The sequence below is a fragment of the Streptomyces pyxinae genome (assembly GCF_024756275.1).
Classification (GTDB): domain Bacteria; phylum Actinomycetota; class Actinomycetes; order Streptomycetales; family Streptomycetaceae; genus Streptomyces; species Streptomyces pyxinae.
Window position 1 is genome coordinate 172,672 of record NZ_JANUGQ010000003.1, and the last position, 57,671, is coordinate 230,342.

The following is a 57,671-nucleotide window of genomic DNA, read 5'->3' on the forward strand; positions in this document are numbered from 1 at the left end:
GATAGATGATCGAGCCGTCGTCGATCTCCGGCCCGATGGCCCCGGTACCGGCGATGACCCCGATCAGCGGGACCATGGTGGCGAGCGCGAACCCGCCCAGGACATCGGCGGCGACCTGGTCGTCGGCGCCGTTGAAGAGCCGTACGGCGGCCGAGATGAGCAGCAGCAGTCCCGGCAGGACGAAGAGGATCGCGGCCCGGCGGCGGCCGAGCAGGCTCCGGTAGGTGAGCCGGGCGACGGTGGGGTTGTACATGAGGTCGTGGGCTCCCTTCAGGCCGTGACGAGGTACGAGAAGACCGACTCCAGCGACTCGTCCGAGGGCGAGACCGTCAGCAGCCGGATGCCGCCCGCCCGGGCGACCCGGGGCAGCAGTTCGGTGAACCGGCCGAAGTCGACCGCCTGGACCCGCAGCGCGCCCTCGGTCAGATCGACCTCGATGCCCGCCGTCGACGGATCGGCGATCAGCGCGGCGGCCAGCGCCCGGTCGTCGCTGGAGCGGACGAGATAGCGGTGCGGCCGGTCCGTCATCAGCCGGCGGATCCGCCGGAAGTCGCCGCTCGCCGCGTGCCGTCCGGCGACGACGACCTCGATGTGCGAGGCGAGCTGCTCGACCTCCTCCAGGATGTGCGAGGAGAACAGCACCGTCCGGCCCTCCGCGCCCATCCGCCGCAGCAGCTCCATCAGCTGCATCCGCTGGCGTGGGTCCATGCCGTTGAACGGCTCGTCGAGCAGCAGCACCGACGGCTCGTGGACGAGGGCCGAGGCCATTTTCACCCGCTGCCGCATGCCCTTGCTGTACGTCGCGATCTTGCGGTCCTGGGCGTACTCCATCTCCACGGTGGCCAGCGCCCGCTGGGCCTCCTTGGCACCGAGCCCGTGCAGCTCCGCGTTGGCGACGACGAAATCGCGGCCGGTGAGAAAGTCATACATCGACTCCCGCTCCGGGACGACACCGATCTCGCGGTAGACCGACTCATTGCGCCAGATCCGCTTGCCGTCGAGCGTGACCTCGCCGGTGGAGGGGGCGAGAAAGCCGCCCATCATATTGATGAGGGTGGACTTGCCGGCGCCATTGGGGCCGAGCAGTCCGGTCACCCCGGGGCCGATGGTCATGGTCACGTCGTTGACGGCCACGACATTGCCGAACCACCGCGAGACGTGGTCGATGTCGATCGTGGTCACAGCCCGACCTTTCGGTAGCGGCGCATCAGAATGCCGTACGAGCCGGCGACGAGCGCGAGGACGACCAGCAGATAGACGACGCCGGTCCCGGCGCCCGGCCCCGCCTGGTCGGGGAAGGACGAGGTGGCGCCCAGGAAGGCGGACCCCACCCCGTCGACCAGGGTGATCGGGGAGAACAGCCCCAGCCACTCGACCGCGCCCAGCGCCCCGGCGCTCCAGGCGATCGCCTGGACGGTGGAGACGGCGCCGTAGGAGAGGGTGAAGACGGCGATCACGGCGGCGACACCGAACCCCCGGCGCGGGGTGAGGGCCGCCAGGACCAGGCCGATCCCGGCGAAGAGCACGGAGAGAATGACCACGGAGACCAGTCCCTGGGCGAAGTCCCCGGTCTGCTGGGCGAAGTCCATCTTGGCCAGCAGCGATCCGATGTAGAGGATCAGCAGGGGCGAGGCGGTCAGAATGAGAAGCGCGGCCGCCATCGCGGCGAATTTGGCGAGCACGTAGTCGACGCGCTCGATCGGGCGCGAGAAGTACAGCGGCACGGTCCGGAAGCGCAGGTCGCGGGAGACGGACTGCGGGGCCTGGGCGGCGAGATAGAGGCCGATCAGCGCCTGGGTGAAGATGGCGTACTGGGTGTACTCCATCGGCAGCTTGGCCGCCTTGGTGGCCACGGCCACCGCCACTACGATCAGCGCGGGCACGCACATGACCGCGAACAGGATCATCGGCAGGACCTTGGACTTGGCGCTGCGGCCGAGCCCGTAGGCGCCGCGCAGGGACTGCGCGAAGAGCGACCGGCGGGCGTAGGCGCGGCCGAGGCGCGGTCCGTCGTAGTCGCGGTAGCCGATGTTGTGGATACGGGTCTGGTTGGTGTGATTGCCGCTGCTGCTGTTGCCGGTGTTGCGGCTGCTGGTGCTGTGGTTGCTCACTGGGGTGCTCACTGGGGCCGCGCCTCCGTCGGGTCCGTCGCTGGCACAGGGGCGGTCGGCGGCGCCGGGACGGCGGCCCCGCCGGGGGCGGCCACCCCGCCGGGGGCCGGGGCCGCGCCGGGGGCCGGGCTGGTGACCGGGGCGGGGCCGGCGCCGGGGGCCAGGGTCGGTTCATGGGTGGCGGACGCGGCGCCGGGGGCCGGGGTCGGGTTGACGCCGGGGGCCGGGGTCGGTTCATGGGTGCCGGACGCGGCGCCGGGGCGGAAGACCTCCGCGATGTGGTGGCGGCGCTGTTCCATCCGGACGAGGCCGAGCCCGAGCCCGGCGACGGCGTCCCGGACGGTGTCGTACGTCTCCTCGCCGGTGGCCTCCAGCAGCAGTACGTGCCCGGCGCCGGGCAGGCCCTCCTCGGTGCCCGGGTGGAGGGTGATCCCGGCCGCGACCAGCGCCTCGCGGAGCGCCGCCGCCCCGTCGGGGTGGGTGTCGGAGTCGGTGACCTCGACCGCCAGGGTGGTGGTGATCCGGGTGAAGTCGCTGGTGGAGCTGGAGCGGAGCAGCCGACCGCCGTCGATGACGACGACATGGTCGCAGGTGCGCTCCAGCTCGCCGAGCAGATGGGAGGTGACCAGGACCGAGATCCCGAAGTCGGTGTGGATGCGGCGGATCAGGCCCAGCATCTCGTCCCGGCCGACCGGGTCGAGGCCGTTGGTGGGCTCGTCGAGCAGGACCAGCTTGGGATCGTGGACCAGCGCCTGGGCGAGCTTGACCCGCTGTTTCATACCGGTCGAGTAGCCGCCCATGGGGCGGTACCGCTCCTCGTAGAGACCGACGTGGCGCAGGGTGTCGGCGGTGCGCTCCCGCGCGGCGGTGGGCGGCAGCCCGGACATCCGCGCCATGTGGACGACGAACTCGGTGGCCGAGACGTCGGGCGGCAGACAGTCGTGCTCGGGCATGTAGCCGACCCGCTCGCGAATGGCGCCGCCGCTGGTGGCGACGTCCAGGCCCAGCACCTCGGCGCGGCCCTCGGTGGCGGGGGAGAGACCGAGCAGAATCTTGATCATGGTGGACTTGCCGGCCCCGTTGGCACCGACCAGTCCGGTCACACCGGGCCCGATGTCCAGGGAGAGCCGGTCGAGCGCGGTCACCCTGGGGAACCGCTTGCTGAGGCTTTCGGTCACGATCACAGTCACGCTCCGACGGTAGTGGCGCGGAACACACCGGTCGTCAGACCAGGCGGCTGGATCGGCCTCCGCCTGGAGTCGTACACGCCCGTAGGGGGGTGACACCCGGGCGACGGATTCCCCGGGGATTTCTCCCGTGGCTTCTCCGGCACTCGTCCCGGGCTCCCCGGGGGCGACGGATCCGGCCGGGTTTTCCACAGGCCGCGCACGACCCTTGACGGAGCCGCCGGGCATTGTCACATTCATCGATGGCAGAAAGACCGTGGGCGACAAGAGCAATAGAGCGAGAAGAGCGACAGGGACGGCGGGGACGAGCGGAGGAGGGGCCGTGGGGCTGTCGGGTGCGCGGGAGCGCCTGGTGCGGACGGACGGGATCGAGCTGTGCGTCGCCGAGCTGGGCGAGGCGGGGCGGCCGGTGGTGGTGCTGGTGCACGGCTATCCGGACTCCAAGGAGGTCTGGACGGAGGTCGCCGCGAGGCTGGCCGAGCGCTTCCATGTGGTGCTGTACGACGTACGCGGCCATGGCCGGTCCACCGCCCCGCTGCCGCTGCGCGGCGGGTTCACGCTGGAGAAGCTGACGGACGACTTCCTGGCGGTGGCGGACGCGGTCAGCCCGGAGCGCCCGGTCCATCTGGTGGGGCACGACTGGGGGTCGGTGCAGGGCTGGGAGTTCGCCACCGTGGCCCGGACCCGGGGCCGGATCGCCTCCTTCACCTCGATGTCGGGTCCCTCGCTCGACCACTTCGGCCACTGGATCAAGCGGCGGGTCACCCGGCCCACCCCGCGCCGGATCGGGCAGGTGCTGGGCCAGGGCGCCAAGTCCTGGTACGTCTACCTGCTGCACACCCCGGTGCTGCCCGAGCTGGCCTGGCGCGGGCCGCTCGGCAGGCGGTGGCCGGGCATCCTGAGCCGGGTGGAGAAGGTGCCGGGCGGCGATTATCCGACCGCCTCGCTCGCCTCGGACGCGGCACACGGCGCCTGGCTCTACCGGGACAACGTCCGGCCCCGGCTGCGGCGCCCGCGCTCCGACGCGTACGCGCACGCCCCGGTCCAGCTGATCGTCCCGACCGGTGACGCCTTTCTCTCCGAGCGGCTCTTCGACGACCTGGCGGAGTGGGCGCCCGGACTGGTGCGCCGTACCCTGCCGGCCAAGCACTGGGTGCCCCGCACCCGGCCGGACCGGCTGGCGGGCTGGATCTCCGAGTTCGTGACGGCGTACGAGCCGGGGGCCGGCGCGGACGGCCCGGACCCGGAAGCGGGCCGCCGGGAGACGGGCGACGACCGGGAGGCGGGCAGCGACCGGGAGGCGGGCAGCGACCGGGAGGCGAGTGGCCCCGGTACCGGCGGCCCGGTCGGCGGACTGCCGGTGGCGGTGGCCGAGGGGCGGCCCTACGCCGACCGGTTCGGCGGGCAGCTGGTGCTGGTCACCGGGGCGGCCGGCGGCATCGGCCGGGCCACGGCCCGTGCCTTCGCGGCGGCGGGCGCCCGGGTGGTGGCGGTCGACCGGGACGCCGAGGGCGCGGCCCGGACCGCCGAGCTGGCCCGGGAGGCCGGGGCGCCCGGTGCCTGGGCGGAGGTGGTGGACGTGGCGGACGAGCCGGCGATGGAGAAGCTGGCCGAGCGGGTGGAGGCCGCCCACGGTCCGGTGGACGTACTGGTGAACAACGCGGGCATCGGACTCTCCGGGACGTTCCTGACGACCAGCGGCGAGGACTGGCGCAAGGTTCTCGACGTCAATCTGCTGGGTGTGGTGCACGGCTGCCGGATATTCGGCGCCCGGATGGCGGAGCGGGGCCAGGGCGGCCACATCGTCAATCTCGCCTCCGCCGCCGCCTTCGGGCCGTCCTGGGGACTCAGCGCGTACGCCACCTCCAAGGCCGGGGTGCTGATGCTCAGCGAGTGTCTGCGCGCCGAGCTGGCCGGGCGGGGCATCGGCGTCACGGCGGTCTGCCCGGGTGTGGTGCACACCGGGATCACCGCCACCGCCCGGTTCACCGGGGTCTCCGAGGAGGAGGAGCGGAGGCTGCGGCAGCAGGCGACCCGGCTGTACGAGCTGCGCGGCTATCCGCCGGAGAAAGTGGCCGCCGCGATCGTCCGGGCGGTGGCCCGGAACCACGCGGTGCTCCCGGTGACCCCGGAGGCTCACGGCATCCGGCTGCTCGCCCGCCTCGCGCCCCGGGCGCTGCGGGCCCTGGCCCGGGTGGAGCCGCCCCGGTGAGCCGGCCGGCCGTCGCGCCCGGGTACCGGATCGAGGACCTGGCGCACCGGTCCGGCGCCACCGTCCGCACCATCCGGGCCTACCAGGACCGAGGGCTGCTGCCCCGCCCGGAGCGGCGCGGCCGGTCCAATGTGTACGGCGACGACCATCTGGCCCGGCTGCGCCAGATCGCCGGCCTGCTGGAGCGGGGCTACACCCTGGCCTCCATCAAGGAGCTGCTGGACGCCTGGGACACCGGGCGCGGGCTCGGCGGGATACTCGGCCTGGTGGCGGAGGTGCACGGCCCCTGGACCGACGAGCGGCCCGGCCGGATCACCCGCGCCGAACTGGCCGCCGTCTTCGGCACGGACCGGGACGCCGCGTCCGGCGCGCACCGGGACGCCGCCTACGGCACGGACCGGGCCGCCGACCATGGCGCGGACCGGCCCGACCGGGAGCCCGTACCGGACGGGCTGCCCCGGCGGGACGGGCTGCCCGGACCGGACGGATCCGGCCCCGGCGACCCGGGCGACGGCGTGGTGGCGGCCATCGCGGAGGCGGTCGAGCTGGGCGTGCTGGAAACCGTCCCGGAAGAGCCCGACGCGTACCGGGTGCCCAGCCCCCAGGAGCTGGCGGTGGCGGCCGAGTTGCACGCGGCGGGGGTGCCGCTCACCGCCATCTCCGGGCACTTGCGCGAATTGCGGGCCCAGATCGAGCACATCGCCCACCGCTTCCTGGAGTTCACCACCGAGTACGTCTTCGCCCGCCATCTGCGGGACCGCCCGCCCTCGGACGCCGGCGCGGCCGAGGCGGCGGAGCTGGTGCGCCGGCTGCGCCCGCTCGCCCGGAGCACCGTGGAGGCCGAACTCGCCCGCGCCCTGGGCGCCTTCGCCCCCCGCCACCTTCAGGAGCAGCTGACGCCCGGCGAACGCCCCGTACCCCTGCCGTCCGCGCCACCCGCCCCGGAACCGCCGGCCGCCCCCGAGCCGCCGCGGTCGGCGCCGGGCGCCGAGCCACCGTGCCGGGTGGAGCTGCCCGCCACCACCCTCCGGACCGTACGGGACCTGGTGGGTCCGGAGCGGGTGGCCGCGTTCATCGCCTCGGCCACCGAACGCGAGCTGCACGCCCGGACCTTGGACACCCTGGCCGGCCATCACCGCAGGGGGGTGCAGCCACCACCTCCCCATGACAATCCCCAAGGCCGTGCATAACTCCCGCAGTTGTCCACAGAATCCGGGGAAACAGCTGTGGATAAGCCAGGTTGCTGTGGATCAAACCTTCCACGGGTAAATTCCTGGCAGAACTCACGTGATCCCTGCCATGTCCGAAGGGGTCCGGATACCGCCGCGCCTTCTCCGGTCGGTGTCCCGCGTCCGGCCCCGCCCCGGCCCCCGCCCCGGCCCCCGCCCCGGCTCATCGCGGTCGGCTCACCAACAGGAAGCCCCGGGCCGTCTCCCTCTCACCTGCCGGCCGCGCCCCGCTCCACCGGGTCCGTGCCCGTCACCCGGGCGACCACTCCGCCGTCTCGCCCGGATCGCTCAGGCCGGCCAGCCGCACCAGGTCGGCGCGGTCCTTGGGCCGGTCGAGCCGGCGCTTCCACACCTCGGTGTCCGCGAGGCTCAGTACCCGAAGGTCACCGATGCGCTCCGCCCGCTCGAACAACGCGTCCACACTCCCGAAGGAACTCGGAAACCACGCGTCCACGATCTCCAGCAGTCCGCCCATCAGGCGCACGGATGTCACGCCCTCGAACGGAGCGGGTTCGGTGACCCCGTGCAGCCGGACCCGCTCCAGGGCCCGGCCCCGCGCCACCACGTCCAGGTCGGTGATCCGATCGCGCAGGCCGCGCAGATACAGCGGCGCGCTCCCGGCGATCACCAGGTCCTCGCGAGGCAGACACAACTGCCGCAGCAACTGGAACGGTTCGCCACGCAGCCGGCGCATGGGCAGCGACTCAGCCGCCGGCGCGCCCCCGCCGCCCCCCGGGGCCCCGGTGTCCCACGACCGGACACGACCGGTGGCCCGCCCGGGTTCGGGCAGGCCACCGGTCGCGGAGAGCCACTGCCCCGCCATGCTTCCGGGGTACCTAGCCGCGGAAGGCGGCGAACGCGTCGATGATCGGCCGGATCGCCACGACGAAGCCGGTCAGCGCGGCGATCACCACCGCCACCTTGACCGGAGCGGTCCTGCTCATCCTGGCCACCGCGAAGGCGGCGAGCGCCAAGGCCCCCAGCGCCACGAGGGCGCCGAGAGCCACGATCCAGACATCCCAGACATCACTGCTCACGCTGTCTCCCGAGTGAGTGCTTCTGCCGAGCCCATTGCGCCGATCGGCCGAGAGCGCCTGGTAGGGGGCGCTCGTGCAGGCCGGCGACCGGCACCGGTCGCGTCGACCGGCCAGATCCACGCTACGGCGCGGAGGGGCGAGTAGCCATGGCCCGCCCGGACCGATCGAAATCTCCCGGCCGTAAAACAACGGCACCTCAAACTGCCTCGTTTGACGCAGACTTGGCGGCCGAGAGCAAATAGCCTGCTCAGGCTGGAGTCGGGTCTTCTTGCCGAGCCCGCTACGGCTTTGCGCGCGGAGGGAGCGGCGGAGGTGGTAGCCCGCTGCCCCTCCCCGCCTGGTCCATATCCGTCTGTCTCATCCGGCGTAGACGCGGTACGCCTGTTTCGGCAGTGTGGCGTCAGCCCTCGGCCAGCAGGGACAGGGCCGGCAGGTCGATGATGGTCACATGGCGGTAGCGGGTGTCGATGACTCCGTGCTCCCGAAGCATGCGCAGCGCCCTCGTCACCGCCGCCCTGGACGCGGAGACGATCGCGCTCAAGTCGTCCTGGCTCAGCGGAATGCTGATCTCGACCCCGTGGTCGGTGGTCTTGCCATAGGTGTCCGCGAGCGCCACCAGGGCTCGCGCCAGCCGGGTGGCCAGGCTGTGGCCGGCGGTGTCCACCCGGGCGGCGGTCGCGTTCCTCAGCTTCCTGCTGACGACGGCCACCAGCGCGAGCGCCAGCCGGGGGTCCGCGCCGAGCAGGGTGATGAAGTCGTCGTGCGTGACGATCCGGGCCCGCACCTCGGTGACGGCGGTCACGGTGGCGGACCTGGGGGAACCGTCGACCGCCGCCTGCTCACCGATCACATCACCCCTGGTGCGGAAGGCGAGCAGAGTGACATGGCCTTCCTCCGTCGTCGCCGTCACCTTGGCGAGCCCGTCCAGGATCAGCAGCAGATGAGTGCTGGTGTCGCCCTGTACGACGAGCGGCGATCCCGGTGGGAAGACGCGTTCCGCGCCGGCCGCCAGCAGCGCGGGGCGCGCCGGCACCGGAACGAGGGAGAGATAGGACCCGTCGGGCCAGCGGCGGTCGTCCGACGCCCCCACGGAACCCGGCGCTCTCGCGGAGTGCGACCCTCTCGGGCAGTCCGGCGATCGCGCGGAGTTCGGCACCTTCACGGAGTTCGGCACTCTCGCGGACAGGCTGTCGCGCGGAGGAGACCCCCCGCCGCCCGGCCGTGCGTCCGCGCCCACTCCGAGACACCTCCACCCTCACCTTCGAGGATCCGATGATTCCAGACGCCCGGAGCCCTGGGAACGCCTTGCCGGACACCGCACCCCCGGCTCGCCGGCTCCCCGGCCTTCCCGCCGGGGCGCCCGGCCGCCGGCCGTCACCGGGCGCTCAGCCGAGCTGGGCCGGAGCCTCGGTGGCGATGCGCTCGAAGACCCGCTGGTCGGCGGCGAAGTCGGAGTCCGGGACCGGCCAGTGCAGAACCAGTTCGGTGAAGCCGAGCTCCCGGTGCCGGCCGGCGAAGTCCACGAAGGCGTCCACCGATTCCAGGAGACGGGCCCGCTCCGGGGTGAAGCCGGTGAGCAGGATCCGGTCCAGCCCGGCCGGGTCCCGGCCCGCGTCCGCGCACGCCTTGAGGAGCCGCTCGGCCTGGTCCCGGAGCGCCACCAGCGACTGCTCCGGGGTGCCCGCCTCCAGGAGCTTCGGGTCGCCGGTGGTGACCCAGCCCTGCCCGTACCGCGCGGCCAGCCGCAGCCCGCGCGGCCCGGTCGCGGCGACGGCGAACGGCAGCCGGGGGCGCTGGACGCAGCCGGGGACATTGCGGGCCTCGACGGCCGAGTAGTGGACGCCCCGCTCGGTGACCGCGTCCTCGGTGAGCAGCCGGTCGAGCAGCGGTACGAACTCCGCGAAGTGGTCCGCCCGCTCCCGTGGCGTCCAGGCGGTCCCGCCCAGCACGGTGGCGTCGAAGCCGTTGCCCCCGGCGCCAATACCCAGGGTGATCCGACCGCCGGAGATGTCGTCCAGCGAGATCAGTTCCTTGGCGAGCGTCACCGGGTGGCGGAAGTTCGGCGAGGTGACCAGGGTGCCCAGGCGGAGGCGCTCGGTGGCCGTGGCGGCGGCGGTGAGGGTGGGCAGGGCACCGAACCAGGGGCCGTCCCGGAAGGTGCGCCAGGACAGATGGTCATAGGTGTAGGCGGTGTGGAAGCCGAGTTCCTCGGCACGCCGCCAGCGCTCCGCACCGCCCTCGTGCCAGCGGTGGACGGGCAGGATCACGGTGCTCAGACGCAGGCTCATGCAGGTGAGGGTACGGACCTCCGGCCGGCTCCTCGCACCGGCGTCCGCTCCCCGGCCGGTCCGTCCGGCGCCTGCCGGTCCGTCGGCCCGCCCGGTCCGTCCCGCCCGTCCCGCCCTGCGGCGGGGCCCTCCCGGGCGCGGGCCCGGGGCGCCGGTTCACTTGTGCGCGGGCCACGGCTCACTTGTGCGCGGAGGCGCACGTCCGTGCGGCCTGGTGCGGGAGAATGGGCCGGTGACCTCTGTGACTCCCTCCCGACCGCGGCCGACGGCGCTCGGACGCCCCCGGCTGATCGCCACCGACCTCGACGGCACCCTTCTGCGGGACGACAACTCGGTCTCGGAGCGCACCGTCGCGGCGCTCGCCGCCGCCGAGGAGGCGGGGATCACGGTCTTCTTCGTCACCGGCCGGCAGGCCCGCTGGATGCGGGTGGTCAGTGACCATGTCCACGGTCATGGGCTCGCCATCTGTGCCAACGGGGCGGCCGTGGTCGATCTGCGGGCGGGGGGCCGGCTGGTGGAGGTCCATCCGCTGGAGCGGCCTGCCGCGCTGCGGGTCGTGGAGAGCCTGCGCCGGGAGGCCCCCGGCACCACCTTCGGGGTCGAGCTCACCACCGGCTTCCACCACGAGCCGGACTACCCGCCCTTCCATCTGGAGCCCGGCGCCTCCGTCGCCCCCGCCGAGGAGTTGCTGAGCGAGCCGGAGCCGGGCGCGGGTGCCCCGGTGCTGAAGATGCTCGCCCGCCACCCCGAGCTGAGCCCCGACGGCTTCCTGACGCTGGCCCGTGCGGTGGCCGGGGAGCACGCCACCATCACCCGGTCCAGTTCCACCGCGCTGCTGGAGATGAGCGGCCTGGGCGTCTCCAAGGCGAGCACCCTGGCGCTCTGCTGCGCCGAGCGCGGCATCTCCGCCGATGAGGTGGTGGCCTTCGGGGACATGCCGAACGACATCGAGATGCTCAGCTGGGCGGGACGCTCGTACGCCATGGGCAACGCCCACCCGGACGTGCTCGCCGCCGCCTCGGGCCGGGCGCCCGGCAACAACGAGGACGGCGTGGCGGCGGTGATCGAGGAGCTGCTGAGCGAGACCGGGACGTCCGGGGACTGAGCCTCAACCGGGCCCCGGACGGCCTCTTCCCGCCGAGCCAGGCCGGGGAGGACGTGCCCTCCTTCCCTTGCCGGAGGCCGAGCCCCTGGGGGCTTGCCCTCCTGTGGGGGGGCCGAGCCCCCGGGGGAGCTTGCCCTCTTTGGGGGGCCTCCCCGGGGGCTTGCCCCCTTCGTTGCCGGGGCCGGGGACGCACGACTGGAGCTTGCCCCCCCGGTTGCCGGGGCGGGGGACGCCCGACTGGGACCTGCCCCCGGTTGCCGGGGCGGGGGACGCCCGACTGGGACCTGCCCCCGGTTGCCGGGGCCGGGGACGCCCGACTGGGGCTTGCCCCCCCCCCTGCCGAGGGCTGGGCCGCCCCCGCCTGGAGCCTGGCCCCCCGGATGCCGGGACCGGGGCCGCCCGCCCGGGGCCTGCCCCCCGTTGCCAGGGCCGGCCGCCCGCCTGGGGCCTGCCCTCCCGCCGGGAAGGCCGGCCCCCGGGAACTGCGTCCCTCCCGCCGGGGAGCTGCCTCCCGCCGCTCCGGGGCTGAGCTCTCGGGCACGGACTCCGCCGTGGGCGGCTGAGCCCTCCGGCCACGGGCTCGCTCCCGTCCGCCGGGAGTTGCGCCCCTCCCCTCAGGCCGGGCCCGGGTCCCCGGCCCGGCGGCCCGGCGGCCCGGCCTGACGGTCCGGCGGGGACGGGCCGGGGACGACGCCGCCGTACCGGCCTCCGGCGGGGGGCCGTGCCGTACGGCTCCGGCCCGGGCCGCTGTCCCGGACAGGTCGGGTCACGTTCCGGCCGGGGCGGGTCCGGACGGTCAGCCCAGGGGGACGCCGTGCTCGCGGAGCCAGCGGGCCGGGTCGACGCCGGAGCCCAGATAGGGCGTGAGGCGCACCTCGAAATGCAGGTGCGGACCGGTCGAGTTGCCGGTGTTCCCGGACTGCCCGATCCGCTGGCCGGCCGCCACCCGCTGGCCCCGCACCACCCCGGCGGCGGCCAGGTGCGCGTACTGGGAGTACCAGCCGCCGCCGTGGCGCACCAGCACCTGGATGCCGAAGGCGCCGCCACAGGAGACCGACTCCACTCGCCCGGCCCCGACCGATCGCACCGGCGTGCCGATGCCGACCGCGAAGTCCTGCCCGGTGTGCCGGTGTGCCCAGTGCGCGCCCGCGCTGGCGAACCCGGCGGAGAGGACATAGCCGGTCACCGGCGCCACCCAGGCGGGTCCGGCCGCGCGGGCGGGCGGCGCCGGCCGCACCCCCGTCGAGCCCGGACACCGTCCCGCCGCCGCGCTGCGGGACGCCTCCGCCTGGAGTCGCGCCTGCGCCCGCCGCAGCCGGGCCTCGATGTCCTTCCGCAGCACGGCCAGCCGGACCCCGCGCCGCTCCAGATCCCGCCACGCCGCCCGGGCCCGGCGCTCGGCGCGGTCGAGCCGGCCCTCGGCCCGGCGGGCGTTGTCGAGGAGCCGGTTCACCACCCGCCCCGCCTGCCGGGTGATCCGCTGCGACCGCATCAGCTCGTCCGGGTCGCCGGCGAGCAGCAGCCGGGCGGTGAGGGCGAGGGTGCCGCCGCCCCGGTACTGGGCCCGGGCGATCTCCCCGATCCGGTCGCGCAGCCGGGCCACCTCGGCCCGCTGCCGGGCCAGTTCGCCCTGGAGGCGCCGGGCGAGAGCGCGCTGGGTGTCCGCCGCGCGCCGACCGCGTTCATACGCCTCCGTGGCCCGGGCCGCCTGCTCGTACAGGCGCTCCACCTCGGCGCTCGCGCCGGGACCCGGACTTCGCCCGCCGACCGCGGCCGGAACGGGCGCGGCCGGAGCGGCGGCCACGGCGGCCGGCCGGAAACCCGGGGCGGGGCCGAGCAGCAGCACGGACAGCAGAAGCACGAGCAGCGAGCGCCGGCCGCGGGAGGGAACCATTCCGCGATACTGGCGCCGAAAGCAGGAGCTTTCCGGCATCCGGTGGCCCGGTACCGCCGACCGGCCCACGCACCGGCGCCCGGCCGGGTGACCCCGGGTGGCGGGAGCGGCCGGGTGCCGGTAGGGGGCGCCCCCACCGGGCCGGGCGGGACCGCGCCGGACGAGTCGGCGGAGCCGTACGCCTCCCGCTCCGGCCGGGCCCGGGTCCCGAACAGCTCCCGGCCCCGGCCGGTCCCGGGGCGCCCCCGGCTCTGGCCGACATCCCCCAGCCCCAGTTCCGGCCGGGGGCCGGTCCCGAAGACCCCCGGCTCCGCCCGAAACCGGTCCCGGGCATCCCCGGCTCCGGCCGGTACCAGACCCGGGTTCTGGTCCCGGGCATCCCCGGCTCGGACCGGTTCCGGTCCCGGTCTGGCCCCGGGCGCCTCCGGCTACAGCGGGGCCTCCCAGATCACCGAGGTGCCGCCGCCGTCCGGGCCGAGCCCCGGGCCGCACCGGCTGGCCCCGCCCAGTGACTCGGCGCGCCGGGCCAGATTCCGCAATCCGCTGCGCCGCCCGCCCGGAGGCAGGCCGATGCCGTCGTCCGCGACCGTCAGCCGCACCCCGCGCGCCCCGCCGGGAAGATGGACCGTCGCGTCGACCACCACCTCGATGCGCTGGGCCCGTGCGTGCCGGAAGGCGTTGGAGAGCGCCTCCCGCAACGCCGCGACCAGGTTCTTCCCGGTGAGTTCGCCCACGGTCGAGTCGATCGGCCCCAGGAAGCGGTGGGCGGGCGTGAAGCCGAGCGGCACCGCCGCCGTGTTGACCTCCCGCAGCACCCGGGTGCGAAGTCCGGACGGTTCCTCCGTGGAGTCCTGCTGGAGGGCGTAGATCGCGGTACGGATCTCCTGGATGGTGATGTCCAGTTCGTCCACGGCCTTGGCGACCCCGGCCCGGACGGCCGGCACGACCGAGCGGCGCTGGGCGCTCTCCAGCATCATGCCGGTGGCGAACAACCGCTGGATCACCAGATCGTGCAGGTCACGGGCGATCCGGTCGCGGTCCTCGTAGACGGCGAGGCGCTCACGGTCCCGCTGGGCCTCCGCCATCATCAGCGCCAGCGCGGCCTGGGCGGCGAACTGGCCGGCCAGGGTGCGCTCGGTCTCGCTGAACGCCGGGGCGCCGGGCGCCCGGGGCACGGCGAGCGCGCCGAGCACCCGGCCCCCGCTCCGGAGCGGCAGCAGCAGACAGGGCCCGTACCGCCGCGCCAGCCCGGTGGTCATGCGCGGGTCGGTGGCCGCGTCCGCGATGAAGACCGTCTCCCCCGCCAGCAGCCGGGCCACGACCTCGCTCTCCGCCGGGGCGACCGTACCCAGCACGGAGGACGGCCGGTCGGCGGAGACGGCGACGATCTCGAGGCCGCCCCCGTCGGCGGGCAGCAGTACGATCCCGGCCGCCGCGTCGGCCAGCGCCCGGGCCTGTTCCGCGACGACCGTCAGCGCCTCGTCGGCGTCCCCGCCGGAGAGCAGCGCCGTGGTCACCGCCGCCGAACCGTCGATCCACCGCTCGCGCCGGCGGGCGGCCTCGTGGAGCCGGGCGTTGCCGATCGCGATGCCCGCCTCGGTGGCCAGCACCCGCACCAGCTGCAGATCGTGCTCGGTGAACCCGGCGGCGGCCCCGGCCGGACCTCCGGCGCTGCCGACGTTCCCGGGGCCTCCGGTGTCTACGGTGGTCCCGGTGTTCCCGGCGCTTCCGGAGTTCACGGACCCTTCGGGGGCAGCGGCCCGCTTCTCCGCGAGGTAGAGATTGCCGAAGATCTCGTCCCGGACGCGGATGGGAACACCGAGAAAGGTCCTTATCGGGGGGTGGCCGGGCGGCAGGCCGGTGGCGCGCGGGTCGGCGGACAGGTCCCCGAGCCGGATCGGCCCGGGGTGCCGAATGAGGGCGCCCAGCAGTCCCGCCTGCCCGTCCGGGCGGCGGCCGATCGCCCGGACCACCTCGTCGGGCACCCCATGGGTGACGAAGTCCGACAGCCCCGCGCCGGACTCGTCCACCACCCCGATGGCCGCGTACCGGGCGCCGGCCAGCTCGGCGGCGGTCTCACAGATCCGGTCCAGGGTGGCGGACAGCTCCAGACCGGTGCCGATGGAGCGCATCGCCTCCAGCAACCGTGGCAGCCGCGCGGTCAGCTCGGGGGAGAGACCCCGGAGCGAGCGGGTGGCCCGCATCGCGGCGTCGAGCTGGTCTCCGGGGCCGGGAGCGGAGTCGGGGGCGGTCATGCCTTGAGCGTAATAAGCGGCTTTTGCGAGGAAAAGCCGGCGTCTTCCGCGCGGCCCGGCACCGGCGCGCGGCCGGCCACCGGCTCCCGGTCCCGTCCGTGCACCCGGTCCTGCTCGCGTTCACGCGCCAGCATCCGGCGCAGCGGGCCCTCGGTCGCGGCGAGTTCGGCGTACGGACCGCGCTGCACCGTCCGGCCGCCGTCCAGGACGATCACCTCGTCCACCGCGTCCAGGCCGTGCAGCCGGTGGGTGATCAGAACGGTGGTACGGCCCTCGGTGACCCTCAGCAGGTCCTCGGTGAGCGCGTCGGCGGTGGCCAGGTCCAGATGTTCGGCCGGCTCGTCCAGCACCAGCACAGGGAAGTCGGCCAGCAGCGCGCGGGCCAGCGCCAGCCGCTGGCGCTGGCCGCCGGAGAGCCGGGCGCCGTGCTCACCGACCAGGGTGTCCAGGCCGTCCGGGAGCGCCTCGGCCCACTCCGCCAGCCGGGCCCCGGCCAGCGCCCGGCGCAGCTCGCCGTCGGAGGCACCGGGCCGGGCGAGCCGCAGATTCTCCCGGATCGAGCTGTCGAAGATGTGGGCGTCCTGGGCGCAGAGCCCGGCCAGCCGCCGGACGTCGTCCCCGTCGAGCGCGGTCGCGTCCGCCCCGCCGATCCGGTACGTCCCCGAGGCCGGGTCCAGGAACCGCAGCAACACCTGGGCGACGGTGGTCTTGCCGGATCCCGAGGGCCCGACCACGGCGACCCGCCGGCCGGGTTCGAGCCGCAGGCCGAAGCCGGCGAGGGCGTCCCGGTCCTGACCCGGGTAGCGGGCGGTGAGTCCGTGCAGCTCCAGCGGGAAGGCGCTCGCCGGGGCCGGGGACGGCCGCTCCGGTTCGCGCACCGGGACGGGCGCGTCCAGCACCTCGTACACCCGCTCGGCGCTGTGCCGCACCCGCTGCCGGTACTGGACGGCGAGCGGCAGCCCGGCGACCGCCTCGAACGCGGCGAGCGGGGTCAGCACGACCACCGCGAGCGACACCCCGGCGAGCCTCCCGTCGTGCACCGCCTGGGCGCCGACCAGCGCGGCGGCGGTGACGGTGAGTCCGGCGGCCAGTGCCGAGAGCCCGCCGCCCAGCGCGGTGGCGGCCGACTGCCGGGCGGCGATCCCGGTCAGTTCGGCGTCGGCCGCCCGGGTCCGGTCGATACGGCGGCCGAGAGCACCGGCCACGGTGAGTTCGGCGCAGCCGCGCAGCAGGTCGGCGGTGCGGACGGCGAGCCGGGACCGGGCGGGGGCGAGGCGGCGCTCGGCGCGGCGGGCCACCGCCCCGCTGACGCACGGCACGGCCACCCCGGCGACCAGCAGCCCGGCCGCCAGCACCGCGCCCGCCCCGGGCAGCAGCCAGGTGGTGAAGCCGACCGCGCCGGCGCCGACCACCAGGGCGGTGCCGGCCGGCAGCAGCCAGCGGAGCCAGTAGTCCTGGAGGGCGTCCACGTCCGAGACCAGCCGGGCCAGCAGATCACCGCGCCGGGTGGTGCGCAGCCCGGCCGGGGCGATCCGCTCCAGGCCCCGGTAGACGGAGACCCGCAGGTCCGCGAGGAGCCGCAGCACGGCGTCATGGGCGACCAGCCGCTCGGCGTACCGGAAGACGGCCCGGCCGATGCCGAAAGCGCGGGTCGCGGTCACGGCGACCATCAGATAGAGGACGGGCGGCTGTTGGGAGGCCCGGGAGATCAGCCAGCCGGAGACCGCCATCAGTCCCACGGCCGAGCCGAGCGCCAGGCTCCCGAGCAGCAGGGCCAGTGCCAGCCGTCCGCGCAGCGCCCCGGCGCCGGCCCGGACCCGGGCCAGCACCCTGCCCGGCCGGCCGGCGCTCGTGGCCGCCCCGGGGCTCGGAGCCACGAACCCCGCATCCGCCGGGTCCGCTTCCCCCATAGGGTCTTTTGCCAGGTCCGCTTCTCCGGCCGCCGCATCCACCGCCGTGCCGCCCGGCATCCGGGCATCCGCGCCCGCACGTGTCTCCTCGGCGCCCGCCCCTGTCCCGGCCGTCGCCGTCAGCGCCGTACCCTCGGCCGCTTCCGACTCCGCAGCGCCGGACGACCGGAGCTCGACCACCCGGTCCGCGAGCGGGAGCAGGGCCGGGCGGTGGACGACCAGCAGCACGGTCCGGCCGGCCGCCAGCCGGCGCACCGCCGTCACCACCGCCGCCTCGGTCTCGCCGTCCAGCGCCGCCGTCGGCTCGTCCAGCAGCAGCACCGGCCGGTCCGCGAGAAACGCCCGGGCCAGCGCGAGACGCTGCCGCTGCCCCGCCGAGAGCCCGGTGCCGTCCTCGCCCAGGACCGTCGCGGTGCCGTCGGGCAGCGCGGCCACGAAGTCGGCACCCGCGTCCCGGAGCGCGGCCACCACCGCGCTGTCATCGGCGCCCGGCCGGGCGAGCCGGACGTTCTCCGCGATGGTGCCGGCGAAGAGGTACGGCCGCTGCGGCACCCAGGCGATGTGCTCCCGCCACCGCTCCACGTCCAGCTCCGCCAGGTCGGTGCCCCCGATCCGCACCCGGCCGCCGTCCGGCGCGGGAGCGGTGAAGCCGAGCACCACATCGAGCAGCGTCGATTTGCCGGCCCCGCTTGGTCCGGTCAGGGCGACCGTCTCCCCGGGCTCGACCACCAGGGAGGCCGCGTCCAGGGCCGGTTCGGTCCGTCCCGGATGGCGTACGGTCACCCGGTCCAGCTCGATGCGCACCGGCCCGTCCGGCAGCACCCTCGTACCGGAGGGCGCCCCGGCCGGGGTCTCCAGCACGGCGAAGATCTCCTCGGCGGCCGAGAGCCCCTCCGCCGCCGCGTGGTACTGCGCGCCGACCTGGCGCAGCGGCAGATACGCCTCCGGGGCGAGGATCAGAATGACCAGGCCGGTGGCGAGGTCGAGGTCGCCGTGGACCAGCCGCATACCGACGCCGACGGCCACCAGCGCCACCGAGAGGGTGGCCAGCAGTTCCAGCGCGAAGGAGGAGAGGAAGGCCAGCCGCAGCGTCCGCAGGGTGGCCCGGCGATACTCCGAGGTGATCGTGCGGATCGAGGCGGCCTGCGCCTTGGCGCGACCGAAGACCTTGAGGGTCGGCAGCCCCGCCACCACATCCAGGAAGTGACCGGAGAGCCGGGAGAGCAGCCGCCACTGACGGTCCATCCGGCTCTGGGTCGCCCAGCCGATCAGCACCATGAAGACGGGGATCAGCGGCAGTGTGCCCACGATGATCGCCGCCGAGATCCAGTCCTCGGTCACGATCCGGGCCAGCACCGCCACCGGGACCACCACCGCGAGCCCGAGCTGCGGCAGATAGCGGGCGAAGTAGTCGTCCAGCGCGTCCACGCCCCGGGTGGCGAGGGCGACCAGCGACCCGGTGCGCCGGCCGCTCAGCCAGCCGGGCCCGAGCGCCGCCGCCCGGGCGAGCAGCCGGCTCCGCAGCTCGGACTTGACCGCCGCGCTCGCCCGGTGGGCGGCCAGTTCGGTGAGCCAGGAGACCAGCCCCCGGCCCGCCGCCACCAGGGCCAGCAGGGCGAGCGGCCGGCCCAGCTCGGCGGCGGCCGGCCCGTGCTGGAAGGCACCGGTCACCACCTCCGCGATCAGCATCGCCTGGACGACGACCAGCACCGCCCCGGTAAGGCCCAGCAGTACCACCGCGGCGAGGAAGAGACGGGTGGCCCGGGCGTACCGGAGGAGCCGGGGGTCGATCGGTTTCACGTGAAACATCCCCCACTAGTGGTGGGCGTCGGCGATGTGCTGGGTGCCGATCCGCTTGCGGAAGACCCAGTAGGTCCAACCCTGGTAGAGCAGCACCAGAGGGGTGGCGATACCGGCGCACCAGGTCATGATCTTGAGCGTGTAGGGGCTGGACGAGGCGTTGGTGACCGTCAGGCTCCACGCCGGATCGAGCGAGGACGGCATGACGTTCGGGAAGAGCGTCAGGAAGAGCATCGTCACCGCCGCCGCGACCGTGATCCCGGAGAGCGCGAACGACCAGCCCTCGCGCCCGAGCCGGATCATCACCAGCGCGCCGAGCAGCGACAGAACCGCTACCGTCAGCGCGACCAGGCTGCCGGCGTCACCCCGGGAGAGCTGGGTCCAGCCGAGGAAGGCCACGGCCAGCACGGCGGTGATCACGCCGAGCACCAGGGCCAGCCGGCGCGCCCGCACCCGGATCTCCCCCACCGTCTTCAGCGCGGTGAACACCGTCCCGTGGAAGGTGAACAGGGTCAGCGTGACCAGTCCGCCGAGCAGGGCATACGGGTTGAGCAGCTCCAGGAAGGTACCCACGTACTCCTTGTCGGCGTCGATCCGCACTCCGCGCACGATGTTGGCGAAGGCCACGCCCCAGAGGAAGGCGGGGACCAGGGAGGCCCAGAAGATGGCGTGCTCCCAGTTGCGCTGCCAGTTCTCCTCCGGCCGCTTGGCCCGGTACTCGAAGGCGACCCCGCGCACGATCAGGCTGATCAGGATGACCAGCAGCGGCAGATAGAAGCCGGAGAAGAGGGTGGCGTACCAGTCGGGGAAGGCGGCGAAGGTCGCCCCGCCCGCGCTGAGCAGCCAGACCTCGTTGCCGTCCCAGACCGGGCCGATGGTGTTGATCAGCACTCGCCTCTCGGCCCGGTCCCTGGCCAGCAGCTTGGTGAGCACACCGACGCCGAAGTCGAAGCCCTCCAGGAAGAAGTAGCCGGTCCAGAGGACGGCGATGAGTACGAACCAGATGTTGTGGAGTTCCATGCCCTCAGCTCCCAGCTGCCCGAAGTTCCCTCGGCACTCTCAGTGCTCCCGGCGCCATCGGCGTCGTTGGCGTCATCAGTGCCATCAGTGCCATCAGTACGAGAAGGCCATCGGCCGGTCGGCGCCCCGTTCCGGGTCCTTGTCGTGGCCGCCGATCCGGGTCGGCGGGTTGAGGTCGGACTCGGTGAGTTCGGGCGGCCCGGCCTTGACGTACTTCACCAGCAGTCGCACCTCGATCACCGCGAGCACCGCGTAGAGCAGGGTGAAGACGATCATCGAGGTGAGCACCTCGGCCTGTGAGACACCGGGAGAGACCGCGTCCCGGGTGCGCAGCACCCCGTAGACCGCCCAGGGCTGGCGGCCCATCTCGGTGAAGATCCAGCCCCAGGAGTTGGCCAGCAGCGGGAAGCCCAGGGTCCAGAGCGCGGCCAGCCAGTAGAGCCGGGTGAACGTGTGGCTCAGCGGCGAGCGGAAGAGCACCAGGTGCGGCACCTCGTCCTCACCCGTGCGCAGCGCCTGCGGCAGCAGGAACTTCTTCCGGGTGAGCCAGAGACCGAGCAGGCCGAGCGAGAAGGACGCCATGCCGAAGCCGATCATCCACCGGAAGCCCCAGTAGGCGACGGGGATGTTGGGCCGGTAGTCGCCCGGACCGAACTTCTCCTGGAGCGCCTTGTTGGTGTCGTTGATGCCGGGGACGTACGAGCTGAAGTCGTCGTTGGCGAGGAAGGACAGCACGCCCGGGACCTCGATGGCGACCTTGTTGTGGCCCTTGTCGACGTCCCCGTAGGCGAAGACGGAGAACGGCGCGGGTGCCTCGCCCTCCCAGAGCGCCTCGGCCGCGGCCATCTTCATCGGCTGCTGCTTGAACATGACCTTGCCCAGGAAGTCGCCGCTGATCGCGGTGAGCATGCCGGCGATCACCACGGTGACCAGCCCCAGCCGCAGCGAGGTCCGCATCACCGGGACGTGCTTCCGGCGGGCCAGGTGGAAGGCGGCGATCCCGACCATGAACGCGCCTCCGGTCAGGAAGGCGGCGGACAGGGTGTGGAAGGCCTGGGTGAGGGTGGTGTTCTGGGTGAGCACCGCGAGGAAGTCGGTGAGCTCGGCGCGCCCGTTCTTCTCGTTGATCCGGTAGCCCACCGGGTGCTGCATCCAGGAGTTGGCGGCCAGGATGAAGTAGGCGGAGAGGACGGTGCCGATCGACACCATCCATATGCAGCCGAGGTGGATCTTCTTCGGCAGCTTGTCCCAGCCGAAGATCCACAGACCGATGAAGGTCGACTCGAAGAAGAAGGCGATCAGCGCCTCGAAGGCGAGCGGCGCCCCGAAGACATCACCGACGAACCGCGAGTAGTCGGACCAGTTCATACCGAACTGGAACTCCTGCACGATGCCCGTGACCACGCCCATCGCGATGTTGATGAGGAAGAGCTTTCCCCAGAACTTGGTCGCCCGGAGGTACTTCTCCTTCTCCGTCCGCACCCAGGCGGTCTGGAGACCGGCGGTGAGGGCGGCAAGCGAGATGGTCAGGGGAACGAAGAGGAAGTGGTAGACGGTGGTGATACCGAACTGCCACCGCGCCAGCGTCTCCGGCGCCAGAGCCAGGTCCACGATCTGCTCCTAACGGCCTTGCCTCACGTACGGGCCGGGGCCCGCCGTCGTTCATCCGCCCTCACCCCGCTCGCCCGGCCACCGCCCGGTGGCTTGATCCAGCAGCCCCGGTCCGGTCCACCCGGTGCCGGGCGGCCGGTCCGATCCACCCATTCCGGATGATCACGGGCCAAGCCAGGCGCGCTTGTGAAAGCATTCACATTCACAAGCAATTATGTACCACCTGATTTCCGTACCGGAAGCCGGGGGTGCCCTGTCCGGAAAATCAACAACTTGTTGACCCATTGGGCCCTGGCGCTCGGCCTCCCCGCCCCTCTTCCGCCACGACGGCCGCCGGTGGCCGGCCGGGCCGCCGCCCGGGCGGCCCCCACGACAGCGGCGCCCCCGTGAGCTGCTGCTCACGGGGGCGCCGACCGGCCTGTCACCCGGGCGGAGGCACGGGCGCTCGTTCGCTCAGAGGTGCTCTTTGCGGAAGTTCTCGGCGGCCCGCAGGAAGAGGTCGTTGGCCTCGGTCTCCCCGATGGTGACCCGGACGCCCTCCCCGGGGAACGGCCGGACCACCACTCCCGCCCGCTCACAGGCGGCGGCGAAGTCCACGGTGCGCTCCCCCAGCCGCAGCCAGACGAAGTTGGCCTGGCTGTCGGGCACCGTCCAGCCCTGTCCGACCAGGCCCTCGTGCACCCGGGTGCGCTCACAGACCAGTGTCCCCACCCGGCCCCACAGCTCGTCCTCGGCGCGCAACGAGGCGACCGCCGCCTCCTGGGCGAGCTGGCTGACACCGAAGGGCACGGCCGTCTTGCGCAGGGCCGCCGCCACCGGTTCATGGCCGACCGCGAAGCCGACCCGCAGACCCGCCAGGCCGTACGCCTTGGAGAAGGTGCGCAGCACGGCCACGTTCGGGCGGTCGCGGTAGATCTCCAGGCCGTCCGGCACCTCGGGATCGCGGATGAACTCGCGGTACGCCTCGTCCAGCACCACCAGGACGTCCGACGGCACCCGGTCGAGGAAGCGCTCCAGCTCGGCGCGGCGGACCACGGTGCCGGTCGGGTTGTTGGGGTTGCAGACGAAGATCAGCCGGGTCCGGTCGGTGATCGCGCCGGCCATGGCGTCCAGGTCGTGCACATCGCCCTCGGTGAGTGGCACCTGCACTGGGGTGGCACCGCTGATCCGGGTGATGATCGGGTACGCCTCGAAGGATCGCCAGGCGTAGATCACCTCGTCGCCCGGGCCCGAGGTGATCTGGAGCAGCGACTGCGCCACCCCGACCGAGCCGGTACCGGTCGCGAGATGCGTCATGGGGATCCCGAACCGCTCGGCCAGTTCGCTCATCAGGCCGGAACAGGCCATGTCCGGGTACCGGTTGAAGGACCCGGCCGCCGCGACCGCGCGCTCCATGACCCCCGGCAGCGGCGGGTAGGGGTTCTCATTGGAGGACAGCTTGTACGCGACCGGACCGTCGGCGGCGGCCGGCTTGCCCGGCTTGTAGGTGGGGATGCCGTCCAGTACGGCGCGCAGCCTCGGGCCCGTGCCGCCCGTCCCGTTCGTCTCGCTCACAGTGGCCTCCTTGGCCGTCCGACCGCCCGATCGTCACATCCGACGAATGGCTGACTGAATGACGAATACTGCTCACCTTATGAGGATTCCGCGCTCCTGCGAATGGCCGGAGGCAAAGCGGCTGGTCCGAGGGGTGAGAACGGTCGAGCGGCAGGGACGGGGACCGTCGCACGGGGGCTGAAGCCGCCGTGCGGGCAGCGGGGCCCGCCCCGGGAGCGACACGGGGCCGCCGGGCCGGGCCGTAGCGCCGCCGGCCGGGTACGCGGACCGGGGGGACGCGGCTCAGGGGCGGCCCCACGGCGCGGCGCGGGCCTCGGGACCGTGGCCGTACTCCGGTGATACGGGGCGGTCCTGCGCCCATGGCGGAGCAAGGGGGGAGCACACGGCGACCTGGCGTGCGCCGGTGGCTCGCGCCGTGGCGCGCGTCCCCCGTAACGGTGAGTTGAGACCGCATCGATACATCGGCCATGCGGCAGGTTCATACGGAATGACAGCCGCCGACACCAGGTGCCGCCCGCCGATTACCTGCGAAAAATGAGCCGGCAAGGCTTTTCGATCTTGCAGAAACGTAACTGTCAACGCGTGCATATGCGTCCGACCGCGCCACCCGCGCTCGCCCTACTATCGGCTCGCCATGACAGCAGCAGGGAAGCACCAGGTGAGCCGGGCACAGCCCCGGGGCAGCCGGCAGGGGCGAGCGGGCATCCGGGATGTCGCCGCCGCGGCCGGTGTCTCCATCACGACTGTCTCCGACGCGCTCAACGGCAAGGGCAGGCTCCCGGATGCCACCCGCCGCCACGTCCGCGAGGTCGCCGACCGGCTGGGCTACCGCCCGTCCGCCGCGGCCCGCACCCTCCGTACCGGTAAGTCGGGGCTGATCGGCCTGACCGTGACGACCTACGGGGATGAACCTTTCACCTTCACCGAGTTCGCCTACTTCGCCGAGATGGCCAGGGCGGCCACCTCCGCCGCGCTCGCCCGCGGCTACGCCCTGGTCATCCTCCCGGCCACCTCGCGACATGACGTCTGGTCGAACGTGGCCCTGGACGGCACCGTCGTGATCGACCCCTCGGACCACGACCCCGTCGTCACCGAACTGGCCCGCCAGGGGCTGCCCATCGTCTCGGACGGCCGCCCGACCGGGGCCGTACCGGTCACCGCCTGGGTCGACAACGACCACGAGGCGGCGGTGCTCAATCTGCTCGACCATCTCGCGGCCGCCGGAGCCCGGCGGATCGGGCTGCTCACCGGCACCAGTACGGATACCTACACCCGGCTCTCCACCAGCGCCTATCTCGACTGGTGCGAGCGCGTCGGCCAGGAGCCGGTCTACGAGGCGTACCCCGCCCACGACCCCTGTGCCGGGGCGGTCGCCGCCGATCGGCTGCTCGCCCGCCCCGACCGCCCGGACGCCGTCTACGGGCTCTTCGACCCCAATGGCACCGATCTGCTGGCGGCGGCGCGCCGGTATGGGCTGCGCGTCCCCGACGACCTGCTGCTGGTCTGCTGCAGCGAGTCGACGGTCTACGCGGCCACCGAACCGCCGGTGACCACGCTCTCCCTCAAGCCGCGCCGCATCGGTACGGCGGTGGTCCAGTTACTCATCGACGCCATCGAGGGCATCGCCTCCGACCGACCGGTCGAGCAGGTGATACCGACCGAGCTGATCGTGCGTGCCTCCTCCCAGCGGCGCAGCCCCCGTACGACGATCAGTCCGCCCCGGTCACCATCCGGGCAGTGACCCGGTCGCCATCCGGGCGGTGAACCGGACACCACCCGGGCGGTGAACCGCACCGCTTGTCACGGGCGGTCCGGGACGGCCCCCCGTCCCAGACCTTCCCAATCCCCCCAATCAGGGCGAAACAGCCGGTGAAACCGGTACGTGCCCGGATTCACCACCCCTGGTGCGTCACAGAGCCGGGACCTCATTCCTATGATGGGCGGACGACACCGCGGACGACCCCGACCAGGCCCGTCCGCCAGGTGTAGGGCGTCGCGACGGTGGTGGAGGGGTCGATGACTCAGGGGGCCGGTCAGGGACCCGTGGTGCGGACGGCGACACTGCGTGACTTCCGCGTACCTCCGTACGCCCAGGTCCCCGTGGAGGACCAGCCCGCGCACCCCGGCAACGCGTACCCGGAAGGCGAGCCGCCGGAGGGTTACACCCCCACCGAACGGGACCTGCCGGTGATCAACCGGGAGGACACCCACCGGCTGCCCGGTACCCCGGACGAAGCGCCCGCGGCCGCCCCGGTGGACAGCGCCGCCGGGCCCGGCCCGCTCTATGTCGTGGGCGACGTCCACGGTTATCTCGACGAGCTGCTCGCGGCTCTCCAGGAGCAGGGGCTGATCGACGCCGACGGCGGCTGGGCCGCGGGCAACGCCCGGCTCTGGTTCCTGGGTGACTTCACCGACCGGGGCCCCGACGGCATCGGTGTCATCGACCTGGTCATGCGGCTCTCCGCCGAAGCCGCGGCGGCCGGCGGCTACTGCAAGGCGCTGATGGGCAACCACGAGCTGCTGCTGCTGGGTGCCAAGCGGTTCCTCGACACCCCGGTCAACTCCGGCGCGGGCACGGCCACCTTCCAGGCCGCCTGGCTGCTCAACGGCGGCCAGAAGAGCGACATGGACCGGCTGGAAGACGTCCATGTCCAGTGGATGTCCCGGCTCGACGCGATGGTGGAGCAGGACGGCCATCTGCTGCTGCACTCCGACACCACCGCCTACCTGGAGTACGGCGACACCATCGAGGACGTCAACGAGACCGTCCACGAGATCCTCAACCGCAGTGACGCCGACGAGTGCTGGGATCTGTTCCGCAAGCTCACCAAGCGCTTCGCCTTCCGGGACGAGGCGGGCCCGACGGCCGCACGGGAGCTGCTGGAGACCTACGGCGGCCACCAGGTGGTGCACGGCCACAGCCCCATCCCGTATCTGCTGGGCGAGGTCGGCTCGGAGGACGGCGAGGAGGACGAGGGCCCCTCGGTCGCGGGACCCCATGTGTACGCGGACGGTCTGGCGATCGCCATGGACGGCGGAGTGACCATGGCCGGAAAGCTGCTGGTCGTCCAACTCCCCCTGACTTCCTGAGTCGTTACTCAGCGGAGCCGGAACCGGCGAATTCCGGGAACCCTCTGTCACCGCCACCGTGCCCCCTCTAGCATGGCCTCTCCGTAGCAGGCTCTCCTCCGTTTCTGTCCGGCCGTCCGCGCCCTGCGGCGGCCCGGCCCTACGGAGTATCGGGGGATGCACCATGAACAGCGCTCCGCACCTGCTGACCGAGGACCGCGCCGAGTACGAGCGCGTCCTCGACGACGCACTGCGCCACGCGCCCGGCCAACCAGAGCTCGCTGGCTTCGGGCAGCGCCTCAACGCCGAGCAGTTGCGCACGATGGCGCTGAACGCGACGGCGCTCATCACCGCGGCCGCGGCCGCCGAGTACGAACACTTCGTCCGGGTGCGCGAGCAGCTGCGCCACGCCGCCCGCTCCCCGGCCCTGAGTGCGGTGGCCCCGGTGGGCGCCGAGGCGGACGGCGGCCCGGGCGCCGGCCTCGGTGCCGTGGTGACGGTGCTGGCCCCGGTCCTGGCCGGGACGGCGGCGGTCATCTTCCTGCTCGTCGGCTACGGACTCCGCCTCCTCGACCCGGCACCGTCGTTCGCCGGCCCTCTGCTGACGGCGGGCTGGTTCTTCGCGGCGATCGCGGCCCTCGGCATCCTGGTCGCGGGCGCCGGTCTGCTGATCACCGCGCTGCGCAACCGCGCCACCCAGGTACCGGCCGGCGGGCACGCCGATGAGACGACCGCGGTCTCCGAGGCCCGGGACGCCTGGCGACGGGCCCTGCTGGAGCGCGGGATCCTGCCGTTCCTCCGCGACGCCCTGGCCGAGGGCACGTCCAGCCAGGGCGTCGGGCCGGCCGGAGGGCCCGCCACCGTGGTCCCACCGCGTCCCGGCAGCCGTTTACCCAAGGTCGGCTACAGCGGGCCGGAGTTCTCCAGCCCCCGCGAAGGCGGCTCCGGTACGCGCCCGGCCTTCACCAGTCCGGACTTCAGCAGCCCGGCCCACGGCGGCCCGGACCACCAGCCGGAGTGAACCGGCGCCGGGACACGGAACGTTCGGGGCCGGTACGGACGAGGACAACGACGTGTTTCACGTGAAACACCGCTCGTTTCACGTGAAACACGACACTCGGACCGCCCGGCTCACTCCGCCAGCGGCAGATAGACCCGGTTGCCGGCGGCGGCGAACTCCTTGGACTTGGCCGCCATGCCCTCCGTGATCTCCCCCTCCGTGGCCTCGTCGGCCTGGAGGTCACCACCGTGCTCCCGCCGGATGTCCTGAGAGATCTTCATCGAGCAGAACTTGGGGCCGCACATGGAGCAGAAGTGCGCGGTCTTGGCCGGCTCGGCAGGCAGTGTCTCGTCGTGGAACTCCCGTGCGGTGTCCGGGTCGAGAGCCAGATTGAACTGGTCCTCCCATCGGAACTCGAAGCGGGCGTCCGACAGGGCGTCGTCCCACTCCTGGGCGCCCGGGTGGCCCTTGGCCAGGTCGGCGGCGTGCGCGGCGATCTTGTAGGTGATGACGCCGGTCTTCACGTCGTCCCGGTTGGGCAGGCCGAGGTGCTCCTTGGGCGTGACGTAGCAGAGCATCGCGGTGCCCCACCAGGCGATCATCGCCGCGCCGATGCCCGAGGTGATGTGGTCGTACGCCGGGGCCACATCGGTGGTCAGCGGTCCGAGCGTGTAGAACGGCGCCTCCTCGCAGATCTCCTGCTGGAGGTCGATGTTCTCCTTGATCTTGTGCATCGGGACATGGCCCGGGCCCTCGATCATCGTCTGGACGTTGTGCCGCTTGGCGATCGAGTTCAGCTCGCCCAGGGTGCGCAGCTCGGCGAACTGGGCCGCGTCGTTGGCGTCCGCGATCGACCCGGGACGGAGCCCGTCGCCCAGGGAGTAGGTGACGTCGTAGGCGGCGAGGATCTCGCAGAGCTCCTCGAAGTTCTCGTAGAGGAACGACTCCTTGTGGTGCGCCAGGCACCAGGCGGCCATGATCGAGCCGCCACGCGAGACGATGCCGGTCTTGCGGCGTGCCGTCAGCGGTACATACCGGAGGAGCACCCCGGCGTGCACGGTCATGTAGTCCACGCCCTGTTCGGCCTGCTCGATGACCGTGTCCTTGTAGATCTCCCAGGTGAGCTCCTCGGCCTTGCCGTCCACCTTCTCCAGCGCCTGGTAGAGCGGCACGGTGCCGATCGGCACGGGGGAGTTGCGCAGCACCCACTCGCGGGTGGTGTGGATGTTACGGCCGGTGGAGAGGTCCATGACGGTGTCGGCGCCCCACCGGGTCGCCCAGGTCATCTTCTCCACCTCCTCCTCGATGGACGAGGTCACCGCGGAGTTGCCGATGTTGGCGTTGACCTTCACCAGGAACCGCTTACCGATGATCATCGGCTCGATCTCCGGGTGGTTGACGTTGGCGGGGAGCACCGCGCGCCCGGCGGCGATCTCCTCGCGCACCACCTCCGGGGTGACGTTCTCGCGGATCGCCACGTACTCCATCTCGGGCGTGATCTCGCCCCGGCGGGCGTACGCGAGCTGGGTGACCGCCTGGCCGTCCCGCCCCCGGCGGGGCAGCCGGGGGCGGCCGGGGAAGACCGCGTCGAGATTGCGCAGCCCACCACGCGGCGAGGTGTGCTTGATGCCGTCGTCCTCCGGGCGGACCGGACGGCCCGCGTACTCCTCGGTGTCGCCCCGGGCGATGATCCAGTTCTCCCGGAGCGGCGCCAGGCCCCGGCGGACATCGGTCTCGATGCCCGGATCGGTGTACGGCCCCGAGGTGTCGTAGAGCGTCACGTCCTTGCCGTTGGTGAGGTGCACCTTGCGCACCGGCACCCGCAGGTCGGGGCGGGAGCCCTCGACATACCCCTTGTGCCAGCCGATGGACTTCCCAGCTCCGTCGTTCTGCTCGGAGGCAGGCGTGCGTGCGTCCTGAACGGTCATGATGACCTACTCCCTACGCCGGCATTACCCGGTAACAGGTTCGGCGGTCGACGCAGCCGTTTCCGTACGTCCCGTACGAAGGTCAGCGCCCTCTCAGCCCGGTGCTCCGAGCTCCCGCGTGTGCAAAGTGCCACCACGCTAGCGCCCTCGCTGGCGCGCTGAACAGAGGGCCCCGTTCTCCCGGTCTTCTTGCGATGATCGGGCGGTGACTTCCTCGCACCGTTCCTCCGGCTCCGACGACCAGCCGCATGGGCACGCGCACGGGTCCGGCCACGATGACGCGCACGGCCACGGGAGCGGGTCCGGCCACGGACAGCCGCACGGCGCCGGGTCCGGCCATGGACACGCGCACAGCCACGCCCACGGCCCGGCGGCGCCCGTCTCCCGGCATCTGCGCAAGGTCATCGCCGCCGTGCTGATCCCCTTCGCCACCGCCGTGCTGGTCGGTCTCGCGGTGCTCTGGCCCGGGGGCGCCCCCGCGCATGAGCGCACCGGAGTCGGCTTCGACCGGCAGACCGAGCAGGGCACGGTGGCGCGCGTGGACCGGGTGGACTGCAAGGACGTCAACGCGTCCCAGGTACCACCGACCGGGGACACCAGCACGCCCGAGGGCCGGGAGGCGGTCAACGCCCAGCGGGGTGCGTGCGCCAAGGCGACGGTGGAGGTCACCACCGGCCCGGACAAGGGCCGCCGGTTCGTGGAGATCGTCCAGCCGGACGCTCCCCGTCAACTGTCCCAGGGTCAGGGGGTGGTGGTGGCGTACGCCCCGGACGCGCCGAAGGACCTCCAGTACTCGGTCACCGATGTGAACCGCAAACTTCCGCTGGCCCTGCTCGCCGGGATCTTCGCGCTGGCGGTGGTGGTCGTCGGCCGGATGCGCGGGGTGATGGCGTTGATCGCGCTGGCGGTGAGCTTCGCGGTGCTGACCCTGTTCATCCTGCCCGCGATCCTGCAGGGCTCGAACCCGCTGCTGGTGGCGGTGGTCGGGGCCAGCGCCATCATGCTGATCGCGCTCTACATGTGCCATGGGCTGACGGCCCGTACCTCGGTCGCCGTCCTCGGCACGCTGATCTCCCTGCTGCTGATCGGGGTGCTGGGCTCGCTCTTCATCGGGTGGGCGTCACTGACCGGGAACACCGACGACAACACCGGACTCATCCACGGGCTCTACCCGGAGATCGACATGTCGGGTCTGCTGCTGGCCGGGGTCATCATCGGGTCGCTCGGCGTCCTGGACGACGTCACGGTGACCCAGACCTCGGCCGTCTGGGAGCTGCACCAGGCGGACCCGGGCATGGGGCCGCGCGCGCTCTACCGGGCGGGCATCCGGATCGGCCGGGACCACATCGCGTCGGTGGTCAACACCCTGGTGCTCGCCTACGCGGGCGCGGCACTGCCGCTGCTGCTGCTCTTCTCCATCGCGCAGAGCAGTGTGGGGCTGGTGGCCAACAGCGAGCTGGTGGCCGAGGAGATCGTCCGGACGCTGATCGGTTCGATCGGCCTGGTCGCATCGGTGCCGGTGACCACGGCGCTGGCCGCGCTGGTGGTCTCGGCCGACCGCCCGGAGCCGGGTGGACCGCCCGCCGCCGGACGCCGGGGCCGGGGCCGCCGCCGGAAGGTGTAGCTCCGGCCGTGGAAGCCCCGGGACGGCCCGGGGCTTCCACGGCCGGAGCTGGTGACACGGCATCACCCGGGCGGGCCCGGGTGATGCCGTGTCACCAGCGCTCACGCGCGGAGGAGCCTCCCCTGACCTTCCGGACGACATAGACGAGCCCGCCGACCAGCGCGACGAAGACCAGCACCTTGAAGAGCAGACCGATCACGACCGCCAGCGCGTGCGCGATCAGACCGCCGAAGACGACCAGTGCGATCACGGGAATCGCGATCCACTTCACCCACCAGGGCATTCCCGCGAGCACTTCCCGTACCGCCATGGTCCGCTCCCTCATCTCTCGGTGTGCCGTGGCACCGGTGGAACCGCCGGGCCAGGTGTGCGGTGTGAACACCCCCGATGCTAGGTCCGCCGGCCCGTCCGGCGGGGCTCCCGCGACCCTCGAAGGTCCCTGAACCGCCCCCTAGGGACCGCCGGCCGGCGCGTGGGCGCAAGCGCGGGCCGGAGCGCGGCCCGCCCCGGCACCGTTCCCGAGGACCGGCCGGCCGGCGTCCTGTGCCTTCCGGGCCCACGCCCCGGGCCGTTCGGCCCCCTCGGACGGGCAGCCGGGCGCTCCGGCCCCCGGGGCATACGGCCGGCCGGGTGTCCGAAGGGGCCTCGTGCCCGGGCGGCCCGGCCTCCGGGCTCGAGCGGTCGTCGAGCCGGGTGCCCCGGGTGTCCTTCCGCGTAGGCCCCGGCGGCCCGGCGGCCCCTCGGGCGTACGTCCGGTCCGCCGGTCCGCCGCGCGGAGCAACCCGGGGCTCTCCCTCCTCATCCTCCGGGACGACAGGCGCCCCGGAGGACCACCGGGTCGCCACGGCGACAACGACGAAGGGGGAGCAGCACGTTGAGACGCTTCCTGACAGGGGCGACCGCCGCAGCGGCGGTGCTGGCACTGCCGGTGCTCGCACCCGGCACGGCCGCCGCACTGCCCTCGGCCGGTCCGGCCTCTCCGGCTCCGCGCGCGAACGACGGCCCCGGCCTCCCGGACGGCTGGCGGCTCACCGGCCGGGGCGACGACGAGCAGCTGGTGTGGACCGCCGACGAGCCCGTGCCGATGGGCGACGCCCGGGTGGAGTTCCGCGCCGGGGAGAAGCTCCTCGGCCGGCCGGTGCCGGAGAAGGACGGCCGGACCTTCCGGCTGCCGCTCAACGGCACCAGAGTCGGCCCGGACACCGATGTCCGGGCGCTGGCGGGCGGCCGCCGGCTGGACGCGGAGGAGGACGGCGGCCGGGCCCGTTCCCCGCACCGCGCCCCCGTCCCGCGGCCCGCGGCCGAGCTGCCGGCCAATCCGGTCGACCCCGGGACACCCGGCCGGTACCGCACGGTGCGGGGCGAGTACGACCTGAAGTCCATCCGGGTGCCGGGCCTGGCCGCGCCGGTGGAGATGCGGGCCACGGTGGTCGGCCCCGCGAACGCGCCCGGCACCCGGCCGCTGGCGCTCTTCCTGCACGGCCGGCACACCACCTGCTACGGCGGTGACGACGGGGCCGCCGGAGCCTGGCCCTGCCCGGCCGGCACCAAGCCCGTCCCCAGCGAGAAGGGGTACCTCGACGCCCAGAAGCTGCTGGCCTCCCAGGGCTATGTGACGGTCTCCATCGCGGCCAACGGCATCAACGGGCAGGACGGCGATCTGGACGACGGGGGCGCCCAGGCCCGGTCCACCCTCGTCCGGACCCATCTCGCCCGGTGGGCCGACTGGTCCGCGCACCGCTCCACCGCCCCGGCGGCCGTCCGCGCGATCGCCCCGGCGGACCTCTCCCGGGTCATGCTGATCGGCCACTCCCGGGGTGGTGAGGGCGTCAACCGGGCCGCGCTCGACAGCCTCAACCCGCCGCCCGGCGCCGCGGACGGCTACCGGGGGCCGGTGCGCTGGAAGATACGCGGCAACGTCCTGATAGGCCCGACGATCTTCGGTCAGAACCCGGAACCGGACGTCCCCTCGGTGACCCTCCTGCCAGGCTGCGACGGAGACGTCTCCGACCTCCAGGGCCAGGTCTTCACCGACGGCCCCCGGGGCGTCAGCAACGGCACCGCCCTGCACAGCTCGGTCTACCTGGTCGGCGCCAACCACAACTTCTTCAACACCGAGTGGACGCCCGGACTGGCCAAGGCCCCGGCGGAGGACGACTTCTGGTCCGGTGACACCTCGGACCCGGTGTGCTCGCCCGGTACCAGGACCAGGCTGTCCGCAGAACAGCAGCGGAAGGCCGGCGACACCTACATCGCGGCCGCCGCCCGGCTGTTCGTCGCCGGTGACGACAAGGTCCGCCCGCTGCTGGACGGCACCGGACGGCGCGCTCCGTCGGCCGGTCCGGCGCGGGTGCTGACCCATGCCACCGGTGGCCGGCGCACCCCCGCCTTCCTGCCGGACGCCGCCACCGTCACGGGCGGCCGGGTCTGCGACCAGGGCTCCCCGGACCGCAAGCGCGCCTGTCTGCCGGAGGGCACCACCGGGAGCTCGCCGCACTTCGCCTCCTGGGAGACCTCCCAGGACCCGGGCCGCACGGCGGTCGAGCTCCACTGGTCGAAGGCGGGCGCACCGGTACGGGTGCGCCCCGCCCGCCCGGTCTCGCTGGCCGGCGCCCAGTCCCTGGCCCTGCGTCTGATGGTGCCGCCGAACACCACCGGCACCCGGCTGGACGTCGCCCTGACCGATGCCTCGGGCCGCCGGGCGGTGCTCGGAGACGTACGGGTCGACGGGCTGCCGGGCAGCGAGCGGACCGCCTCGTACTGGGGCCGTGAGCTGCGCGTCCCGCTGGCCGCCGCGACCCGCGCCAAGCTGGACCTGAAGCGGATCGCGTCGCTGGAGCTGACTCCGCGCACCAGGGCCGGGCAGGCCTGGCTGATGGACGGCTGGGGCTGGAACCCCGGCACCGCGGCCGTGCGGCCGGCTTCGCTCGCCCGGGTGGACCTCGGGCAGCTGTCGGTGCAGGAGGGCGACTCGGGGAAGCGTACCTACCGCATCCCGGTACGGGTCTCCGGCCACGGCACCGGGGTGATCCGGCTGTTCAGCCCCGGCCCCGGCCAGTTCGAGGTCACGCCCAGGACGGTGCGGGTCCGGCCCGGTGACACCTCGCTGGACATCCCGGTCACCGTGACCGGCAACACCCGCTACTCCGACGACATTCCGCACCCCGCCTTCGCCAAGGCGGTACGCGGCACCGTGATCGGCTCCTACCGCGGCGGAGTGACCGTCCGGAACGACGACCCGCTGCCCAAGGTGAGCGTGGCACCAGTACCGGCCCGGGTGACCGAGGGCCGGCCGATGACCTGGCGGGTCTCGCTCTCCGCTCCGGCCGACACCTCGATCGGCGCGGAACTCAGGCTGCTGCCGGTGAAGGGCGGCGCCGAGCTGTCCACGCTGGACGTGGACCCGACCTGGCTGGCGAACACCTTCGGCGAGAAGCCAGCCCCCGCCCGGCCGCTCTCCGGCCTGGGAAGCGAACCGACCTTCTACGTCGATGTGAACCCCGGCTCGCTGACCGCCACACTGGAGATCCCCGTCATCAAGGACAAGGTGAGGGAGCCGGAGGAGGCACTGCGCCTCGAACCGGCCATCTACGACAACACCGGCAAGCGGCACACCGGTCCGGCCGCCACCGGCACGGTGGTGGACGCCGGATAACGGCGGAGGAACAGAGAACGGAGAACGGGCGGGGGCCCGTCACCGCGTGATCGGTGGCGGGCCCCCGCCCGCCGTCGCTCAGCCCTCCGGCGGGGAGAACACCACCAGCACCCGGAGATCCTCCGTGATGTGGTGAAAGCGGTGCGGGACCCCGGCGGGGACGAAGACGACGCTCCCCCGGCCCACCCGGCTGGTCTCCGCTCCCACCGTGATCGACGCCCGGCCGCTGACGACGAAGTACACCTCGTCCTGGGCGTGCGGCTTCTGCGGATCCAGCGCGCCGGCGTCCAGCGCGTACAGGCCCGCCGACATGGTCCGCTCCCGCAGGAACTGCAGGTACGCGCCGTCGTTCGCGACCCGTTCCGCCTCCAGTTCGTCCAGCCGGAATGCCTTCATCGCCCGTCCGCCCCTGTCCTCGATCGGTCCCCGTCGCTGTCTGCCACGATCAGACACATGAAGAATTTCGTAGTCAAGACGATCGCGAACGCGGCAGCGCTCGCCGTGGCGATCTGGCTGCTCCACGACATCACGCTCACCGGGAACAGCACCGGCCGCAAGGCGCTGACCCTGGTGCTGGTGGCACTGGTCTTCGGCGTGGTCAACATCCTGGTCAAGCCGGTCGTGAAGCTCCTGACGCTGCCGCTGTTCATCCTGACCCTCGGCCTGTTCACGCTGGTGGTCAACGCCCTGATGCTGCTGCTGACCTCCTGGCTCGCCGGGAAGCTGTCACTGAGCTTCCATGTGGAGGGCTTCTGGACCGCCGTGCTCGGCGGTCTGATCATCTCGGTGGTGTCCTGGGCGATGAACGTCGTCCTGCCGGACGACGATGACTGAGCCGGGCGCTGGCGACGGCACCAGGGCGGTCCGCGCGGGTCTGCCGGAGCCCCGGAAGTACGAACCGACGCTGCCCGGACCGGTGTTCGCCGCCCACTACCACCTGCCGGGCGAGCCGTCCGGCCCGTACACCTACGGCCGGGACGAGAACCCGACCTGGACCCTGCTCGAGCGGGCCATCGGTGAGCTGGAGGCCCCGGACGACCCGGAAGGCGCCGGGACGGTGGTCTTCGCCTCCGGCATGGCCGCGATCTCGGCGGTGCTGTTCTCACAGCTGTCCGCCGGGGACGCGGTGGTGCTGCCGAGCGACGGCTACCAGGCGCTGCCGCTGGTCCGGGAGCAGCTGACGGCGTACGGGATCGAGGTGCGCACCGCGCCGACCGGCGGTGACGCCCAGCTCTCCGAGCTCGACGGGGCACGGCTGCTCTGGCTGGAGACGCCCTCCAATCCGGGCCTCGACGTCTGCGACGTCCGGCGGCTGGTGACGGCGGCGCACGCGCGCGGGGCTCTGGTGGCGGTGGACAACACCCTGGCGACCCCGCTCGGACAGCGGCCGCTGGAGCTGGGCGCGGACTTCTCGGTGGCCAGCGACACCAAGGGCCTGACCGGCCATGGTGATGTGCTGCTCGGCCATGTGACCGCCCGGGACGGCGGGCGGCTCGCGGCCGTCCGGCGGTGGCGCAAGATCACCGGGGCGATTCCCGGGCCGATGGAGGCATGGCTCGCCCACCGTTCGCTGGCCACCCTGCATCTGCGGGTGGAGCGGCAGTGCGCCAACGCGCTGGCGCTCGCGGAGGCTCTGGCCGGACGGCCGGAGGTGACCGGGCTGCGGTACCCGGGGCTGCCCGGCGACCCGTCGCATCCGGTGGCGGCGGCCCAGATGCGGCGGTTCGGTTCGGTCGTCTCCTTCACCCTGCCGGACCGGGGCCGGGCCGAACGGTTCCTCGGGGAGCTGCGTCTGGTGGACGACGCGACCAGCTTCGGCGGGGTGCGGTCGACCGCCGAGCGGCGGGGCCGGTGGGGCGGGGACGCGGTGCCCGAGGGCTTCGTCCGCTTCTCCGTGGGCGCCGAGGACCCGGAGGACCTGATCGCCGACGTGCTGCGCGCCCTCGACGCCATCGCCTGACCGGCTGTCCACCGGGGCGGCCTACCCGGTCCCGTGAACGGCGAGACGGCCCGTACGCGGAAGGGCGGGTCCGCACACGGAAAGGACGGTCCGAGCCTCCCCCCTCGTGGCTCGGACCGTCCCCCGTGCTTGCGGGCTGACCCGCGGAACCCCAGGCTAGTTGACGCTGCGTCAGTGTCCAATCACAGGAACGACGGCAACCTATCGACATATTTATAGTTGGTTGGACCTGATGTTCTGTCAGGAGAGGAAGGGACCGGAACGTCGCCGCAGAGTCGCCGCGCGGACGGCCACGAAGGAGGAGTGGTGGGCGTGGACCTCGCCTTGCTGCGTACGTTCGTCACGGTGCACCGGGCCGGTTCCTTCACCCGGGCCGCCGCGCTGCTCGGCCTCTCCCAGCCCGCGGTGACCAGCCAGATCCGCACCCTGGAGCGACAGCTGGGCCGCCCGCTCTTCCTGCGCCAGGCGCGCGGCGTCACGCCCACCACCATCGGGGACGAGCTGGCGCACCGCGCCGCGCCCCATCTGGACGCCCTGGTCGAGATCACCGAGAGCGGCCTCGACGAGCAGACCGGCATACGGACCCTGCATCTGGCCGGGCCGCCGGAGTTCGTCTCGCTGCGTGCGCTGCCCGCGCTGACCGGTCTGGTCTCCCAGGGCCTGGCGGTACGGATCACCCTGCCCGGCACCGCCGAAGAGGCGCTGGACGGGCTGGCGGCCGGCCACCACGACCTGGCCGTCGCCACCGCCCGGCCGCGCGGCGGACTGCTCACCGCCACCCCCCTCTGTGACGAGGAACACGTCCTGGTCGCGGCACCCCGCTGGGCGGCCCGGCTCGGTCCGGGCACGCTGCTCGGCGAGGGCGCCGTGGTGCTGGAGCAGCTCCCGGTGGTGGAGGTGCACGAGTCGCTGCCGTTCGTCGCCCGCTACTGGGCAACCGTCTTCGAGTCCCGGCCGGCCGCCGCCGCCACCGTGATCGTGCCCGACCTGCGGGCCGTGCTGGAATCGGCCGCCGCGGGCGCCGGGCTCGCCGTGCTGCCCCGCTACCTCTGCCATGACGCCCTGGAGCGCGGCCGGCTGGTGGCGCTGCTGGATCCCGCGGTGCCGCCGCTGCGCACCTACTTCCTGGTGGTGCGGGCCGGCACCCTGGCACTGCCGCACATCGCCCGGGCGCACGAGACACTGCTGCGGGCCTCCGCCGGCTGGTGAGGGCCGTTCCGCGCGTTTCGGACCCGGCGGCGCGGGCCATTTTCAAGCCATGACCGAACGTCCCGTGGTCAAGCGCACCGCGCGCGCCGTCCTGCTCGACGGCGACGACCTCATTCTGATCAAGCGCACCAAGCCCGGTGTCGACCCGTACTGGCTGACCCCCGGCGGCGGCGTCGAACCGGACGACACAAGCGTGGTGGACGCCCTCCACCGGGAGGTGGACGAGGAGCTGGGCGCCAAGATCACCGATGTGGTGCCCTGCTTCGTGGACACCGTGGAGCACATCCCGGAGAACGGCGTCCCGGGCGTCAAGATCCAGTTCTTCTTCGTCTGCCGGCTGGAGTCGATGGACCCGGCCCGGCGCCACGGCCCCGAGGTGGACGAGCCGGAGGGGGAGTACGAGATCGTCCGGGTGCCCTTCAGCCGGGTCGGGATCGCCGCCGTGCACCTGGTGCCGCTGTCGCTCCGCCACTACCTGGACGGCAACATCGAGGGCATCCGCGCCCTGCACGCCACCGACCTCGGGTAGTCCCGGGGGCGGCTCCCACCGGGTACGGGCCTCCCCGGCCGTACGGCACCGGCCCGGGCCGTCCCGCCCCGGGGAGCCGGGGCGGGCCGGATCAGCCCGCCGCGGCGACCAGCTCCTCCAGCGAGTCGTGCCGGATGCGATCGGACGGCACTCCGACGCCCCGCAGCGCGTCGACACCGCTGCGGATCATGCCGAGCGGGCCGGAGAGATAGGCGTCGTACTCGTTCCAGGGGCCGTACTCGCGGACCGCGTCCGGCAGCTGCGTCCGGCCGTCCACGACGGCCCGCACCTCCAGCCACGGATGGGAACGCCGGAGCCGGAGCAGGGTGTCGATGTCGTACAGGTCGTGGTCGGTGCGCGCTCCGTAGAAGACCTCGACCGGGCGTCGCTCGCCGTGCTCGGCCACGTCCTCGACCAGCGCCTTGATCGGCGCTATGCCGGTCCCGCCACCCAGACAGAGCAGACCGCTGTCGGTGGTGTGGTCCACGGTCATCGAGCCGGCCGGCGGCCCCAGCCGCAGTGTGTCGCCGGGCCGGGCGCGGTGCACCAGGGCGTTCGAGACCCAGCCGGCCGGGACCGCCTTGACGTGAAAGGTGAGCAGTCCGTCGGGCCGGGGCGCGGAGGCGAACGAATAGTGCCGCCAGATCCGCGGCCACCACGGAGTCTCCAGAGTGGTGTACTGCCCGGCGAGAAAGGGGTACGGCTGGTCGGGCCGGACGGTGACCACCGCGACGTCGGGCGTCCGCCGCTCATGGCCGACCACCTCGGCGTGCCACCAGGCCGGCGCGCGGCGCTCGTCATCGGCGGCGGCGTCGATCATGATCTGGGAGATGGTGGTGTACGTCCGCACCCAGGCGGCCTCGGTGGCGTCGTCCCAGGTGCGCCTCGCGTACCGGATCAGCGCGCCGATGAGCGCCTCGCCCACCGCCGGGTAGTAGGCGGCCCGGGTGCCGTACTTGCGGTGGCCGCGCCCCAGCCGGCCGAGGTAGTCGGTGAGCACCTCCGGCTCGTCCAGGTGCTCGGCCGCGGTGAGCAACGCCCGGAGAAGCCGGTCGCGCTGGGTGTCCATGGCGACCGGAAAGAGGCATCGCAGCTCCGGGTGGCGGGTGAACAGCAGGGCGTAGAAGTACGAGGTGACCTTGTCGGCGACCGGGGCAATCTCGTCCAGCGTCCGGCGGACCAGCCGCGCGTCGGGCGACGCTGCCCCCTCCCGGCCCCCGGCGGCCGCCGGTTCGCGGACGTCGGGGCCCGGCGGGCGGGCAGCCTCACCCGCGAGGGGACCGGGGAGCCCGGCGCGGGCGGTGAACCAGCCATTTCCCCCGCCCGGGCCCCCACCGGAAGTACCGTCGTCGGCCGACATGGTGGTCGGAGCGTCCATACAGTGCCTCGCCTCGAACATCTATCGGTCGGTCCCGGCGCCCCGGTCACCCGGAGGCGCTCTGATCCCGCTTACCTGGTGATCGCTGCCTGCCCACCGTAGTCCCCGGCCATGTCCCCAACCGGGGCAAGGGCGACAGAGAATGACAGTGCCTGTGACCGCTGTCGTCGCAGCATGGCAGGGCCTCCCCCGTCCCGGGCGGAGAGTGGAAAGGCCGGGGTATCCCGGCCGCCCGACCGATAGGCTGCTTGCTCCCGTGTGCCGCGCCTGGGCCGGCATACGCCTCCGGGCGGCTCACCAGGGCCCGCAAGGGTGCGCACAGCGCCGGACGGCTCTCCGCGCCGGACAGGAAATCACCGGGGCAGCGAGTTCGTGGGCATCGCCCCGGATTCCGCACAAGGCCGGTCCCGCATCTTCACGGCCGACGGTCCCGCCACCTGGCCCCACCCGTCCTGTTTCACGTGAAACCGGACGGAACGCCTCCCCGGACCCGAAGACCCCCTGCCCCGGGGCAACCCGGGGCAGGGGGCAGGGAGGACGCGGCCGACGCGGCCCCGGCCGGCCCACTCGGGCTCGAGTCGTGCCGGCCAGGGAGCAGGGCGGATCAGTGGCGCCCAGCGGGAACGGCGCTGGGCTCGGGGACGCTCTCGGCGGACCTGCGGCTCGCGTCGCGGGCCTCCCTGCGGTCCAGGCCACCGGCGAGCACGGCCAGCGCCAGGGCGGAAACGGCGAGCACGGCGCCCACCCAGTTGGGAGCGGTGATGCCGAACCCGGCCGAGATCACGATGCCGCCGAGCCAGGCGGAGAGCGCGTTGCCCAGGTTGAAGGCGCCGATGTTCACGGCCGAGGCGAGCGTGGGCGCCCCGGACGCCTGGTCCAGCACCCGCTTCTGGAGCGGCGGGACGGTGGCGAAGCCCAGTGCGCCGATCAGCACGACCGTGACGGCGGCGGTCGTCTTGTCGTGGGCGGTGAGAGTGAAGAGGGCGAGCACCAGGGCCAGGGTGCCCAGGGACACGTACAGCAGGGGCATCAGGGCCCGGTCGGCCAGCTTCCCGCCGAGCAGATTGCCGCCGACCATGCCGAGGCCGAAGAGGACGAGCAGCCAGGTCACGGAGGACTCGGCGAAGCCGGCCGCCTCGGTCATCATCGGGGTGATGTAGGTGATGGCGGCGAAGACACCGCCGAAGCCGAGCACGGTCATCGCCATGGCGAGCAGCACCTGGACATCGCGGAAGGCGGCGAGTTCATGGCGGAGCCGGACCCCCTCGGACCGGGGCTGTTCGGGCACCAGCCGGGCGACGCCCAGCAGGCCGAGGACTCCGAGCCCGGCGACGGCGAGGAAGGTGGTGCGCCAGCCCGCGCTCTGCCCGATGAAGGTGCCGGCCGGCACCCCCACGACATTGGCGACGGTCAGACCGGTGAACATCATCGAGATGGCCCCGGCCTTCTTCTCGGGCGCCACCAGATCGGCGGCGACGACGGAGCCGATGCCGAAGAAGGCGCCGTGGGCGAGCGAGGCGACCACCCGGCCGGCGAGCATCAGCCCGAAGACGGGCGCGAGAGCGGAGAGCAGGTTGCCCGCGACGAAGAGGCCCATGAGCAGCATCAGCATGCGCTTGCGGGGGACCTTGGTGCCCAGGACGGTCATCAGCGGGGCCCCCAGAACGACGCCGAGGGCATAGCCGGTCACCAGGTGGCCGGCGGCGGGGATCGAGACCTGGTAGTCGGCGGCGACCTGGGGGAGCAACCCCATGACCACGAATTCCGTGGTCCCGATCCCGAAGGCCCCGATGGCCAGGGCGAGCAGCGCGAGCGGCATGGGTGACACCTTCCGGAAATAGATGCGTGAGCGCCTTACAAGCGACCACAATACTTGCAGACGCTTGCTAACTGCCAACGCGGACTATTGCACTCATCGCCTACCCTGGTCTGAGCCGCTCCGGGACGACCGCTCCGGGACCGAGGGGAGATCACTCATGACCGCCACCGACCCGGCGCTCACCGCCCTCTCCCAGGGCTGGTGCGCGCTCTCGCTGCTGCACGGGAAGATCGAGGCCCATGTCGAGCGAGCCCTGGAGAGCGGCCACAGCCTGAGCCTGCGCGAGTTCTCCCTGCTGGACGTGCTCAGCCGGCAGCATGACGGACCAGGTGGCCATCTCCAGATGAAGCAGGTCGCGGATGCCGTGGTACTGAGTCAGAGCGCCACCACCCGGCTGGTCGCCCGGCTGGAGGACCGGGGGCTGCTCACCCGCTATCTCTGCGACACCGACCGGCGCGGCATCTACACCGATGTCACGGAGGCGGGCCTGACCCTGCTCACCGAGGCCCGGCCCACCAATGACGCCGCACTGCGCGAGGCACTGGACGAGGCCGCGACCCATCCCGAGCTGGCACCACTGGTCCGGGCAGTCGAGGAACTCCGCGTACCCGCCTGACGACCCGGCCCGGAAGACCGACGGCCGGCGAGGAGCAGGCGGTTACCCTCCGGGCATGAGTGATCTCCTGATACGCCCGGCCGGCCCCGGCGACCTGCCCGCGATCGTGGCGCTGCTGGCGGACGACCCGCTCGGCGCGCGGCGCGAGACCCCCGACGACCTGGCGCCCTACGCCGCCGCGCTGGAACGGCTGCGCGCCGATCCCCACCAGCACCAGGTCGTCGCCGAGCGAGACGGCCGCGTCATCGGCACTCTTCAACTGACGATCGTCCCGGGGTTGTCCCGGCGCGGCGCCGTCCGGTCGATCATCGAAGCCGTACGGATCCACGCGGACGAGCGCGGCGGCGGGCTCGGCACCCATCTCATCGAGTGGGCCATCACCGAATCCCGCCGCCAGGGCTGCCAGTTGGTGCAGCTGACGTCCGACGCCTCACGCGAGGACGCTCACCGCTTCTACCGCCGTCTGGGCTTCGAGCCCTCCCATGTGGGTTTCAAGCTCACCCTCTGATCAAGCCCGTCCCCCGGCCCTGATTCCCGTGAGATCTGCCCCTGTTTCACGTGAAACAGGGGCCGTGTCCCGGGGGAACGCGTCACGAGCCCGCGCGCCAGCCCTTCTCGTCGACCCCTCCGGGCACCGCGTCTCCCCGCTCGTACGGTTCCCGGGTGAAGACGAAGGATCCGAGGTCGAGATGGCTCACCGAACCGTCCGGGTGCCGCACCACGCGCAGGGTCTCCCCCGCGTAGTAGCCGTCGAGACCGGTCCAGGTGCCGTCCCCCGCCGCACGGAACCGGGCGGCACGGCCGGGTCCCCGGAGCGGGCCCAGCTGGACTCCGCCGTCGGCGGCGAGGCGGAGCCCGTACGCATAAGTGCCCCAGTACCAGGGGCCGGTCAGCTCCAGCAGAGCCGGGTCCACCGAGCGCGCCGGGCGCCAGGGCTCCGGGATCCGCGGCTCGGCCTCCGCCACGATCCGCACCAGATCGGCCGCCACGGCACCGGGCTGCGGCCCGGAGGTCGCATTGGCCAGCGCCACGGCCACCACGTCGTCCCGCACACTCACCCAGAGACCGGCGACAAAACCGGGCAGTGAACCACCGTGGCCGATCAGTTCACGGCCCTCGCGCCGGACCAGCTGGAGCCCCAGGCCGTAGCAGTCCGTGTCCCCGGTCTCCGGGGGCACGGCCGGCACCCGCATCTCCGCCACCGACTCCCCGCTCAGCACCCGGGAGTCGCCGGTGGCGAGGAAGGAGCCGAACCGGCAGAGGTCACCGGCGGTGGACCACAGCTGCCCGGCCGGGGCCATCAGCCCCAGATCTTCGGCCGGCTCCGGCAGCACCGCGTCTGCCCAGGGATGCACCGCCCAGCCCGAGGCGTGGGGAGCGACCGCCCGGGTGGTCGTCCGGTCCAGCCCGAGCGGCTCCAGGATCTCCGACCGCAGCGCCTCCTCCCAGGAGACTCCGCGCACCGCCGCCACCAGCGAACCGAGCAGGGTGTAGCCCGGGTTCGAGTAGTGATGGCGTCGGCCGACCGGGTGGAGCAGTGGCTGCTCGCCCAGTACGTCGGGAAGCCCGGGGCGCAGTTCCCCCGGGGTGCGCTCCCACCAGGGCGCCGGGGCCTCGGCCGCCAGCCCCGCGCTGTGGCCGAGGAGCTGGCCCACGGTCACCGTGCCGACCCCCGTCCCCGGCAGATGCCTCTCCAGCGGGTCCGAGAGATCCAGCAGCCCCTCGTCCCGCAGGCGCAGCACCAGAACGGCGGTGAAGGTCTTGGTGATCGACCCGATCCGGTACTGGGTATCGGCGTCTGGCACCGTACCGTCGACTTCGCCCCGGCCGGCCGACCAGACTGGCTCACCGCCCCTGGCCACCGCCCCGACCAGCGACGGCGCCCGCCCCTCGGACTGCCCGGCGGCCACCCGGTGCAGCAGGGCGCGGCGCGTACCGGACAGCAGTTCTCGCTCATATGCGTTCATGGCCCCACAACTACCGTCCAGGGCCGCCGGCAGTCGACCGCGCCGGAGTCGTCCCCACCGCCTCGGTCCGCCCGCCGGATCGCCGGGTGCGGTCATCACTCCCGGTGCTCCGGGCGGGGCAGGCGAAAGCGAGCGAGGTTTCCCTCGGTGGCCCAGCGGTGGAAGCCCGCCTTCTCCAGCACGCGCACGGAGGCGGGATTCGACAGTTCCGCGCCGGCCGTCACGGTGCGGACGCCCGGCGCCGTGAGGGCGAAGTCCGCCAGCGCCCGCGCGGCCTCCGAGGCGTACCCCCGGCCCCGGCGGGAGCCCACGATCCCGTAACCGAGCTCGACGGCCCCCTCCTCGGGCGGCCAGAACACCCCGATGGAGCCCACCACCAGACCGCCGGCGCGCTCGGTGATCAGCCGGTGGCCGTACTCACCGAGCCAGGCGGGATGCTCTCCGAGCAGGCCGGCGATCACCTGGTCCCCCTCGGCGGGGAAGTCGTCCGCCCACCCGGCCGGCCGCGCTCCGGTGAGCACCGCGTCCGCCTCCTCCGGTGTCCAGCACCGCAGCAGGAGCCGCTCGGTCACCAGTGGGGCATGGTCGGAAGCGGAGAGAGTCACGGGCACTCCTGGCCTGGGGAACGAGCCGGGCGCGGAGTTCTCCGCGCGAGCCGGACAAGGGGCATACGGGCAGGGCCTGCGGCGGTCCGTACGCGTCCGTCCTCGTCCGGCCGGTCGGGCGACCGTCGCGCCGGAGCGAGAGTAACGATCACCGACGGCACCAACCACCCGTTTACGCCACAGGCCACGGCAGCGGCCCGGCGCCCACTCCACCGGGGCCCGGCGTCCCCGATCCGGCCGAAGAGCCCCGACCGGCCGGTGGCCGCTTCTATGCTGCCCGGGGGAGGGAGTGATCGTGCGGTATGTGATCGTGGAGGCCGAGGAGCCGGAGCCCGGTGCCCCGCCGAGAGTGACGGACACACAGGTGGTCTCCTACGCCATGAAGGGCGTCGAGGACCACTCGGTGGCCAATGCGACGATCAGCTCGACCGTCGCTCACGAGTTCCTGGGCATACGGGACCTGACCACGGGGAAACCCCGGTACTTCGTGCCGACCGGCGCGTCATTGACGCAGCGACACCTGCCTCGCCACCACGGCAGGGGCCCGAGGTTCCGCGGCAGTGCCGACCGGCTCCATCTGGACTTCGACAACACCTATCCGTCGATCGTCGAGCACAGCCACCGAGGCATCGCGCGGGCCGTCACCGACGGGGACATCGAGCTGTTCGGGCTCGCGGTCCAGCATCTTCCGGCAGCCGAGGCGCGCAAACTCACCGACCGCTTCTCCTTCCTCGTCTCGATGCGGGTCCGCTGCCTCCCCCTCATGAGCTCGCACATCGAGGTCGCCTATGTTCTGGTGAAGGAGTTGCTGGACAGCGGGTTCGCCGCGAAGGGCGATTTCCGGAACACCCTCAACGACATGCTGATCCTGGCCGTCGCCCTGGAGGCCGTATCGGCTGGAGGAGTCTTCGAGACCCGGGACAAACTGCTCGGGACGCTCGCCCGCCCCTACTTCGACAGCATGAGCCAGCATGGGGACCTGATCCGGTTCGTGCGGAACCCGGTGTCCCGGGCCCGCAGACCGAACCGGGACAGCAAGGGGTACATCAACGCCGGATGGCGCTACCAGTTCCGCTGACCACCCGCCCCCGCTCCACCCGGCCGATCCCGCCAGCGGACCGCACCGCTGCCCGGGGACGTCACGAACCCGTACCGGCAGCCGTCCGTTCCACCCACTCGCGCACGGACACTGCTCGCTCGATGCGGCTGACGATGTCCTTCTTGGACGCCGTGTCCAAGGTCTCCGGAAGCCTGTCGAAGGTGCCGGGAAGGACGTCGAGCAGACCCAGGATCTGTTCACCGGTGTGGACGGTCAGCAGCTGCCGGCACCTCCACTGCACTGGCATCTCGGGGCGGTGCGTGAGCCGCTGCACGAGCGTCGGGAACAGATAGTGCGTCGCCTCCGCGGCGAGGTGCTCGCGGAGCCAGCCGACCGGGAGCCGCTGGCTGAAGCCGTGCATGGCGGCCTCTTGGGCCAGGTCCAGGAGCTGAGCGGTGTCGACGGCTCGAACAGTGCGGGGAAGGGCCGAGGTCATGCCGAGATGATGCCAAGCCCCCCCGCGGGGCCGAGAGGTCGGCGGACCGGGATGCGATCTGGCGCCGGGCAGCCCCCGGGCCTCCTCGAACTCCTCGGAGGTGAGGTCTTCGGGGTCGTGGCCTTCCCATTCCGAGACGCGCGACCCGGCGGTGGTACCGATCAAGAGCTGACGGCCTGCAAGGTGGCGGTGGATCAGGTCTGGGCCATGTCCACGAAGCGGGAGTAGTGGCCCTGGAAGGCGACGGTGATCGTGGCCGTGGGACCGTTACGGTGCTTGGCGACGATCAGGTCCGCCTCGCCGGCCCGGGGGGACTCCTTCTCGTACGCGTCCTCCCGGTGCAGCAGGATGACCATGTCGGCGTCCTGCTCGATGGAGCCGGACTCACGCAGGTCGGACACCATCGGCTTCTTGTCGGTGCGCTGTTCGGGGCCTCGGTTCAGCTGTGACAGGGCGATGACCGGGAGCTCCAGCTCCTTCGCCAGCAGCTTCAGGTTTCGCGACATGTCGGAGACCTCCTGCTGGCGGCTCTCGGCGCGCTTGGAGCCGCCGGACTGCATCAGCTGGAGATAGTCGATGACCACGAGCTTGAGGTTGTTGCGCTGCTTGAGGCGGCGGCACTTGGCCCGGATCTCCATCATCGACAGGTTGGGGGAGTCGTCGATGTAGAGCGGGGCCTGCGAGACGTCCGGCATCCGCCGCGCCAGCCGGGTCCAGTCTTCGTCGGTCATGGTGCCGGAACGCATGTGGTGCAGCGCCACCCGGGCCTCCGCCGAGAGCAGGCGCATGGCGATCTCGTTGCGGCCCATCTCCAGGGAGAAGATCACGCTCGGCAGGTTGTTCTTGATCGAACAGGCCCGGGCGAAGTCCAGCGCCAGGGTGGACTTACCCATCGCGGGACGTGCGGCGATCACGATCATCTGACCGGGATGGAGGCCGTTGGTCAGCGAGTCGAAGTCGGTGAAGCCGGTCGGCACACCGGTCATCTCACCGCTGCGCGAGCCGATCGCCTCGATCTCGTCCAGCGCGCCTTCCATGATGTCGCCGAGCGGCAGGTAGTCCTCGCTGGTGCGCTGCTCGGTGACGGCGTAGATCTCCGCTTGGGCGGAGTTCACGATCTCGTCGACGTCGCCGTCCGCGGCGTATCCCATCTGGGTGATCTTGGTGCCCGCCTCCACCAGCCGCCGCAGTACAGCGCGCTCATGGACGATCTCCGCGTAGTACGAGGCATTGGCCGCCGTCGGCACCGACTGCACCAGGGTGTGCAGATACGAGGCACCGCCGACCCGGTTGATCTCCCCGCGCTTGGTGAGTTCCGCGCCCACCGTGATGGGGTCGGCGGGCTCGCCCTTGGCGTAGAGATCGAGGATGGCCTGGTAGACCGTCTCGTGGGCAGGGCGGTAGAAGTCATGGCCCTTGATGATCTCCACGACGTCCGCGATGGCGTCCTTGGAGAGGAGCATGCCGCCCAGCACCGACTGCTCGGCGTCCAGGTCCTGCGGCGGCACCCGCTCGAAGCCGCCCGCGCCGCTGTCCCAGGGGCCGCCGCCGTCCTCCCGGTCGGGCTGATCGTCGCGGCCACGGCCACGCCCCCGGCCTTCGCCGCCCCGGCCCTCCCCGCGCCGGCGGGAGGCGGGAAGGCGGTCGCTGGGACCGGTCTCGGCCCAGGGGTCGTCCATGGGCTCGGAAACACTCACCGGCCCGCCTCCTCCCGTCCGCCTCGCGGACCTCGCCGTGCCACTCTTTCTTACGCCACGGCTCTGACAAACAAGAGGCTCTACTCCGCTTCCGGCACGTCGGGCGCCGGACCACGGTAGGCCCGCGGGCACCGTCAGCCAATCTGGTTATCCACAGGGCCTGTGGGTGAAGGCGCCGATGCTGTGGAGAACCCGCGGGAACCTGTGCACGGACCGGGGGACAGCCGTGTGGACAAACTCATAGCCGCACCTTCGGGACGGCGCTGACCTGCTGTTTTTCCATCCACCGGCTGTGGGAGAGAAAAACTTTCCCGGCCGGGTCACGATCGGCGGCAGCGCACCTCCGAGCGGCCGCCCGGACAGCTACAAGTAAGGCCCGTGCATCTTTTGCATCCCTTACCTGTGGAAGATTAGATTGCCCCCATGTCCCAGGCCTCCGCACCCCCCGGTCCGACCCGGCGGCGGTACGACCGGGAGATCCTCTCCCTCGCCCTGCCGGCCTTCGGGGCACTCGTCGCCGAGCCGCTCTTCCTCATGGTCGACAGTGCCATCATCGGCCATCTCGGCACCGCCCAGCTCGCCGGTCTGGCGGTCGCCGCCGCCCTGCTCTCCACCGCCGTGAGCGTCTTCGTCTTCCTCGCCTACGCCACCACGGCGGCCGTCGCACGCCGCGTGGGCGCGGACGAGTTGCCCGCGGCGATCCGGCAGGGCATGGACGGCATCTGGCTCGCCCTGCTCCTGGGCACCGCCGTCGCCGCTCTCACCCTGCCGGCCGCGCCCTGGTTGGTCAGCCTCTTCGGCGCCTCCGACACCGCGGCTCCGTACGCGGTCACCTATCTCCGGATCTCCACCCTGGGCATCCCGGCCATGCTGATCGTGCTGGCGGCCACCGGGGTTCTCCGCGGGCTCCAGGACACCCGGACCCCGCTCCGGGTGGCGATCGGCGGCTTCGCGGCCAACGCCGCGCTCAACGCGGGCCTGGTGTACGGCGCCGGGCTCGGCATCGCGGGCTCGGCCTGGGGCACGGTCATCGCCCAGTGCGCCATGGCCGCCGCCTATCTCGCCGTCGTCGTCCGTGGCGCCCGCCGTCACGGCGCCACGCTCCGGCCCGATGCCGCCGGCATCCGGGCCTGCGCCCGGGCGGGTGCTCCCCTGCTCGTCCGTACGCTCTCGCTGCGTGCCGTCCTGATGATCGCCACTGCCGTGGCCGCCCGTCTCGGTGACGCCGAGGTCGCGGCCCATCAGGTGATCCTTTCGTTGTGGAGCCTGATGGCCTTCGCCCTGGACGCCATCGCCATCGCGGGACAGGCGATCATCGGGCGCTGCCTGGGCGCCGGGGACTCCGGGACCGCGCGCCAGGTATGCCGCCGCATGGTGTGGTGGGGCACCCTCTCCGGACTGGTGCTCGGGGCGCTCCTCGTACTGGCCCGGCCCCTCTTCGTGCCGCTCTTCACCGGCGACCACACCGTCCAGGACACCCTGCTGCCGGCGCTGCTGGTGGTGGCGCTCTCCCAGCCGGTGGCCGGAGTGGTCTTCGTCCTCGACGGGGTGCTGATGGGTGCCGGCGACGGGCCGTATCTGGCCGGTGCCATGGTGGTCACGCTGGCCGTCTTCGCTCCGGCCGCACTGCTCGTTCCCGTGCTCGGCGGTGGGCTGACCGCCCTCTGGTGGGCGATGACGCTGATGATGGCCGTACGACTGCTGACGCTCGGGCTCCGGATGCGCTCGGGGCGCTGGCTGGTCACGGGCGCCACGCGCTGAGCCTCCCCGGGCCGTACCGCTCCGGGCACGACCGGCCCTCCCACGCATGCCCCCGAGGCCACGAGCTCCGGCCTGGGCTCCGGCCTCCGGTTCCCGGGGTCGGGTGTTTCACGTGAAACACCCGACCCCGGGAACCGGTCTGTACAGCGGAAGGGGCCGCACTCACGAGGAGTGCGGCCCCTTCCCGTACTACCGACGCGTACCGCGCGGCGGGACGCTGCTCAGGCGGCGACGATCTCGATGTCGGCCTTGGCGGCGACCTCGGCGTGCAGGCGCACGGAGACCTGGTGCGAGCCCAGGGTCTTGATCGGCGAACCGAGCTCGATGCGACGCTTGTCCACCTCCGGGCCACCCGAGGACTTGATCGCCGAGGCGATGTCCGCCGGGGTGACCGAGCCGAAGAGGCGGCCGGAGTCGCCGGAGCGAACGGCCAGACGCACCTTCAGGCCCTCGAGCTGAGCCTTGACCTCATTGGCCTGCTCGATGGTCGCGATCTCGTGGATCTTGCGGGCGCGGCGGATCTGCGCCACGTCCTTCTCGCCGCCCTTGGTCCAGCGGATCGCGAAACCGCGCGGGACCAGGTAGTTGCGAGCGTAGCCGTCCTTGACGTCGACGACGTCGCCGGCGGCGCCGAGGCCGGAGACCTCGTGAGTGAGGATGATCTTCATGATTCGGTCACCCTCCCTTAGCGCGCGGTGGACGTGTAGGGCAGCAGCGCCATCTCACGGCTGTTCTTGACGGCCGTGGCGACGTCACGCTGGTGCTGCGTGCAGTTGCCGGTCACGCGGCGGGCACGGATCTTGCCGCGGTCGGAAATGAACTTCCGCAGCATGTTCGTGTCCTTGTAGTCCACGTAAGCGGTCTTGTCCTTGCAGAATGCGCAGACCTTCTTCTTCGGCTTGCGCACAGGCGGCTTCGCCATGTGTGTTTCTCCTGTGTGATCAAGAAGTGGGGTACGAACCGACTTCCGGGAGGCCCTGAGCGGGCTTCCTAGAAGGGGGGCTCGTCCGAGTAGCCGCCGCCGCTGGAGCTACCGCCCCAGCCGCCACCGCCGCCCTGCTGCTGGCCACCGCCGGCCGGCGCTCCGGTCGCCCACGGGTCGTCGGCGGGACCGCCGCCACCCTGCTGGCCACCGCCGGAGCCGCCGCCCCAGTTGCCGCCGCCCTGCTGCTGGCCACCGCCGTAGCCGCCCTGGCCGCCGCGACCGGTGGTCTTGGTGACCTTGGCCGTGGCGTTCTTGAGGCTGGGGCCGACTTCCTCGACGTCCAGCTCGAAGACCGTGCGCTTGACGCCCTCGCGGTCCTCGTAGGACCGCTGCTTGAGCCGGCCCTGCACGACGACACGCATGCCGCGCTGGAGCGACTCCGCGACGTTCTCCGCCGCCTGGCGCCAGACCGAGCAGGTCAGGAAGAGGCTCTCGCCGTCCTTCCACTCATTGGTCTGGCGGTCGAAGGTGCGGGGAGTGGACGCGACACGGAACTTCGCGACCGCCGCACCGGACGGGGTGAAGCGCAGCTCGGGGTCGTCGACAAGATTGCCGACGACCGTGATGACGGTCTCGCCTGCCATGGGGAACCTCTCGGCGGGATTGCTGCTGGCTGCTTGCTGCTACTCGGACCCGGAACCGCTGAGCGGGATGCTCAGTGGGTCTCGGGACGGAGGACCTTGGTCCGGAGGACCGACTCGTTCAGGTTCATCTGCCGGTCGAGCTCCTTGACGACCGCGGGCTCGGCCTGCAGGTCGATGACCGAGTAGATGCCCTCGGGCTTCTTCTTGATCTCGTAGGCGAGACGACGACGGCCCCAGGTGTCGACCTTCTCCACCTTTCCGTTGCCCTCACGGACGACGGAGAGGAAGTTCTCGATCAGCGGGGAGACAGCACGCTCCTCGAGATCGGGGTCGAGGATGACCATCACCTCGTAGTGACGCATGTGGAACCCACCTCCTTTGGACTCAGCGGCCACGGTCGTTCCGTGGCAGGAGGGTCGTAATGCGTGAACGACGGTATCGGCCGCCACTGACACACCCCCGGCGAGCGAGGGCCTGCGTGACTCCCGTATCGGGACATGGGCAGAGACCGGCGCAGACCGTACAGCGTACCCGCACACCGCCTTCCGGTTGAAATCGGGGCGGGAGGGCACGCAATCTGTACGCATCGGGTAGGGCGGCGCCGCCGGGCGCCGCCTTACGGTTCAGCCAGGAGGTGCCACATGGCCCAGGCATTCCAGCGTCATCCCTCCTCGTCCCTGTTCGCCACCGACGGCAAGCCCCACCCGGTCCAGGACACCCTGATGGCGGTGACCGTGGTGCTGGGGGTCCTCGCCTTCGTGACGGCCCAGTTCCACCATCTGCACCTGATCAGCTCCTGGGCCGGTCTGGTGGGAATCTGCACTGGGGCGTACGGCCAGTTCATCTCCGAGACCACCCGCGAGCGCACCCTGCTGATCATCGGCCTGGGCGCCTCCGCCGTCGGTTTCGGGCTCGGTATGGCGCACGGCGGCCTTTTCGGCGGGCTGCTCGGCTGAGCCGGCGGAGAGGCCCGGCCGGCGACCGGCCGGATTCCCGCAGGGACCCCGACCGGAGGCCCGGCAGGTCACCCGGCCCGGGGCCCGGCGGTGGTCCGGCGGGGAGCCCCGCCGGACCACCGCCGACTAGCGGCCAGACGGGGTGCTCCCGGGTGCCAGATAGGCTTCGGCGCGAGAGCCGGAGCCCCTGACACCATGGGGACACACCTGCCGAGGAGCGCCCCATATGAGCCTGACCCTGAGGACCATCAGCCGAGAGCAGCATCTGGCATTCCTCCAGACCCTGCCGTCGGCGAGTCACTGCCAGGTTCCGGCATGGGCCGATGTGAAGAACGAGTGGCGCTCGGAGAACCTGGGCTGGTTCGACAACGCCGGGCAGCTCGTCGGCGTCGGTCTCGTCCTGTACCGCCAGCTGCCCAAGATCAAGCGATACCTGGCCTATCTGCCCGAGGGCCCGGTCATCAACTGGTACGCCCCCAATCTGGACGACTGGCTGCAGCCCATGCTGGCGCACCTGAAGCACCAGGGCGCCTTCTCCGTGAAGATGGGCCCGCCGGTGGTCATCCGCCGCTGGGACGCCGGCGCGATCAAGTCCGGCATCCAGGACCAGGACGTCAAGCGGCTGCGGGACGTGGAGGCGACGTACATCGAGCCGCGCGCCTTCGAGGTGTCCGAGCGGCTCCGTAAGATGGGCTGGCAGCAGAGCGAGGACGGCGGCGCCGGCTTCGGTGACGTACAGCCGCGCTACGTCTTCCAGGTCCCGCTGGCGAACCGTTCGCTCGACGATGTGCTCAAGGGCTTCAACCAGCTCTGGCGGCGCAACATCAAGAAGGCCGAGAAGGCCGGGGTCGAGGTGGTCCAGGGCGGCTACTACGACCTGCCCGAATGGCAGCGGCTGTACGAGATCACCGCGGTCCGCGACAAGTTCCGGCCGCGGCCGCTCTCGTACTTCGAGCGCATGTGGACGGTGCTCAACAACGAGGACCCCAACCGGATGCGGCTCTACTTCGCGCGGCACAACGGGGTCAACCTGTCGGCTGCGACGATGCTGGTCGTCGGCGGGCACGTCTGGTACTCGTACGGCGCCTCGGACAACATCGGCCGTGAGTACCGGCCGTCCAACGCGATGCAGTGGCGGATGCTCCGGGACGCCTACGCGATGGGCGCCACCGTCTACGACCTGCGCGGCATCTCCGACTCGCTGGACGAGACCGACCACCTCTTCGGCCTGATCCAGTTCAAGGTCGGCACCGGCGGCGAGGCGGTCGAGTACATCGGTGAGTGGGACTTCCCGCTGAACAAGCTGCTCCACAAGGCGCTGGACATGTATATGTCGCGTCGCTGAGACCGCTTCCGCCTCCGGGGGACCCGCCCCGGAGGCCCGGGGCCGGCCGCAGGGCTCCGGCTCTCCCGGGCCCGCTCCGGTCCCTCCCGTCGCTCCCCTCCGTCCCCATCAGTCAGTCATCTTCAGTTCCCAGTCCCCTCAGTCCCTTCGGCTCACTGCTGAATACGCTGAATACACAGCCCCTCCTGAACACGCGGAACACCGCGGTCACCAGAAAGGTTCCGGGCCGGCCATGGCGCTCTCCCTCTATGTCGACACCGCGCGCTGGCGGGCGCACCAGAAGTCCGTCATCGACCAGTTCCCGGGCCTGGTACCGGTCTGCAAGGGCAATGGCTACGGCTTCGGACACGAGCGGCTCTCGGAGGAGGCGGCGCGCTTCGGGGCGGACATGCTGGCCGTCGGCACCACCTATGAGGCGGCCCGGATCAAGGACTGGTTCGGCGGCGATCTGCTCGTCCTCACCCCGTTCCGGCGCGGTGAGGAACCGGTTCCGCTGCCGGACCGGGTGGTCCGGTCGGTCTCCTCGGTGGACGGGGTGCACGCCCTGGTCGGTGCCCGGGTCGTCATCGAGTGCATGAGCTCCATGAAGCGGCACGGCGTCCACGAGCACGAGCTGGGCCAGCTGCACGCCGCCATCGAGGACGTACGCCTGGAGGGCTTCGCGCTCCACCTCCCGCTGGACCGCACCGACGGCACGGACGCGGTCGAGGAGGTCATCGCCTGGATGGACCGGCTGCGCCAGGCCCGGCTGCCGCTGCACACCATGTTCGTCAGCCATCTGCGGGCGGACGAGCAGGCCCGGCTCCAGCAGCAGTTCCCGCAGACCCGGTTCCGGGCCCGGATCGGCACCCGGCTCTGGCTCGGGGACCACGAGGCGACGCAGTACCGGGGCGCGGTTCTGGACGTCACCCGGGTCGCCAAGGGCGACCGGTTCGGCTACCGCCAGCAGAAGGCCGCCTCCGACGGCTGGCTGGTGGTCGTCGCGGGCGGCACCTCGCACGGCGTCGGTCTGGAGGCGCCCAAGGCGATGCACGGTGTGATGCCGCGCGCCAAGGGCGTGGCCCGCGCCGGTCTGGCGACCGTCAACCGCAATCTCTCGCCGTTCGTCTGGGCCGGCAAGCAGCGGTGGTTCGCGGAGCCCCCGCACATGCAGGTGTCGATCCTCTTCGTTCCGGCGGATGCCCAGGAGCCGCGGGTCGGGGACGAGCTGGTGGCTCATCTGCGGCACACCACCACCCAGTTCGACCGGCTCGTCGAGCGCTGAGCCACCGGGGCTCCGGGGCCCCGGGCCGCCGGCGGGTCGCAGCGGCATCCGCCCGGGGCGCCGGGTGCCCGGGCACCGGGAGCCCGGGGCGCCACCGCCCCGCCGCCCCCGGCGGGCTCACCCCGCCGGGGCTCCCCGGTCCGGGCGCCGTTCGTCCGGCCCGGCCGCGTACCCGTCGGGTCCCGCCACCGAGCGGCCGCGGGCGAAGACGTCCGGGGCGCCGTCCAGCACACCTCCCGAGGGGTCGTCGGAGCCGTCCCGCCGGACCTCGTCCCGGTCCGGCCGGAGCACGTCCCGCACCACCACCGCGCAGAGGTACGCCGTGCCCAGCAGATGCAGCGCGACCGCCAGCTGGTATCCCTCGGCGGGCAGGCCCTGCTTGCTGTCGGTCGTCGTGTAGAGCAGGTACAGCCAGATGCCGGCGAAGTACATCACCTCGCAGCCCTGCCAGATCAGGAAGTCCCGCCAGCGGGGCCGGGCCAGGGCGGCGAGCGGGATGAGCCACAGCACGTACTGCGGCGAGTAGACCTTGTTGGTGAGGACGAAGGCCGCGACCACCAGGAAGGCGAGCTGGGCGAATCGCGGCCGCCGGGGCGCGGCGAGGGCCAGGGCCGCGATGCCGGCGCAGGCCAGCAGCATCAGCACGATCGCCGCGAGGTTGACGGACTCCACGTCGAGGTTCTCCCCGGTGCGCTGGGAGATGACGAGCCAGAGGGAGCCGAAGTCGACGGAGCGCTCCTGGCTGAAGGTGTAGAACTTCTTCCAGCCCTCGGGTGCGAGCAGCATCACCGGCACGTTGACCACCAGCCAGGCACCCACCGCGCCGAGCAGCGCCGCACCCGCCTCCCGCCACTTCCCGGCCCGCCAGCAGAGCAGCAGCAGCGGGCCGAGCAGGAGGACGGGGTAGAGCTTGGCGGCCGTGGCGAGGCCCAGCAGCAGCCCGAAGGCGAGCGCCCGGCCCCGGGACCACATCAGCGTCGCGGCGCCGGTCAGGGCGACGGCGAGCAGGTCCCAGTTGATGGTGGCGGTGAGCGCCAACGCGGGCGCCAGCGCCACCAGCAGGGCGTCCCAGGGCCGGCGGCGGTGGGTCCGGGCCACGCAGACCACGAGCACGGCCGTGCAGGCCATCAGCATGCCCGCGTTGACCAGCCAGTAGATCTGCTCGCGGTGCATCACCTCGCCGCCGGCCGGCAGCGTCAGCCATGCGGCGACCTGCATGAAGAGACCGGTGAGCACCGGGTACTCCAGATACTCCATGTCACCGGTGAGCCGGTCGAAGTACGGGATCAGCCCGTCGGCGAACCCCCGGCCGGCGTAGAGGTGCGGGATGTCGGAGTAGCAGGCGTGGGCGTACTGCGAACCCGCGCCGCGGAACCAGGCCCAGTCGTAGCACGGGATCTTCTGCACCATGCCCAGCAGGAACATGCCGAGGGCGACCAGCGCGATCACCCGGACGGGGGTGAGCGGTCCGCCGCCGGGCCGGGCCCAGCGACCGACGGGACCACCGAGCACCTCGCTCCCGGCGGCGGCGACCTCGTCCCGCCGGGTCGGGCGTACGACGGGCTCGCGGACGCGCTCTCTGGTCATGGCCCTCATCCTGCCGTACCCGCACCCGCCGACGTGCTCGCCTGTGGACAACGGGGCGGCGCGGACAGCGCAGTCAGCGCGGGCAACGCCGACAAGCCGGTCGACCGCCGGCCGACGACCACCGGGGACGAGCCCGGTCCCGGCGGCTTACCCGCCCCGGAGGCCCGGGCACCCGCAGACGGTCCCGGCCGTCCGCCGGGACCGGCGCACCCGTGGTCGGCACCCGTCACACCGGCGAGGTCCCGGCCCGGGTCCCGGCCCGGCCCTGGCCCTGGCTCCGGCTCCGGCGGCGCCCCGGGCCCCGTACCGCCCGGAGAAACGGCGGGGCCGCCGCACCCCCTCGCGTACCGGACGCGTACGGGATGCGGCGGCCCATCGCCGCGGGTGGAGCCGGGACCGGGAGGCTAGCCCTCCATCCCGGAGATCCAGCCGCCGCCCGGTCTGCCGCCGTCGGTCTCGCCGTTGGCGGCACCGCTGTTGGCGCTGCCCCCGGCCGGGTTGCCGCCGTTCACATTGCCGCTGTTGTCGCCGCCCTCCACGGCTCCGCCGCCGGTCGGGTTGCCGGTGCCCTGGGTGTCGCCGCCCTGAATGGTGCCGCCACCGGCGGGATTGCCGTTGCCTCCGTTCACCTGTCCGGAGTTGTCACCGCCGCCGTTCTCCTCGTCGCAGTCCCACTCGTACGGCGGACACGACGCCTTGGAGGACGTGCTCGGGGACGGGGACGAGGACTGCGACTTCGACGGGCTGGGGGACGAGGGCGACGGGGAGGCCGACTTCGACGGGCTGGCCGACGGCTTGGGCTTCGGACTCTCGGCCCCTCCGCCGAACACCGCCCCCGCGTCCAGCGGCTCGGGCTCCGGGAAGCGGAGCTTCTCCTTGCCCTCCAGCGCCGTGGACATGTATTCGCGCCAGATCTCCGACGGGAACGACGATCCGTGGATCTTCTTCTGCCCGCCGGTGCCGAACATCTCCTCGAATTTACGATTCTTGTTCGTTGCGTCGTCGTCCATCCGGTACATGTCGATGGCGGTCGAGAGCTGCGGGGTGTAGCCCACGAACCAGGCCGACTTGTTGCCGTCGGTCGTACCGGTCTTGCCGGCCACCTGCCGCCCCGGGAGAGCCGCCTTCCGGCCGGTGCCCTCCGGGTCCTCCACGACGCTGCGCAGCACATCGGTGACGTTGCTGGCGACGGCGGTGTCGAAGGCGCGGGCGCCCTTGTCCTGGTGGGTGTAGATCTCCTTGCCGCTCTTGAGCACCTTGGTTACCGAGTAGGGCTCGTTCCGCTCGCCGTTGGCGGCGAAAGTGGCGTAGGCACCCGCCATCCGGATGGCGCTGGGGTCGGAGATGCCGATCGAGAAGGACGGCACATCCGCCTCGACCAGGCT

48 protein-coding genes (2 of these 48 only partly in view) are annotated in these 57,671 nt (G+C 72.5%); 19 read left to right on the forward strand and 29 right to left on the reverse strand.

Annotated features, from left to right (window positions below; genetic code table 11):
• The 4 genes from NX801_RS05625 to NX801_RS05640 all read right to left on the reverse strand — a co-directional run.
• A protein-coding gene (locus NX801_RS05625) for an ABC transporter permease (RefSeq protein WP_258785868.1) crosses the window boundary here: on the reverse strand, window positions 1-253 show its beginning. The gene continues 467 nt to the left of window position 1, outside the view; 253 of the gene's 720 nt are visible here — the first part of the coding sequence; its start codon is at window positions 251-253; its stop codon lies off the left edge, out of view.
• Between the two features lie 17 nt (window positions 254-270).
• Window positions 271-1,182 (reverse strand): ABC transporter ATP-binding protein, encoded by a 912-nt coding sequence (locus NX801_RS05630; RefSeq protein WP_258785869.1) that lies wholly within the window; start codon window positions 1,180-1,182, stop codon window positions 271-273.
• A complete protein-coding gene (locus NX801_RS05635; protein ID WP_258786109.1) occupies window positions 1,179-2,039 on the reverse strand; it encodes an ABC transporter permease subunit in 861 nt (286 codons plus the stop codon). Before NX801_RS05635 ends, NX801_RS05630 begins: the two co-directional genes overlap by 4 nt.
• 80 nt (window positions 2,040-2,119) lie before the next feature.
• The gene (locus NX801_RS05640; protein WP_258786113.1) at window positions 2,120-3,295 is read right to left on the reverse strand and encodes an ABC transporter ATP-binding protein; all 1,176 of its coding nucleotides are present in this window, start codon (window positions 3,293-3,295) and stop codon (window positions 2,120-2,122) included.
• A 325-nt stretch (window positions 3,296-3,620) separates the two neighbouring features.
• On the opposite strand from NX801_RS05640, the gene NX801_RS05645 reads away from it, so the two are divergent.
• Together NX801_RS05645 and NX801_RS05650 are read left to right on the forward strand one after the other, a co-directional pair.
• The gene (locus NX801_RS05645; protein ID WP_258785870.1) at window positions 3,621-5,510 is read left to right on the forward strand and encodes an SDR family oxidoreductase; all 1,890 of its coding nucleotides are present in this window, start codon (window positions 3,621-3,623) and stop codon (window positions 5,508-5,510) included.
• The gene (locus tag NX801_RS05650) at window positions 5,507-6,700 is read left to right on the forward strand and encodes a MerR family transcriptional regulator (RefSeq protein WP_258785871.1); all 1,194 of its coding nucleotides are present in this window, start codon (window positions 5,507-5,509) and stop codon (window positions 6,698-6,700) included. Before NX801_RS05645 ends, NX801_RS05650 begins: the two co-directional genes overlap by 4 nt.
• A 289-nt stretch (window positions 6,701-6,989) precedes the next feature.
• Here NX801_RS05650 and NX801_RS05655 read toward each other — a convergent pair whose 3' ends face one another.
• The 4 genes from NX801_RS05655 to NX801_RS05670 all read right to left on the reverse strand — a co-directional run bounded on the left by NX801_RS05655 (window position 6,990) and on the right by NX801_RS05670 (window position 10,064).
• Window positions 6,990-7,562 (reverse strand): hypothetical protein, encoded by a 573-nt coding sequence (locus tag NX801_RS05655; RefSeq protein WP_258785872.1) that lies wholly within the window; start codon window positions 7,560-7,562, stop codon window positions 6,990-6,992.
• Window positions 7,563-7,575: 13 nt separating this feature from the next.
• Window positions 7,576-7,776: a hypothetical protein gene (locus tag NX801_RS05660; protein ID WP_258785873.1), complete on the reverse strand. Its 201-nt coding sequence runs from the start codon at window positions 7,774-7,776 to the stop codon at window positions 7,576-7,578.
• Between the two features lie 400 nt (window positions 7,777-8,176).
• Window positions 8,177-8,809 (reverse strand): Crp/Fnr family transcriptional regulator, encoded by a 633-nt coding sequence (locus tag NX801_RS05665; protein WP_258785874.1) that lies wholly within the window; start codon window positions 8,807-8,809, stop codon window positions 8,177-8,179.
• A 352-nt stretch (window positions 8,810-9,161) separates the two neighbouring features.
• On the reverse strand, window positions 9,162-10,064 hold the full coding sequence (locus tag NX801_RS05670) for an LLM class flavin-dependent oxidoreductase (protein ID WP_258785875.1): 903 nt from the start codon (window positions 10,062-10,064) through the stop codon (window positions 9,162-9,164).
• A 232-nt stretch (window positions 10,065-10,296) separates the two neighbouring features.
• Here NX801_RS05670 and NX801_RS05675 point away from each other — a divergent pair, with 232 nt between their 5' ends.
• Window positions 10,297-11,169, forward strand: a complete 873-nt coding sequence (locus tag NX801_RS05675) for an HAD family hydrolase (RefSeq protein WP_258785876.1) — start codon at window positions 10,297-10,299, stop codon at window positions 11,167-11,169.
• Window positions 11,170-11,965: 796 nt separating this feature from the next.
• Here NX801_RS05675 and NX801_RS05680 read toward each other — a convergent pair.
• The 6 genes from NX801_RS05680 to hisC form a co-directional block, all read right to left on the reverse strand.
• On the reverse strand, window positions 11,966-13,063 hold the full coding sequence (locus tag NX801_RS05680) for a M23 family metallopeptidase (protein WP_258785877.1): 1,098 nt from the start codon (window positions 13,061-13,063) through the stop codon (window positions 11,966-11,968).
• Window positions 13,064-13,491: 428 nt separating this feature from the next.
• Window positions 13,492-15,318, reverse strand: a complete 1,827-nt coding sequence (locus tag NX801_RS05685; RefSeq protein WP_258785878.1) for a sensor histidine kinase — start codon at window positions 15,316-15,318, stop codon at window positions 13,492-13,494.
• A complete protein-coding gene (gene cydD / locus NX801_RS05690) occupies window positions 15,315-19,028 on the reverse strand; it encodes a thiol reductant ABC exporter subunit CydD (protein WP_258785879.1) in 3,714 nt (1,237 codons plus the stop codon). The genes NX801_RS05685 and cydD overlap by 4 nt, the downstream gene beginning before the upstream one ends.
• A gap of 15 nt (window positions 19,029-19,043) precedes the next feature.
• Complete coding sequence (gene cydB / locus NX801_RS05695; protein WP_258785881.1) at window positions 19,044-20,048, reverse strand: cytochrome d ubiquinol oxidase subunit II; 1,005 nt, start codon at window positions 20,046-20,048, stop codon at window positions 19,044-19,046.
• A gap of 93 nt (window positions 20,049-20,141) precedes the next feature.
• Window positions 20,142-21,659 (reverse strand): cytochrome ubiquinol oxidase subunit I, encoded by a 1,518-nt coding sequence (locus tag NX801_RS05700; protein ID WP_258785882.1) that lies wholly within the window; start codon window positions 21,657-21,659, stop codon window positions 20,142-20,144.
• Window positions 21,660-22,112: 453 nt separating this feature from the next.
• Window positions 22,113-23,213 carry a histidinol-phosphate transaminase gene (gene hisC / locus NX801_RS05705; protein WP_258785884.1) on the reverse strand — a complete coding sequence of 367 codons (1,101 nt, stop codon included), beginning with the start codon at window positions 23,211-23,213 and terminating at the stop codon, window positions 22,113-22,115.
• 634 nt (window positions 23,214-23,847) lie between these two features.
• Between hisC and NX801_RS05710 the strand changes: the two genes are divergently transcribed.
• The 3 genes from NX801_RS05710 (at window position 23,848) to NX801_RS05720 (ending at window position 27,303) form a co-directional block, all read left to right on the forward strand.
• Window positions 23,848-24,954, forward strand: coding sequence for a LacI family DNA-binding transcriptional regulator (locus NX801_RS05710; protein ID WP_258785888.1), 1,107 nt, complete (start codon window positions 23,848-23,850; stop codon window positions 24,952-24,954).
• Window positions 24,955-25,214: 260 nt separating this feature from the next.
• Window positions 25,215-26,303, forward strand: coding sequence for a metallophosphoesterase (locus NX801_RS05715; RefSeq protein ID WP_258785890.1), 1,089 nt, complete (start codon window positions 25,215-25,217; stop codon window positions 26,301-26,303).
• A gap of 163 nt (window positions 26,304-26,466) precedes the next feature.
• A complete protein-coding gene (locus NX801_RS05720) occupies window positions 26,467-27,303 on the forward strand; it encodes a hypothetical protein (RefSeq protein ID WP_258785891.1) in 837 nt (278 codons plus the stop codon).
• A 110-nt stretch (window positions 27,304-27,413) separates the two neighbouring features.
• On the opposite strand, the gene thiC is transcribed toward NX801_RS05720, so the two are convergent.
• A complete protein-coding gene (gene thiC / locus NX801_RS05725; RefSeq protein ID WP_258785892.1) occupies window positions 27,414-29,210 on the reverse strand; it encodes a phosphomethylpyrimidine synthase ThiC in 1,797 nt (598 codons plus the stop codon).
• Window positions 29,211-29,415: 205 nt separating this feature from the next.
• Between thiC and NX801_RS05730 the strand changes: the two genes are divergently transcribed.
• The gene (locus NX801_RS05730; protein ID WP_258785893.1) at window positions 29,416-30,834 is read left to right on the forward strand and encodes a YibE/F family protein; all 1,419 of its coding nucleotides are present in this window, start codon (window positions 29,416-29,418) and stop codon (window positions 30,832-30,834) included.
• Between the two features lie 91 nt (window positions 30,835-30,925).
• Here NX801_RS05730 and NX801_RS05735 read toward each other — a convergent pair whose 3' ends face one another.
• Window positions 30,926-31,144 (reverse strand): DUF5326 family protein, encoded by a 219-nt coding sequence (locus NX801_RS05735; RefSeq protein WP_258785894.1) that lies wholly within the window; start codon window positions 31,142-31,144, stop codon window positions 30,926-30,928.
• Between the two features lie 564 nt (window positions 31,145-31,708).
• Here NX801_RS05735 and NX801_RS05740 point away from each other — a divergent pair.
• The gene (locus tag NX801_RS05740; protein ID WP_428986066.1) at window positions 31,709-34,489 is read left to right on the forward strand and encodes an alpha/beta hydrolase; all 2,781 of its coding nucleotides are present in this window, start codon (window positions 31,709-31,711) and stop codon (window positions 34,487-34,489) included.
• Between the two features lie 78 nt (window positions 34,490-34,567).
• Here NX801_RS05740 and NX801_RS05745 read toward each other — a convergent pair whose 3' ends face one another.
• Window positions 34,568-34,885 (reverse strand): cupin domain-containing protein, encoded by a 318-nt coding sequence (locus tag NX801_RS05745; protein WP_258785897.1) that lies wholly within the window; start codon window positions 34,883-34,885, stop codon window positions 34,568-34,570.
• A 57-nt stretch (window positions 34,886-34,942) separates the two neighbouring features.
• Between NX801_RS05745 and NX801_RS05750 the strand changes: the two genes are divergently transcribed.
• The 4 genes from NX801_RS05750 (at window position 34,943) to NX801_RS05765 (ending at window position 38,187) form a co-directional block, all read left to right on the forward strand.
• On the forward strand, window positions 34,943-35,323 hold the full coding sequence (locus NX801_RS05750) for a phage holin family protein (RefSeq protein ID WP_258785899.1): 381 nt from the start codon (window positions 34,943-34,945) through the stop codon (window positions 35,321-35,323).
• Window positions 35,316-36,449 (forward strand): cystathionine gamma-lyase, encoded by a 1,134-nt coding sequence (locus NX801_RS05755; protein ID WP_258785902.1) that lies wholly within the window; start codon window positions 35,316-35,318, stop codon window positions 36,447-36,449. The genes NX801_RS05750 and NX801_RS05755 overlap by 8 nt, the downstream gene beginning before the upstream one ends.
• A gap of 312 nt (window positions 36,450-36,761) precedes the next feature.
• Window positions 36,762-37,658, forward strand: a complete 897-nt coding sequence (locus NX801_RS05760) for a LysR family transcriptional regulator (RefSeq protein WP_258785903.1) — start codon at window positions 36,762-36,764, stop codon at window positions 37,656-37,658.
• 49 nt (window positions 37,659-37,707) lie between these two features.
• On the forward strand, window positions 37,708-38,187 hold the full coding sequence (locus tag NX801_RS05765; RefSeq protein ID WP_258785904.1) for an NUDIX domain-containing protein: 480 nt from the start codon (window positions 37,708-37,710) through the stop codon (window positions 38,185-38,187).
• A gap of 91 nt (window positions 38,188-38,278) precedes the next feature.
• On the opposite strand, the gene NX801_RS05770 is transcribed toward NX801_RS05765, so the two are convergent.
• Window positions 38,279-39,565 carry a globin domain-containing protein gene (locus NX801_RS05770; RefSeq protein ID WP_258785906.1) on the reverse strand — a complete coding sequence of 429 codons (1,287 nt, stop codon included), beginning with the start codon at window positions 39,563-39,565 and terminating at the stop codon, window positions 38,279-38,281.
• A gap of 604 nt (window positions 39,566-40,169) precedes the next feature.
• Window positions 40,170-41,384, reverse strand: coding sequence for an MFS transporter (locus NX801_RS05775; protein ID WP_258785907.1), 1,215 nt, complete (start codon window positions 41,382-41,384; stop codon window positions 40,170-40,172).
• A gap of 157 nt (window positions 41,385-41,541) precedes the next feature.
• Here NX801_RS05775 and NX801_RS05780 point away from each other — a divergent pair, with 157 nt between their 5' ends.
• Both NX801_RS05780 and NX801_RS05785 read left to right on the forward strand, forming a co-directional pair.
• A complete protein-coding gene (locus NX801_RS05780) occupies window positions 41,542-42,000 on the forward strand; it encodes a MarR family winged helix-turn-helix transcriptional regulator (protein ID WP_258785908.1) in 459 nt (152 codons plus the stop codon).
• A 55-nt stretch (window positions 42,001-42,055) separates the two neighbouring features.
• On the forward strand, window positions 42,056-42,508 hold the full coding sequence (locus tag NX801_RS05785; protein ID WP_258785909.1) for a GNAT family N-acetyltransferase: 453 nt from the start codon (window positions 42,056-42,058) through the stop codon (window positions 42,506-42,508).
• An 82-nt stretch (window positions 42,509-42,590) separates the two neighbouring features.
• On the opposite strand, the gene NX801_RS05790 is transcribed toward NX801_RS05785, so the two are convergent.
• Complete coding sequence (locus tag NX801_RS05790) at window positions 42,591-43,967, reverse strand: serine hydrolase domain-containing protein (protein WP_258785910.1); 1,377 nt, start codon at window positions 43,965-43,967, stop codon at window positions 42,591-42,593.
• Between the two features lie 95 nt (window positions 43,968-44,062).
• Window positions 44,063-44,572, reverse strand: coding sequence for a GNAT family N-acetyltransferase (locus NX801_RS05795; RefSeq protein ID WP_258785911.1), 510 nt, complete (start codon window positions 44,570-44,572; stop codon window positions 44,063-44,065).
• 295 nt (window positions 44,573-44,867) lie between these two features.
• On the opposite strand from NX801_RS05795, the gene NX801_RS05800 reads away from it, so the two are divergent.
• Window positions 44,868-45,650: a hypothetical protein gene (locus NX801_RS05800; protein WP_258785912.1), complete on the forward strand. Its 783-nt coding sequence runs from the start codon at window positions 44,868-44,870 to the stop codon at window positions 45,648-45,650.
• 61 nt (window positions 45,651-45,711) lie between these two features.
• Here the strand turns inward: NX801_RS05800 and NX801_RS05805 are convergent, their stop codons facing one another.
• Together NX801_RS05805 and dnaB are read right to left on the reverse strand one after the other, a co-directional pair.
• Window positions 45,712-46,107, reverse strand: coding sequence for a hypothetical protein (locus NX801_RS05805; RefSeq protein WP_258785913.1), 396 nt, complete (start codon window positions 46,105-46,107; stop codon window positions 45,712-45,714).
• Between the two features lie 194 nt (window positions 46,108-46,301).
• Window positions 46,302-47,804, reverse strand: coding sequence for a replicative DNA helicase (dnaB, locus tag NX801_RS05810; RefSeq protein WP_258785914.1), 1,503 nt, complete (start codon window positions 47,802-47,804; stop codon window positions 46,302-46,304).
• A gap of 423 nt (window positions 47,805-48,227) precedes the next feature.
• Between dnaB and NX801_RS05815 the strand changes: the two genes are divergently transcribed.
• The gene (locus tag NX801_RS05815) at window positions 48,228-49,565 is read left to right on the forward strand and encodes an MATE family efflux transporter (protein ID WP_258785915.1); all 1,338 of its coding nucleotides are present in this window, start codon (window positions 48,228-48,230) and stop codon (window positions 49,563-49,565) included.
• A 221-nt stretch (window positions 49,566-49,786) separates the two neighbouring features.
• Here the strand turns inward: NX801_RS05815 and rplI are convergent, their stop codons facing one another.
• The 4 genes from rplI to rpsF all read right to left on the reverse strand — a co-directional run bounded on the left by rplI (window position 49,787) and on the right by rpsF (window position 51,496).
• Window positions 49,787-50,233: a 50S ribosomal protein L9 gene (gene rplI, locus NX801_RS05820; RefSeq protein WP_258785917.1), complete on the reverse strand. Its 447-nt coding sequence runs from the start codon at window positions 50,231-50,233 to the stop codon at window positions 49,787-49,789.
• A gap of 17 nt (window positions 50,234-50,250) precedes the next feature.
• On the reverse strand, window positions 50,251-50,487 hold the full coding sequence (gene rpsR / locus NX801_RS05825) for a 30S ribosomal protein S18 (RefSeq protein ID WP_005315025.1): 237 nt from the start codon (window positions 50,485-50,487) through the stop codon (window positions 50,251-50,253).
• A 68-nt stretch (window positions 50,488-50,555) separates the two neighbouring features.
• Window positions 50,556-51,134, reverse strand: a complete 579-nt coding sequence (locus NX801_RS05830) for a single-stranded DNA-binding protein (RefSeq protein ID WP_258785921.1) — start codon at window positions 51,132-51,134, stop codon at window positions 50,556-50,558.
• Window positions 51,135-51,205: 71 nt separating this feature from the next.
• On the reverse strand, window positions 51,206-51,496 hold the full coding sequence (gene rpsF, locus NX801_RS05835) for a 30S ribosomal protein S6 (RefSeq protein ID WP_004950685.1): 291 nt from the start codon (window positions 51,494-51,496) through the stop codon (window positions 51,206-51,208).
• A 279-nt stretch (window positions 51,497-51,775) separates the two neighbouring features.
• Between rpsF and NX801_RS05840 the strand changes: the two genes are divergently transcribed.
• The 3 genes from NX801_RS05840 (at window position 51,776) to NX801_RS05850 (ending at window position 54,699) form a co-directional block, all read left to right on the forward strand.
• Window positions 51,776-52,090, forward strand: coding sequence for a hypothetical protein (locus tag NX801_RS05840; RefSeq protein ID WP_258785923.1), 315 nt, complete (start codon window positions 51,776-51,778; stop codon window positions 52,088-52,090).
• Window positions 52,091-52,316: 226 nt separating this feature from the next.
• Window positions 52,317-53,435: a lipid II:glycine glycyltransferase FemX gene (locus tag NX801_RS05845; protein WP_258785924.1), complete on the forward strand. Its 1,119-nt coding sequence runs from the start codon at window positions 52,317-52,319 to the stop codon at window positions 53,433-53,435.
• 232 nt (window positions 53,436-53,667) lie between these two features.
• A complete protein-coding gene (locus NX801_RS05850; protein WP_258785925.1) occupies window positions 53,668-54,699 on the forward strand; it encodes an alanine racemase in 1,032 nt (343 codons plus the stop codon).
• Window positions 54,700-54,816: 117 nt separating this feature from the next.
• Here NX801_RS05850 and NX801_RS05855 read toward each other — a convergent pair whose 3' ends face one another.
• Window positions 54,817-56,286, reverse strand: a complete 1,470-nt coding sequence (locus tag NX801_RS05855; protein ID WP_258785926.1) for a glycosyltransferase family 87 protein — start codon at window positions 56,284-56,286, stop codon at window positions 54,817-54,819.
• Between the two features lie 404 nt (window positions 56,287-56,690).
• On the reverse strand, window positions 56,691-57,671 hold the 3' end of the coding sequence (locus NX801_RS05860) for a transglycosylase domain-containing protein (RefSeq protein ID WP_258785927.1). 1,821 nt of this gene lie beyond the right edge of the window; the window shows 981 of its 2,802 coding nt (coding positions 1,822-2,802); its start codon lies beyond the right edge, outside the window — the gene reads right to left on this strand; it ends in the stop codon at window positions 56,691-56,693.

What these genes read in the sequence shown, in the direction of transcription:
- NX801_RS05710 (WP_258785888.1), top strand. Translation starts at nt 23,848, where the DNA reads ATGACAGCAGCAGGGAAGCACCAGGTGAGCCGGGCACAGCCCCGGGGC.
- NX801_RS05770 (WP_258785906.1), bottom strand. Translation starts at nt 39,565, where the DNA reads ATGGACGCTCCGACCACCATGTCGGCCGACGACGGTACTTCCGGTGGG.
- NX801_RS05735 (WP_258785894.1), bottom strand. Translation starts at nt 31,144, where the DNA reads ATGGCGGTACGGGAAGTGCTCGCGGGAATGCCCTGGTGGGTGAAGTGG.
- NX801_RS05815 (WP_258785915.1), top strand. Translation starts at nt 48,228, where the DNA reads ATGTCCCAGGCCTCCGCACCCCCCGGTCCGACCCGGCGGCGGTACGAC.
- NX801_RS05785 (WP_258785909.1), top strand. Translation starts at nt 42,056, where the DNA reads ATGAGTGATCTCCTGATACGCCCGGCCGGCCCCGGCGACCTGCCCGCG.
- NX801_RS05790 (WP_258785910.1), bottom strand. Translation starts at nt 43,967, where the DNA reads ATGAACGCATATGAGCGAGAACTGCTGTCCGGTACGCGCCGCGCCCTG.
- NX801_RS05765 (WP_258785904.1), top strand. Translation starts at nt 37,708, where the DNA reads ATGACCGAACGTCCCGTGGTCAAGCGCACCGCGCGCGCCGTCCTGCTC.
- rpsR (WP_005315025.1), bottom strand. Translation starts at nt 50,487, where the DNA reads ATGGCGAAGCCGCCTGTGCGCAAGCCGAAGAAGAAGGTCTGCGCATTC.
- NX801_RS05685 (WP_258785878.1), bottom strand. Translation starts at nt 15,318, where the DNA reads ATGACCGCCCCCGACTCCGCTCCCGGCCCCGGAGACCAGCTCGACGCC.
- NX801_RS05655 (WP_258785872.1), bottom strand. Translation starts at nt 7,562, where the DNA reads ATGGCGGGGCAGTGGCTCTCCGCGACCGGTGGCCTGCCCGAACCCGGG.
- NX801_RS05850 (WP_258785925.1), top strand. Translation starts at nt 53,668, where the DNA reads ATGGCGCTCTCCCTCTATGTCGACACCGCGCGCTGGCGGGCGCACCAG.
- NX801_RS05780 (WP_258785908.1), top strand. Translation starts at nt 41,542, where the DNA reads ATGACCGCCACCGACCCGGCGCTCACCGCCCTCTCCCAGGGCTGGTGC.
- NX801_RS05845 (WP_258785924.1), top strand. Translation starts at nt 52,317, where the DNA reads ATGAGCCTGACCCTGAGGACCATCAGCCGAGAGCAGCATCTGGCATTC.
- rpsF (WP_004950685.1), bottom strand. Translation starts at nt 51,496, where the DNA reads ATGCGTCACTACGAGGTGATGGTCATCCTCGACCCCGATCTCGAGGAG.
- cydB (WP_258785881.1), bottom strand. Translation starts at nt 20,048, where the DNA reads ATGGAACTCCACAACATCTGGTTCGTACTCATCGCCGTCCTCTGGACC.
- thiC (WP_258785892.1), bottom strand. Translation starts at nt 29,210, where the DNA reads ATGACCGTTCAGGACGCACGCACGCCTGCCTCCGAGCAGAACGACGGA.
- NX801_RS05755 (WP_258785902.1), top strand. Translation starts at nt 35,316, where the DNA reads ATGACTGAGCCGGGCGCTGGCGACGGCACCAGGGCGGTCCGCGCGGGT.
- rplI (WP_258785917.1), bottom strand. Translation starts at nt 50,233, where the DNA reads ATGAAGATCATCCTCACTCACGAGGTCTCCGGCCTCGGCGCCGCCGGC.
- NX801_RS05830 (WP_258785921.1), bottom strand. Translation starts at nt 51,134, where the DNA reads ATGGCAGGCGAGACCGTCATCACGGTCGTCGGCAATCTTGTCGACGAC.
- NX801_RS05840 (WP_258785923.1), top strand. Translation starts at nt 51,776, where the DNA reads ATGGCCCAGGCATTCCAGCGTCATCCCTCCTCGTCCCTGTTCGCCACC.
- NX801_RS05720 (WP_258785891.1), top strand. Translation starts at nt 26,467, where the DNA reads ATGAACAGCGCTCCGCACCTGCTGACCGAGGACCGCGCCGAGTACGAG.
- NX801_RS05805 (WP_258785913.1), bottom strand. Translation starts at nt 46,107, where the DNA reads ATGACCTCGGCCCTTCCCCGCACTGTTCGAGCCGTCGACACCGCTCAG.
- NX801_RS05750 (WP_258785899.1), top strand. Translation starts at nt 34,943, where the DNA reads ATGAAGAATTTCGTAGTCAAGACGATCGCGAACGCGGCAGCGCTCGCC.
- NX801_RS05855 (WP_258785926.1), bottom strand. Translation starts at nt 56,286, where the DNA reads ATGACCAGAGAGCGCGTCCGCGAGCCCGTCGTACGCCCGACCCGGCGG.
- NX801_RS05670 (WP_258785875.1), bottom strand. Translation starts at nt 10,064, where the DNA reads ATGAGCCTGCGTCTGAGCACCGTGATCCTGCCCGTCCACCGCTGGCAC.
- NX801_RS05745 (WP_258785897.1), bottom strand. Translation starts at nt 34,885, where the DNA reads ATGAAGGCATTCCGGCTGGACGAACTGGAGGCGGAACGGGTCGCGAAC.
- NX801_RS05680 (WP_258785877.1), bottom strand. Translation starts at nt 13,063, where the DNA reads ATGGTTCCCTCCCGCGGCCGGCGCTCGCTGCTCGTGCTTCTGCTGTCC.
- NX801_RS05775 (WP_258785907.1), bottom strand. Translation starts at nt 41,384, where the DNA reads ATGCCGCTCGCGCTGCTCGCCCTGGCCATCGGGGCCTTCGGGATCGGG.